At 68.2% G+C, this 54,711-nt stretch carries 56 protein-coding genes and 2 pseudogenes (1 of these 58 only partly in view); 26 read left to right on the top strand and 32 right to left on the bottom strand.

Features of this window, described 5'->3' with window-relative positions:
- Together WS89_RS26515 and WS89_RS26510 are read left to right on the top strand one after the other, a co-directional pair.
- Positions 1 to 2,343: the 3' portion of an Hsp70 family protein gene (locus WS89_RS26515; protein WP_059794745.1), read on the top strand. 459 nt of this gene lie to the left of the window's left edge; only the last 2,343 of its 2,802 coding nucleotides appear in the window; its start codon lies beyond the left edge, outside the window; its stop codon occupies positions 2,341 to 2,343.
- A gap of 41 nt (positions 2,344 to 2,384) precedes the next feature.
- A complete protein-coding gene (locus tag WS89_RS26510) occupies positions 2,385 to 2,804 on the top strand; it encodes an Lrp/AsnC family transcriptional regulator (RefSeq protein WP_059795081.1) in 420 nt (139 codons plus the stop codon).
- A 35-nt stretch (positions 2,805 to 2,839) separates the two neighbouring features.
- On the opposite strand, the gene WS89_RS26505 is transcribed toward WS89_RS26510, so the two are convergent.
- The 4 genes from WS89_RS26505 to WS89_RS26490 are packed head-to-tail and all read right to left on the bottom strand — an operon-like array spanning position 2,840 to position 6,436.
- Positions 2,840 to 3,433, bottom strand: coding sequence for a peroxidase-related enzyme (locus WS89_RS26505; RefSeq protein WP_059794742.1), 594 nt, complete (start codon positions 3,431 to 3,433; stop codon positions 2,840 to 2,842).
- Positions 3,430 to 3,960, bottom strand: coding sequence for a CMD domain-containing protein (locus WS89_RS26500; protein ID WP_059794740.1), 531 nt, complete (start codon positions 3,958 to 3,960; stop codon positions 3,430 to 3,432). Before WS89_RS26500 ends, WS89_RS26505 begins: the two co-directional genes overlap by 4 nt.
- Positions 3,957 to 5,417, bottom strand: coding sequence for an NAD(P)-binding domain-containing protein (locus WS89_RS26495; protein ID WP_059794737.1), 1,461 nt, complete (start codon positions 5,415 to 5,417; stop codon positions 3,957 to 3,959). Before WS89_RS26495 ends, WS89_RS26500 begins: the two co-directional genes overlap by 4 nt.
- On the bottom strand, positions 5,414 to 6,436 hold the full coding sequence (locus WS89_RS26490; RefSeq protein ID WP_059794734.1) for a LysR family transcriptional regulator: 1,023 nt from the start codon (positions 6,434 to 6,436) through the stop codon (positions 5,414 to 5,416). The genes WS89_RS26495 and WS89_RS26490 overlap by 4 nt, the downstream gene beginning before the upstream one ends.
- A gap of 356 nt (positions 6,437 to 6,792) precedes the next feature.
- On the opposite strand from WS89_RS26490, the gene WS89_RS26485 reads away from it, so the two are divergent.
- The 4 genes from WS89_RS26485 to WS89_RS26470 are packed head-to-tail and all read left to right on the top strand — an operon-like array spanning position 6,793 to position 11,467.
- Positions 6,793 to 7,986 carry an ABC transporter substrate-binding protein gene (locus WS89_RS26485; RefSeq protein ID WP_059504268.1) on the top strand — a complete coding sequence of 398 codons (1,194 nt, stop codon included), beginning with the start codon at positions 6,793 to 6,795 and terminating at the stop codon, positions 7,984 to 7,986.
- Between the two features lie 39 nt (positions 7,987 to 8,025).
- On the top strand, positions 8,026 to 9,837 hold the full coding sequence (locus WS89_RS26480) for an ABC transporter permease (protein WP_059794731.1): 1,812 nt from the start codon (positions 8,026 to 8,028) through the stop codon (positions 9,835 to 9,837).
- Positions 9,838 to 9,848: 11 nt separating this feature from the next.
- A complete protein-coding gene (locus WS89_RS26475; RefSeq protein WP_059795077.1) occupies positions 9,849 to 10,706 on the top strand; it encodes an ABC transporter ATP-binding protein in 858 nt (285 codons plus the stop codon).
- Positions 10,703 to 11,467 carry an ABC transporter ATP-binding protein gene (locus WS89_RS26470; protein WP_059504264.1) on the top strand — a complete coding sequence of 255 codons (765 nt, stop codon included), beginning with the start codon at positions 10,703 to 10,705 and terminating at the stop codon, positions 11,465 to 11,467. Before WS89_RS26475 ends, WS89_RS26470 begins: the two co-directional genes overlap by 4 nt.
- On the opposite strand, the pseudogene WS89_RS34755 reads toward WS89_RS26470, so the two are convergent.
- The 6 genes and pseudogenes from WS89_RS34755 to WS89_RS26455 form a co-directional block, all read right to left on the bottom strand.
- Positions 11,466 to 11,718, bottom strand: a pseudogene (locus WS89_RS34755) (ATP-binding protein); the annotation flags it as partial. The gene WS89_RS26470 and the pseudogene WS89_RS34755 overlap by 2 nt on opposite strands.
- Positions 11,719 to 11,750: 32 nt before the next feature.
- Positions 11,751 to 12,038 (bottom strand): hypothetical protein, encoded by a 288-nt coding sequence (locus WS89_RS26465; protein ID WP_059794729.1) that lies wholly within the window; start codon positions 12,036 to 12,038, stop codon positions 11,751 to 11,753.
- Positions 12,035 to 12,649 carry a hypothetical protein gene (locus WS89_RS33220; RefSeq protein ID WP_082741980.1) on the bottom strand — a complete coding sequence of 205 codons (615 nt, stop codon included), beginning with the start codon at positions 12,647 to 12,649 and terminating at the stop codon, positions 12,035 to 12,037. Before WS89_RS33220 ends, WS89_RS26465 begins: the two co-directional genes overlap by 4 nt.
- Positions 12,650 to 12,651: 2 nt before the next feature.
- Positions 12,652 to 13,179, bottom strand: coding sequence for a PAAR domain-containing protein (locus WS89_RS33215; RefSeq protein WP_082741979.1), 528 nt, complete (start codon positions 13,177 to 13,179; stop codon positions 12,652 to 12,654).
- A 248-nt stretch (positions 13,180 to 13,427) separates the two neighbouring features.
- A complete protein-coding gene (locus tag WS89_RS26460; RefSeq protein WP_059794726.1) occupies positions 13,428 to 14,864 on the bottom strand; it encodes a sensor histidine kinase in 1,437 nt (478 codons plus the stop codon).
- Positions 14,851 to 15,516 (bottom strand): response regulator transcription factor, encoded by a 666-nt coding sequence (locus WS89_RS26455; RefSeq protein WP_027782307.1) that lies wholly within the window; start codon positions 15,514 to 15,516, stop codon positions 14,851 to 14,853. Before WS89_RS26455 ends, WS89_RS26460 begins: the two co-directional genes overlap by 14 nt.
- Before the next feature lie 237 nt (positions 15,517 to 15,753).
- Between WS89_RS26455 and WS89_RS26450 the strand changes: the two genes are divergently transcribed.
- Both WS89_RS26450 and WS89_RS26445 read left to right on the top strand, forming a co-directional pair.
- A complete protein-coding gene (locus WS89_RS26450; RefSeq protein ID WP_059795073.1) occupies positions 15,754 to 16,770 on the top strand; it encodes an ABC transporter substrate-binding protein in 1,017 nt (338 codons plus the stop codon).
- A gap of 123 nt (positions 16,771 to 16,893) precedes the next feature.
- Entirely contained in the window at positions 16,894 to 18,204 is a 1,311-nt protein-coding gene (locus tag WS89_RS26445) for an MFS transporter (RefSeq protein WP_059794723.1), read from the top strand.
- On the opposite strand, the pseudogene WS89_RS33210 reads toward WS89_RS26445, so the two are convergent.
- A pseudogene (locus WS89_RS33210) lies at positions 18,101 to 18,499 on the bottom strand (histidine kinase); the annotation flags it as partial. The gene WS89_RS26445 and the pseudogene WS89_RS33210 sit on opposite strands and share 104 nt — an antisense overlap.
- A gap of 335 nt (positions 18,500 to 18,834) precedes the next feature.
- Between WS89_RS33210 and WS89_RS26435 the strand changes: the two are divergent.
- Both WS89_RS26435 and WS89_RS26430 read left to right on the top strand, forming a co-directional pair.
- A complete protein-coding gene (locus WS89_RS26435; protein ID WP_059794718.1) occupies positions 18,835 to 19,287 on the top strand; it encodes a hypothetical protein in 453 nt (150 codons plus the stop codon).
- Between the two features lie 108 nt (positions 19,288 to 19,395).
- Positions 19,396 to 21,414, top strand: a complete 2,019-nt coding sequence (locus WS89_RS26430) for a VTT domain-containing protein (RefSeq protein WP_059794716.1) — start codon at positions 19,396 to 19,398, stop codon at positions 21,412 to 21,414.
- Positions 21,415 to 21,439: 25 nt separating this feature from the next.
- Here WS89_RS26430 and WS89_RS26425 read toward each other — a convergent pair whose 3' ends face one another.
- Together WS89_RS26425 and WS89_RS26420 are read right to left on the bottom strand one after the other, a co-directional pair.
- Entirely contained in the window at positions 21,440 to 21,769 is a 330-nt protein-coding gene (locus tag WS89_RS26425) for a helix-turn-helix domain-containing transcriptional regulator (protein ID WP_034205450.1), read from the bottom strand.
- Positions 21,766 to 22,098: a type II toxin-antitoxin system RelE/ParE family toxin gene (locus WS89_RS26420; protein WP_059794713.1), complete on the bottom strand. Its 333-nt coding sequence runs from the start codon at positions 22,096 to 22,098 to the stop codon at positions 21,766 to 21,768. The genes WS89_RS26425 and WS89_RS26420 overlap by 4 nt, the downstream gene beginning before the upstream one ends.
- A 402-nt stretch (positions 22,099 to 22,500) precedes the next feature.
- Between WS89_RS26420 and WS89_RS26415 the strand changes: the two genes are divergently transcribed.
- Positions 22,501 to 23,010, top strand: coding sequence for a GNAT family N-acetyltransferase (locus WS89_RS26415; protein ID WP_059794710.1), 510 nt, complete (start codon positions 22,501 to 22,503; stop codon positions 23,008 to 23,010).
- Positions 23,011 to 23,026: 16 nt separating this feature from the next.
- Here the strand turns inward: WS89_RS26415 and WS89_RS26410 are convergent, their stop codons facing one another.
- From WS89_RS26410 to WS89_RS26400, 3 genes are all read right to left on the bottom strand, one after another.
- Positions 23,027 to 23,980 carry a hypothetical protein gene (locus WS89_RS26410; RefSeq protein WP_059794707.1) on the bottom strand — a complete coding sequence of 318 codons (954 nt, stop codon included), beginning with the start codon at positions 23,978 to 23,980 and terminating at the stop codon, positions 23,027 to 23,029.
- Positions 23,981 to 24,038: 58 nt separating this feature from the next.
- A complete protein-coding gene (locus WS89_RS34750; RefSeq protein ID WP_006479692.1) occupies positions 24,039 to 24,161 on the bottom strand; it encodes a hypothetical protein in 123 nt (40 codons plus the stop codon).
- A 399-nt stretch (positions 24,162 to 24,560) separates the two neighbouring features.
- Entirely contained in the window at positions 24,561 to 25,016 is a 456-nt protein-coding gene (locus WS89_RS26400) for an Lrp/AsnC family transcriptional regulator (protein ID WP_059794705.1), read from the bottom strand.
- A gap of 115 nt (positions 25,017 to 25,131) precedes the next feature.
- On the opposite strand from WS89_RS26400, the gene WS89_RS26395 reads away from it, so the two are divergent.
- Positions 25,132 to 25,677: an RBBP9/YdeN family alpha/beta hydrolase gene (locus tag WS89_RS26395; RefSeq protein ID WP_059794702.1), complete on the top strand. Its 546-nt coding sequence runs from the start codon at positions 25,132 to 25,134 to the stop codon at positions 25,675 to 25,677.
- 122 nt (positions 25,678 to 25,799) lie between these two features.
- The gene (locus WS89_RS26390; RefSeq protein ID WP_059794701.1) at positions 25,800 to 27,050 is read left to right on the top strand and encodes a YbfB/YjiJ family MFS transporter; all 1,251 of its coding nucleotides are present in this window, start codon (positions 25,800 to 25,802) and stop codon (positions 27,048 to 27,050) included.
- A 39-nt stretch (positions 27,051 to 27,089) separates the two neighbouring features.
- Here WS89_RS26390 and hpaC read toward each other — a convergent pair whose 3' ends face one another.
- Complete coding sequence (hpaC, locus tag WS89_RS26385) at positions 27,090 to 27,635, bottom strand: 4-hydroxyphenylacetate 3-monooxygenase, reductase component (RefSeq protein ID WP_059784499.1); 546 nt, start codon at positions 27,633 to 27,635, stop codon at positions 27,090 to 27,092.
- A gap of 356 nt (positions 27,636 to 27,991) precedes the next feature.
- Here hpaC and WS89_RS26380 point away from each other — a divergent pair, with 356 nt between their 5' ends.
- The gene (locus tag WS89_RS26380) at positions 27,992 to 28,624 is read left to right on the top strand and encodes a response regulator transcription factor (RefSeq protein ID WP_034205443.1); all 633 of its coding nucleotides are present in this window, start codon (positions 27,992 to 27,994) and stop codon (positions 28,622 to 28,624) included.
- A 12-nt stretch (positions 28,625 to 28,636) separates the two neighbouring features.
- Here WS89_RS26380 and WS89_RS26375 read toward each other — a convergent pair whose 3' ends face one another.
- From WS89_RS26375 to WS89_RS26355, 5 genes are all read right to left on the bottom strand, one after another.
- The gene (locus tag WS89_RS26375; RefSeq protein ID WP_059794699.1) at positions 28,637 to 29,380 is read right to left on the bottom strand and encodes an SDR family NAD(P)-dependent oxidoreductase; all 744 of its coding nucleotides are present in this window, start codon (positions 29,378 to 29,380) and stop codon (positions 28,637 to 28,639) included.
- Positions 29,381 to 29,438: 58 nt separating this feature from the next.
- On the bottom strand, positions 29,439 to 30,563 hold the full coding sequence (locus WS89_RS26370; protein WP_059794693.1) for an amidase: 1,125 nt from the start codon (positions 30,561 to 30,563) through the stop codon (positions 29,439 to 29,441).
- 31 nt (positions 30,564 to 30,594) lie between these two features.
- Positions 30,595 to 31,116 carry a nuclear transport factor 2 family protein gene (locus WS89_RS26365; protein ID WP_059794690.1) on the bottom strand — a complete coding sequence of 174 codons (522 nt, stop codon included), beginning with the start codon at positions 31,114 to 31,116 and terminating at the stop codon, positions 30,595 to 30,597.
- Positions 31,117 to 31,124: 8 nt separating this feature from the next.
- A complete protein-coding gene (locus WS89_RS26360; protein WP_034205439.1) occupies positions 31,125 to 31,502 on the bottom strand; it encodes a hypothetical protein in 378 nt (125 codons plus the stop codon).
- A 102-nt stretch (positions 31,503 to 31,604) separates the two neighbouring features.
- Positions 31,605 to 32,798 carry an acyl-CoA dehydrogenase family protein gene (locus WS89_RS26355; RefSeq protein WP_059794687.1) on the bottom strand — a complete coding sequence of 398 codons (1,194 nt, stop codon included), beginning with the start codon at positions 32,796 to 32,798 and terminating at the stop codon, positions 31,605 to 31,607.
- A gap of 177 nt (positions 32,799 to 32,975) precedes the next feature.
- Here WS89_RS26355 and WS89_RS26350 point away from each other — a divergent pair, with 177 nt between their 5' ends.
- On the top strand, positions 32,976 to 34,529 hold the full coding sequence (locus WS89_RS26350; RefSeq protein WP_059794678.1) for a sensor histidine kinase: 1,554 nt from the start codon (positions 32,976 to 32,978) through the stop codon (positions 34,527 to 34,529).
- A 44-nt stretch (positions 34,530 to 34,573) separates the two neighbouring features.
- Here the strand turns inward: WS89_RS26350 and WS89_RS26345 are convergent, their stop codons facing one another.
- From WS89_RS26345 to WS89_RS26335, 3 genes are all read right to left on the bottom strand, one after another.
- The gene (locus WS89_RS26345; protein WP_059784481.1) at positions 34,574 to 34,960 is read right to left on the bottom strand and encodes a tautomerase family protein; all 387 of its coding nucleotides are present in this window, start codon (positions 34,958 to 34,960) and stop codon (positions 34,574 to 34,576) included.
- 65 nt (positions 34,961 to 35,025) lie between these two features.
- Positions 35,026 to 35,529: an aromatic-ring-hydroxylating dioxygenase subunit beta gene (locus WS89_RS26340; RefSeq protein WP_059794675.1), complete on the bottom strand. Its 504-nt coding sequence runs from the start codon at positions 35,527 to 35,529 to the stop codon at positions 35,026 to 35,028.
- Positions 35,526 to 36,809: an aromatic ring-hydroxylating oxygenase subunit alpha gene (locus WS89_RS26335; protein ID WP_059794673.1), complete on the bottom strand. Its 1,284-nt coding sequence runs from the start codon at positions 36,807 to 36,809 to the stop codon at positions 35,526 to 35,528. Before WS89_RS26335 ends, WS89_RS26340 begins: the two co-directional genes overlap by 4 nt.
- A gap of 323 nt (positions 36,810 to 37,132) precedes the next feature.
- Here WS89_RS26335 and WS89_RS26330 point away from each other — a divergent pair, with 323 nt between their 5' ends.
- From WS89_RS26330 to WS89_RS26305, 6 genes are all read left to right on the top strand, one after another.
- On the top strand, positions 37,133 to 38,467 hold the full coding sequence (locus tag WS89_RS26330; protein ID WP_059794671.1) for an MFS transporter: 1,335 nt from the start codon (positions 37,133 to 37,135) through the stop codon (positions 38,465 to 38,467).
- A gap of 49 nt (positions 38,468 to 38,516) precedes the next feature.
- Positions 38,517 to 39,713, top strand: a complete 1,197-nt coding sequence (locus tag WS89_RS26325; RefSeq protein ID WP_082741978.1) for an acyl-CoA dehydrogenase family protein — start codon at positions 38,517 to 38,519, stop codon at positions 39,711 to 39,713.
- A gap of 38 nt (positions 39,714 to 39,751) precedes the next feature.
- Positions 39,752 to 40,279 (top strand): flavin reductase, encoded by a 528-nt coding sequence (locus tag WS89_RS26320; protein ID WP_059795068.1) that lies wholly within the window; start codon positions 39,752 to 39,754, stop codon positions 40,277 to 40,279.
- A gap of 3 nt (positions 40,280 to 40,282) precedes the next feature.
- Positions 40,283 to 40,993 (top strand): hypothetical protein, encoded by a 711-nt coding sequence (locus WS89_RS26315; RefSeq protein ID WP_059794669.1) that lies wholly within the window; start codon positions 40,283 to 40,285, stop codon positions 40,991 to 40,993.
- A 67-nt stretch (positions 40,994 to 41,060) separates the two neighbouring features.
- Complete coding sequence (locus WS89_RS26310) at positions 41,061 to 41,981, top strand: LysR family transcriptional regulator (protein ID WP_059794667.1); 921 nt, start codon at positions 41,061 to 41,063, stop codon at positions 41,979 to 41,981.
- Between the two features lie 88 nt (positions 41,982 to 42,069).
- On the top strand, positions 42,070 to 42,987 hold the full coding sequence (locus tag WS89_RS26305) for a LysR family transcriptional regulator (protein WP_059795065.1): 918 nt from the start codon (positions 42,070 to 42,072) through the stop codon (positions 42,985 to 42,987).
- Between the two features lie 103 nt (positions 42,988 to 43,090).
- Here the strand turns inward: WS89_RS26305 and WS89_RS26300 are convergent, their stop codons facing one another.
- Positions 43,091 to 44,080, bottom strand: a complete 990-nt coding sequence (locus tag WS89_RS26300) for a PDR/VanB family oxidoreductase (RefSeq protein WP_059794665.1) — start codon at positions 44,078 to 44,080, stop codon at positions 43,091 to 43,093.
- Positions 44,081 to 44,227: 147 nt separating this feature from the next.
- Positions 44,228 to 45,565, bottom strand: coding sequence for an MFS transporter (locus tag WS89_RS26295; RefSeq protein ID WP_059794662.1), 1,338 nt, complete (start codon positions 45,563 to 45,565; stop codon positions 44,228 to 44,230).
- Positions 45,566 to 46,071: 506 nt separating this feature from the next.
- Here WS89_RS26295 and WS89_RS26285 point away from each other — a divergent pair.
- From WS89_RS26285 to WS89_RS26275, 3 genes are all read left to right on the top strand, one after another.
- Positions 46,072 to 46,818, top strand: coding sequence for an SDR family oxidoreductase (locus WS89_RS26285; RefSeq protein WP_059794657.1), 747 nt, complete (start codon positions 46,072 to 46,074; stop codon positions 46,816 to 46,818).
- 152 nt (positions 46,819 to 46,970) lie between these two features.
- A complete protein-coding gene (locus WS89_RS26280) occupies positions 46,971 to 47,825 on the top strand; it encodes a DJ-1/PfpI family protein (RefSeq protein WP_059794654.1) in 855 nt (284 codons plus the stop codon).
- A gap of 66 nt (positions 47,826 to 47,891) precedes the next feature.
- Positions 47,892 to 48,365 carry a YybH family protein gene (locus WS89_RS26275; protein ID WP_059794651.1) on the top strand — a complete coding sequence of 158 codons (474 nt, stop codon included), beginning with the start codon at positions 47,892 to 47,894 and terminating at the stop codon, positions 48,363 to 48,365.
- A 101-nt stretch (positions 48,366 to 48,466) separates the two neighbouring features.
- Here the strand turns inward: WS89_RS26275 and WS89_RS26270 are convergent, their stop codons facing one another.
- The 3 genes from WS89_RS26270 to WS89_RS26260 all read right to left on the bottom strand — a co-directional run bounded on the left by WS89_RS26270 (position 48,467) and on the right by WS89_RS26260 (position 50,895).
- On the bottom strand, positions 48,467 to 49,414 hold the full coding sequence (locus tag WS89_RS26270; RefSeq protein ID WP_059794647.1) for a GlxA family transcriptional regulator: 948 nt from the start codon (positions 49,412 to 49,414) through the stop codon (positions 48,467 to 48,469).
- A 160-nt stretch (positions 49,415 to 49,574) separates the two neighbouring features.
- On the bottom strand, positions 49,575 to 49,829 hold the full coding sequence (locus WS89_RS34745) for a GNAT family N-acetyltransferase (protein WP_257128234.1): 255 nt from the start codon (positions 49,827 to 49,829) through the stop codon (positions 49,575 to 49,577).
- 322 nt (positions 49,830 to 50,151) lie between these two features.
- Positions 50,152 to 50,895: an SDR family oxidoreductase gene (locus WS89_RS26260; RefSeq protein WP_059504233.1), complete on the bottom strand. Its 744-nt coding sequence runs from the start codon at positions 50,893 to 50,895 to the stop codon at positions 50,152 to 50,154.
- 309 nt (positions 50,896 to 51,204) lie between these two features.
- Between WS89_RS26260 and WS89_RS26255 the strand changes: the two genes are divergently transcribed.
- Positions 51,205 to 51,588 (top strand): hypothetical protein, encoded by a 384-nt coding sequence (locus WS89_RS26255; protein ID WP_059504231.1) that lies wholly within the window; start codon positions 51,205 to 51,207, stop codon positions 51,586 to 51,588.
- A gap of 167 nt (positions 51,589 to 51,755) precedes the next feature.
- Here WS89_RS26255 and WS89_RS26250 read toward each other — a convergent pair whose 3' ends face one another.
- Positions 51,756 to 52,616, bottom strand: a complete 861-nt coding sequence (locus tag WS89_RS26250; RefSeq protein ID WP_059794644.1) for a helix-turn-helix transcriptional regulator — start codon at positions 52,614 to 52,616, stop codon at positions 51,756 to 51,758.
- 95 nt (positions 52,617 to 52,711) lie between these two features.
- On the opposite strand from WS89_RS26250, the gene WS89_RS26245 reads away from it, so the two are divergent.
- Positions 52,712 to 53,605: an SDR family oxidoreductase gene (locus tag WS89_RS26245; RefSeq protein ID WP_059504366.1), complete on the top strand. Its 894-nt coding sequence runs from the start codon at positions 52,712 to 52,714 to the stop codon at positions 53,603 to 53,605.
- A 33-nt stretch (positions 53,606 to 53,638) separates the two neighbouring features.
- Here WS89_RS26245 and WS89_RS26240 read toward each other — a convergent pair whose 3' ends face one another.
- Positions 53,639 to 54,628, bottom strand: a complete 990-nt coding sequence (locus WS89_RS26240) for a zinc-dependent alcohol dehydrogenase family protein (RefSeq protein ID WP_059794641.1) — start codon at positions 54,626 to 54,628, stop codon at positions 53,639 to 53,641.
- Positions 54,629 to 54,711 lie beyond the last annotated feature (83 nt).

The following is a 54,711-nucleotide window of genomic DNA, read 5'->3' as shown; positions in this document are numbered from 1 at the left end:
GCGAGCGCGAGCTATCTCGCGCATGTGCGCGACGCGTGGGACGCGCACTTTCCCGATGCGCCGCTCGCGGAGCAGGACGTGATCCTGACGGTGCCCGCGTCGTTCGACGACGGCGCGCGCGCGTTGACCGTCGAGGCCGCGCGACGCGCGAAGCTGCCGGCGCTGCGATTGCTGGAAGAGCCGCAGGCCGCGTTCTACGACTGGCTGTACGGTCAGCGCGACACGTTGCGCGAGACGTTCGCCGTCGCGCGGCGCGTGCTGATCTGCGACGTCGGCGGCGGCACGACCGACCTCACGCTCGTCGACGTCGCGCCGGGCGGCGACGGAGAGCCGACCTTCACGCGCGTCGGCGTCGGCAATCACCTGATGCTCGGCGGCGACAACATGGACCTCGCGCTCGCGCGCCTGGTCGAGACGCGGCTGACCGAGCCTGGTACGCGGCTGTCGGCCGCGAGCCTGTCGCAACTCGTCGAGCGCTGCCGCGCGGCCAAGGAGCGGCTGCTCGGCGACGAGGCGCCGGCGTCCGTCACCGTCACGCTGCTCGGTGCGGGCAGCAAGCTCGTCGGCGGCGCGCGCTCGGCCGAGCTGACACGGCAGGAAGTCGAGCAGATCGTCGTCGACGGGTTCTTTCCGCAGGTCGATGCCGGCGAACTGCCGCGCCGTGCGCGCGCGGCGATCGTCGAATTCGGCTTGCCGTATGCGAGCGACGCGGCCGTCACGCGCCACGTCGCCGCGTTCCTGAAGCGTCATGCGCAAGGCCCGCTGCCGGACACGCTGCTGCTCAACGGCGGCGTGTTCCGTGCGCGCGCGCTCGCCGGCCGTCTCGCGCAGACACTCGGCGCGTGGCGCGGCGCGCCGCTCGACGTACTGCACAACGCGCATCCCGATGTGGCCGTCGCGCGCGGCGCGGTGGCCTACGGACTCGCGCGTGCCGGCCATGCGCCGCGTATCGGCGGCGGCTCCGCGCGCAGCTATTTCCTCGTGCTCGACGATGGTGCGGACGATTCGGCCGCACGCGGCGTCTGCCTGTTGCCGCGCGGCGCGGAGGAGGGCCGCGAGATCCGGCTCGACGATCGCACGTTCGCGCTGCAGCTCGGGCAGCCGGTGCGTTTTCACCTCGTGTCGACGGTGGCCGACACGCAATATCGACCCGGCGATCTCGTCGATCTCGACGGCGGCGATTTCGTGCGGCTGCCGCCGATCGCGACGGTCGTCGATGCGAAGGCGGGCAGCGACGCGCGCGAGACGCCGGTGAAGCTCACTGCGTCGCTGACCGAGGTCGGCACGCTCGAAATGCATTGCATCGCGACTGACGACGCGGCGCGCCGCTGGCGGCTCGAATTCCAGTTGCGCGGCGATGCGCCGGTTCACGGCGACGATGCCGCGGCCACGCGGCATCCGCGTCTCGACCAGGCGATCGCGCTGATCGAGCGCTCGTTCGGCAGCAAGGCCGCGGGCGTGACGCCGAAGGACACGCGCCGGTTGCGCACGCAACTCGAACAGGTGCTCGGCGCGCGCGAAGACTGGGACGTCGCGCTCGCACGCGAACTGTTCGACGCTTTGCTTGCGCGGGCGCGGCGGCGGCGTCGCTCGGCCGATCACGAGCGCGCCTGGCTGAATCTTGCCGGGTATTGCCTGCGTCCGGGTTTCGGCCATCCGCTCGATGCGTGGCGCATCGAGCAGCTATGGCCGCTGTTCGACGACGGCATTCAATACGTGACCGACGCCCAGGTGTGGTCCGAGTGGTGGACGCTGTGGCGGCGCGTGGCCGGCGGCCTCGACGACGATGCGCAAGCGCAGGTGCGCGACGCGATCGCGTTCCTCGAACCGTCCGACGACAAGCGGCGCAAGCTGCCGTTCGATCCGGCCAAGGTCGGGCCGGCCGACATGACGCGGCTGTCCGCGTCGCTCGAACGGCTGCCCGTCGAGCGCAAGGTCGAGCTCGCCGAGCGCCTGATCGCGCAATTGCAGAAGCCGGCCGAACGGGCGTTGTGTGCGTGGGCGCTCGGGCGGATCGGAGCAAGGCGGCCGTTCTACGGCAGCGCGCATGGCGTCGTGCCGCCGGAAATCGTCATCGGCTGGCTCGATGCGCTGTTCGCGCTCGACTGGAAGCAGGTCGAGCCCGTGGCGTTCGCAGCGGCACAGATTGCGCGGATGACGGGCGACCGCTCGCGCGACCTGCCGGACGACACGCGCGAAGCCGTCATCAAGCGCCTGTCGGCCGCGAATGCGTCGGCGGCGTGGATCGACATGGTTCGTGAAGCGATCGCGTTCGACGAAGCCGATACGGTGCGCGTGTTCGGCGAGACGCTGCCGGCGGGGTTGAAGCTGCTGGCCGATTGAAAACAGGACAGGATACTTCGATCTCGTTTGGATACCGAAGTATCCTGTCGAGCGTCGAGCTCATCGCGCTGCTGCGCGACAACGCGCGACTGCCCGTCGTCGCGTTGGCGAAGGCATTGCGCGTGGCGCGTGCGACCGTGCAGAGCCGGCTGACGCGGCTGGAGAAGAACGGCGTGATCGTCGGCTATACGGTGCGGCTCAAGCCGGCGGCCGAACGGCACCGGATCCGCGCGCTGATGTCGATCGCGGTGCAGGGCAATCGCGGCGCGGAAGTGGTGAAGGTGCTGCGCGGGCATCCGAACGTCGCGTCGATCCACAGCACCAACGGCCGCTGGGATCTCGTCGCCGAACTGCATGCCGATTCGCTCGAGCACTTCGATCGCGTGCTCGGCGCGATCCGGTTGATCGACGGGATCGCGAATACCGAGACGAGCATTTTGTTGTCGACGCACAAGGCGTGACGCGGCCCTGGCCCGCGCCACGTCCTTCCGTGCGCTCAAGCATCGGCCTCCGATGCCGGGAACACCGGCTCGCCGAGCGTAAGCATCAACCGGTTCGCCCACGCGAAGATCGCGATGGCGTGCGACAGGTCGAGAATCTCCTCGTGCGTCAACCCTTCGGCTTCGAGCGCCGCGATGTCGTGCTCGCCGATCGCGTCGGGCCGTTCGGTCAACGCGATCGCATAGCGGACGATCGCGCGTTCGCGCGCCGTCGTGCCGGCCGTCGCCGGATCGTCGAACACCTGTTCGATCGCATCGGTGCGTTTCGCGAGCTGCGCGAAGCGCTGCGCATGCACCGACGCGCAGTACACGCAGCCGTTCACGCGCGATACGGCCGTGCTCGCCAGTTCGCGCTCCGCGCGCGACAGCCCGCCGGAGCCGTACATGATCGCGTTGAACACGCCCGAGCGGTGCCGCAGGATGTCGGGAAGATGGACGAGCAACAGGTAATAGTCGGACGTTTTCGCTTGCGGGTGGCTCGCTTCGAGCACCGCGAGCTGATCGGGCGTCGCCGCGTCGAGCGGCACCGTGTCGAGCCAGGCGCGCCAGCCGAGCGTATCGGACGTGAAGCCGTGGGCGGCAGTCGTCATGCGGCCTCCTTCGCGGCACGTGCCTGAAGTGCCTGCGCGGCAGCAGCGACGCGCAACTGATACGCGACGAACGCGACGAGCTGCGACAGCGCGACGATCGCGGGCGTCGTGAGTCCGGCCGACTTCAACGCGTCGAGATCGGATGCGCGCGCGTTGGCCGGGGCGTGCGTCAGGCGTTTCGCGTGCAAGAGGGTTGCGCCGAGGCGTCGAGGTAGCGCGTCGAACGCATCGGCATCCGCCCGGTCGATGTCGTCGAGCGTACCGCCCGCGTCGAGCAGCCGGGTGCGATAGAGGTCGGCCAGCGCGTGCGCATTCGACTGCCGCGCGACATACCGTGCCGCATGCAGCCGCTCGATCAGCGAAAGATCGGGCAACGCGGGATCGAACAGCGCGGCTTCGCTCAGTTGCGTCGGCAGCAGCACCTTGTCGCGGGCGCGGCGCAGCGTGGCGACGGCGTCGTTTTCCCGCAGGCCGGCTGCCGCGTCGATCGTATCCGGCACGGCGGCCGGCGTGATGGAGTCAGTCATCGTTTCGGTTTTCCTTCGTCGTCAAAGTGATCGAGGGCGTCGGCGTCGCGCCATTCGTCGCCCTGCAACTCCGCATTCGCGTAGGCGACGAGCGCGTCGTAGTGGCGGTCGCGATCGGCATCGAACAACTGACTCGCGATGCCGCGTGCCAGCCGCTGCGCGCCCGCGCTGATGGCCGGGATATCGCCGGACAGCTTGCCGTGGCTCAGGCTCGCCGCATGGTTGAAGCAATGGATTCGCGTGACGGCCGGGCAGGCACCGCGCTCGCGCTCTTGGAACGCGAACGCGGGGCCGAGATCGGGCGACTCGGCGAGCTCGTCGAGCCACAGCGCCGGTTCCGGTCGATAGCGATCCTTCCAGCGCCGCACGTGTGCGCCGAACGACGCGAATTCCTCGCGCGTCGTCCAGTCCGAATGAAAGCCCGTCGCGAAGATCAGGAAGTCGACCGTGTAGCGGCCGCGCGATGTCGTCATTTCCAGCCCGTCCGCATGGTCGGCGAGCGTTTCGATCGGGCTGCCCGCATGGAAATGCGCATGGCCGTGGCGCGACACGCGCAGCACGCTGTCGCGCGGCGGCGGCGTTTGCGACGTCAGCGCGTAGTGCATGAAGCGCCACTTCGTCGCGTCGTCGAGATCCGCGTAGCCGTGCACGAGCCCCGGGCTGCCGATGCCCGTCAGCTTGTTGATGCGCGGAATTTCCGCGCGGCGGAAGAACAGGTCGACGCGGGCGGCGCCGGCTTCGAGCGCGGTGCCCGCGTTGTCGAACGCGGACGCGCCCGCGCCGACCACGCCGACGCGCTTGCCCGCGAGCGCGGCGAAGTCGATCGGCTCGGACGAATGGGCCCAGCGCGTGCGCGGCACGCGTTGCGCGACGGGCGGCACGTACGGACCGCCGAGCCCGTCGCGGCCGGTCGCGAGCACGACGTGGCGCGCGAGCAGCGTCTGCGCTTCGCCGTTGCCGCGCACGTCGAGCGCGAGCAGCCCATCGTCGCGCGGGCGCAGCGCGACGAGCGTCGTGTCGTTGCGTACCTGCAGGTCGAGCACGCGCCGATACCAGCGCAGGTAGTCCATCCATTGCGGGCGCGGGATCTTGTAGAGCGCGTCCCATGCGTCGCGGCCGTATTGCGCTTCGTACCATGCGCGGAACGTCAGCGCTGGCAGGCCGAGCGCGGGGCCCGCGAGCTGCTTCGGCGAACGCAGCGTCTCCATCCGCGCGAAGGTCAGCCATGGGCCTTCGTAACCGGCCGGCGCGCGGTCGATCACGCACTGGTTGTCGATGCCGAGCAGGCGCAGCTCGGCGGAGGCCGCAAGCCCGGCCATGCCGCCGCCGACGATTGCGACGTCGAGCACGCGCGCGCCGTCCGCTTCGCGCGGCGGCACCCACGACGGCGCGGGCAGGTCGAGCCAGCGCAGGTCCTGCGCGAGCCGCGCTTCGAGTGCGTCGAGCTGGGTCGTCATGCGGCCTCCGGGCGCACGCGGCGGGTACGTGTCGGGCGAGGCGGGCGAGGCGGGCGCGTTGCGCGATCGGTGCGCAGCCGGTCGCCGCGCAGCAGCGCGTCGTGCGCGGCGGCGTCGTGAAAGATCACGTCGTCGAGCAGCGCGCGCGTCGTGCGATGCAGCGCGTCGAGCAGCGCATCGACGGCCGCCGTGCGCGCCTTGCCGGCCGGTGTTGCGACGCCGAATGCGAACGGGATGTCGACGTCGAGCGGGCGTGCGACGACGCCGTCGACCGGCAGCGCGACGCCCGTGGCCGGATCGACGATGCCGATCCCGATGCCCGCGCGCGCGGCCATGACCGCATTCAGCGACGCATTGGTTTCGATGAATACGCGCGCATCGACGCGCGCGGCGGCGAACGCCGCGTCGATCCGCTGGCGCAACCGGTGGCGATTCGCGACCGTCACGATGCGGCGCCGCGCGAGGTCGCGCAGCATGACGCGCGGCTTTGCCGCGAGCGGGTCGCCGGCGGGCAGCACGGCAACGCACGGTGTCTGCGCGATCCACTGCACGTCGAGCCCGGCATGCGCCATCGGCAGCGTGAGCACGCCGACATCGGCCGTGCCGGCCAGCACCTCGTGCACGACATGCTCGGCCGATTCGCTGCGCAACTGATAGTGCGGCGCATGCGCACCGTCGGGCAGCGCGGCGAGCGCGGCCGGGACGAGCGTGGCCGCGAGCGACGGCGTGGCCGCGATGCGTACGGGTTCGGCGGTTTCGTCGCCGAGCGCGCGCGCCCGCGCCTCGATCGCGCGCAGGCCGACCAGCGAGCGTTCGACTTCCTCGTACAGCAGGAACGCGCGTCGCGTCGGCGTGACGCGCGGGCCATGCCGGTCGAACAGCGCGTAGCCGAGATCGGCTTCGAGTTCCTGGATCTGCCGCGTGACGGCCGGTTGCGAGCGACCGAGCAGTTCGCCCGCGCCGGTCACGCTGCCGGCCGACATGACCGCGGAAAAGGCTTCGAGTTGATGCAGCTCCATGTCGCGTTCCGATGATGCAATTTGCGCATTGTAGGAGTGCGAGCATGCGCGATTCATATAATGATTTTTGCTATCGACAGCGGGAAAACTGCGAAGCGCGCGACTGTCGCGGCGGCCGGTCGTGTGCGCATGCGCGCCGGTTGCACGGGGGTGACGAGAACGAAACGTCAATCGAATCAACGCGATGCGGTGGGTGTCCGCACGTCGCTCGACGCGCGACGGATAGACGGCCGTTCACGAGCGTCGCCTGCTTCGCGCCGCGTGCGATATCGATATGCGCAAAACTTCGTTGGATCGTCCTGAACCGGATGGTTACATGCCCTCACTCTTTTCGACGGACTGAAGTTGGGGGACGCATGAACGTTTCGGGGAACGACGCGCGCGGCGCATGGCGACGCGTGCTGGGCACGGTGGCGGCGCTCGCTGCGGCATGGGGCTTGTCGACGGGCGGCGCGCTCGCGGCCGGCGTATCGGGCGAGCCGGTGGTGATCGGCGTGAGCGGCCCGCTCACGGGCCAGGACGCGCAATACGGCGAGCAGTGGAAGCGCGGTTTCGATCTCGCGCTCGACGAGATCAACGGCAGCGGCGGCATTCACGGCCGGCCGCTCGCGATCGACTTCCAGGACAGTCGCAGCGACCCGCGCCAGGCGGTGGCGATCGCGCAGAAGTTCGTCGCCGATCCGCGCATCGCGGTCGAGCTCGGCGATTTCTCGAGCGCGACGTCGATGGCTGCGTCGCCGATCTACCAGCGCGGCCAGTTGGTGCAGTTCGGCTTCACGAATTCGCATCCGGATTTCACGAAGGGCGGCGATTATCTGTGGAGCACCGCGCTGAGCCAGGCCGAGGAGCAGCCGCTGCTCGCACGCTACGCGGTGAAGGAGCTCGGTTTCAAGCGGATCGCGGTGCTGTACCTGAATACCGACTGGGGCCGCACCAGCAAGGACATCTTTGCGAAGGCGGTGACCGGGCTCGGCGCGCAGGTCGTCGCGGCCGAAGGCTACCAGCCGGCGGAGAAGGATTTCCGCTCGACGCTCGTGCGGATCGGCGCCTCGAAGCCCGATTCGATCGTGCTGATCTCGTACTACGCGGACGGCGCGCAGATCGTGCGCCAGGCGCGCACGTCGGGCATCGTGCTGCCGATCGCGGCGGTGGGCTCCGTGTATTCGCCGAAGTTCCTCGAACTGGGCGGCACGGCCGTCGACGGCGTCTATACGGAATCGAACTTCTTTCCGGCCGAACCGCGCCCCGAGGTGCAGGCATTCGTGCAGCGCTATCGTGCGAAATTCCACGCGGATCCCGATTCGTTCGTGGCGCGTGCCTACGATGCGCTGATCCTGTCGGCGGAAGTGCTGCGCCGCTACGGTACGACGCGCCAGGCCGCGCACGACGGCTTCGCGAAGGTCAGCGACGTGCCGAGCGTGATCTTCGGCAAGGTGCGCTTCGATCCGCAGACGCGCCGCGTCGCGGGCGCGCGCACCGTGTATCTGGTCGTGAAGCAGGGGCAGTGGGCGCTGTGGGACGGCGCGAAGCCGCAGCTCGCGGCGCGCTGAACCCGACATGAACCTCCTGCACCTGACGGACGCATCGTGATGGCTTCCTGGCTCGACTACACGCTCAACGGCCTCATCGTCGGCAACATCTACGCGCTGCTCGCGGTCGGGCTCGCGCTGATCTTCGGCGTGTCGCACCTGATCAACTTCGCGCACGGCTCGGTGTACATGGTCGGCGCATTCATCGGCTGGCTGTGCCTGACGCGCTTCGGGTTGCCGCTGCCGCTTGCGCTCGCGGCGGTGATCGTCGGCTGCGGTGCACTCGGCATCGCGATCGAGCGAATCGGGCTGCGGCCGCTGCGCCATGCCGCGCGCATCGCGCCGCTGCTCGCGACGATCGGCATCAGCTTCATCCTCGACCAGCTCGCGCAACTCGCGTTCAGCGCGGACCCGCGCGCGGTGCCGACACCGCTGCCCGACTGGCACGTACGGATCGCCGGCGCGACCCTCGGCTCGCTCGACCTGCTGATCGCGGGCATCGGCATCGCGGCGGCTGCGCTGCTGTACGGCTTCCTGCGCTTCACGCGGCTCGGCTGGGCCGTGCGCGCGACCGCGCAGGATCGCGACGCGGCGCTGCAAATGGGCGTCGACGTCGACCGCGTGAACCAGACCGTGTTCGCGATCGCGTGCGCGCTCGGCGGCGTGAGCGGGCTGCTGGTCGGCATGTACTACAACAGCATCGATCCGGCGATGGGCTTCCAGGCGACGCTGAAGGGCGTCGTCGCGCTGCTGATCGGCGGGCTCGGCAACGTGCCCGGCGCGATCGCCGGCAGCCTGCTGCTCGGTCTCGTCGAAAGCTACGGCGTCGCGCTGTTCGGCACCAGCTATCGCGACCTGTTCGCGTTCGGACTGCTGATCGTGTTCCTCGTGTGGCGGCCGAACGGCTTGTTCAGCGCGAACCGCGCGCTGCCGCCGGAGCCGATGACGGGCACCTTCCTCGCCGCCGCGAAAGCCGTGCGCGTGCCGCGCCCGGTGCTCGTCGTGCTGATCGCGGCGGCGGCCGTGCTGCCATGGCTCGGCGCATCGCCTTACGTGCTGCAGACGCTGACCAACGCGTGGCTGTACGGGTTGCTCGCGCTGAGCCTCACGCTCGTCGCGGGCACGGTCGGGCAGATCTCACTCGGCCACGCCGCGCTGCTTGTGATCGGCGCGTATGCGTCGGCGCTGCTGTCGTCGGATCTCGGCTGGTCGCCGGCCGTGACGATTCCGTGCGCGGGCGCGATCGCGGCCGTGCTCGGCACGCTGCTCGTCTATCCGGCATTCCGGCTGCGCGGGCATTACGTGTCGATCGCGACGCTCGGCATCGGCGAAGTGGTGAGCCTCGTGATCCTGAACTGGGACGGCTTGACGCGCGGCCCGCTCGGCATCACCGGCATCGCGCCGTTGCCGTGGACGACGACCGCGCGCGCCGCGTACTGGTTCACGTTCGCGGTACTCGTCGTGTTTGCGCTCGTGCAGGTGCGGCTGCTGCATTCGCATCTGGGCCGCACGCTGCGCGCGGTGCGCGAGGACGATGTCGCCGCGCGGGCGCACGGCATCGCGCCGAACCGCTACAAGGCGATCGCGTTCGCGGTCGGCGGCGTCACGGCGGGCGTGAGCGGCGGGATCGCCGCGCACCTGTACAGCTACATCAATCACCAGACCTTCGATTCGCAGGTGTCGATCCTCGCGTTGACGATGGTGATCCTCGGCGGGCTTGGCAACGTGCTTGGCGGCATCGTCGGCGCGATCACGCTGATCGGGCTGCCCGAGCTGTTCCGTTGGGCGGCCGACTACCGGATGCTGATCTACGGCCTCGTGCTGCTGCTGCTCGTCCGGTTCCGACCGCAGGGCCTGCTCGGCACGGTGTGAGGAGCAATGCGATGACGACCACTCGACCCCTGCTCGACGTGCAAGGCCTCACACGCCGTTTCGACGGCGTGACCGCGCTCGACGGCGCGAGCCTGACGCTCTCGGACGGCGAGCTACTGAGCGTGATCGGTCCGAACGGCGCGGGCAAGTCGACGCTGTTCAACCTGATCGCGGGCGCCGACCGGCCCGATGTCGGCCGCGTGACGTTCGACGGCCGAGACATCACCGGTATCGCGCCCGAACGGCTCGCGGCGCTCGGTATCGCGCGCACGTTCCAGCATGGCCGCGTGTTCGGCAACCTGAGCGTGCTGGACAACGTGCTGATCGGCGCGCATGCGAGGCTGCGTGCGGCGCGGCCCGGCTGGCCAGTGTTCGGTGTGGCCGCCGAAGTGCTGCGCGCGCTCGTGCGGCCGGCTTCGGTGCGGCGCGAGGAGGCCGAGCTGCGCGAGGAGGCGCGCGCGATCGTCGCCGGGTTCGGTGAACGGCTCACGCCGCGCATCGATCATCCGGCACACAGCCTGTCGTATGCGAACCGGCGGCGCGTGGAGATCGGCCGCGCGCTCGCGCTGCATCCGCGCCTGCTGCTGCTCGACGAGCCGACGGCCGGGATGAACGAGACGGAGACCGCCGAGATGCTGCAACTGATCCGGTCGCTGAAGGCGCGCGGCCTGACGATCCTGCTGATCGAGCACAAGCTCGAACTCGTGATGCGCGTGTCCGACCGCGTGATGGTGCTCGACAACGGCGTGAAGATCGCCGAAGGCGTGCCGCGCGACGTACGACACGATCCGCGCGTGATCGAGGCCTATCTCGGCCGCCGTCATGCGGGCGGCCCGTCGGCCGATCGTGCCGTGCAGGCGGCTGCATGAGCGTACTTTCTTCGAGACCCGATACGACCATGACGGACGCGCTGCTGAAACTCGAACACCTCGACACGTTCTATGGGCCCGTGCAGGTGCATTTCGACGTGAACGTCGAAGTCGGCCGCGGGCAGATCGTCAGCCTGCTCGGCGGCAACGCGAGCGGCAAGTCGACGACGATGAAGCTGATTCTCGGGCTGATGCGGCCGAAACGCGGCGTCGTGCGTTTCGACGGCGACGACGTGACGGCGCTCGCGACGCCGCAACGCGTGCGGCGCGGGATCGCAGCCGTGCCGGAGGCGCGGCGGCTGTTCGGCGACATGAGCGTGCGCGAGAACCTGCTGATGGGCGCTTACACGCGTGGCGATCGCGCGGCGGTGACCGACGACTACGAACGCGTGCTCGAGCTGTTTCCGCGTGTGCGCGAGCGGCTCGCGCAGCGCGCGGGCACGCTGTCGGGCGGGGAGCAGCAGATGCTCGCGATGGCACGCGCACTGATGGCGCGGCCGAAACTGATCTGCATGGACGAACCGACGATGGGGTTGTCGCCGCTCTACGTCGACAAAGTGCTCGAACTGATCGACGCGATCAACCGGCAGGGCGTGACGGTGTTCATGGTCGAGCAGAACGCGAGCCTCGCGCTGGAGATCGCGCACTACGGATACGTGCTGCAGACGGGGCGCGTCGTGCTGGAAGGGCCGGCGAAGGCATTGCTCGACGATGAGCGCGTGCGCGATGCGTATCTCGGTGGGGAGGCGGTGGCGGTGTAGGGAAGGCGAACCCCACGCGTCCGCCGTGCGGCTTCATCGCTTCCTGCACGACCGCGGGGCGAACCCGACCCGGTGCGCCGTTCCGTGCCGTCCGGTGCGATCCGTACGAACGGCTGCAAAGCGGCGTCCCAATGCTCGCGCGGAATGCCTGGGCCGTCGTCGGTGGCGGTCAGCGTCACGGTATCGTCGACGTTGCCCGAGGTCGCTATCGACATGGCGATGTCGTCCGCGTGCCCGTGCGGCCGCGCGTTCGGCTGCGTTTCGTATTCCCGGGCAGCCGTACTCACCACGCGAACGACAGCAGGGTCAGAAGTTCGACGGAGGGCAGCGTGACGACGAGAAACAAAACGATCATCGATCGGTTCCGCTTGTCGGATACGGCGAATGCGATTGCGAGTACTACCGTTGCGAGCCATCCTGCAAGGCAGTAGAAGGATAATCGTATGATGAGCGACCAATCCCCGGGGCAGTCGAGAAAGTCGATGTCTGGCCAAGCCAGGCGCCTGAGCCAGCCTGCGGTTGCAATCAACAGCATTTGCACGAGCCCGAGGGTGATGTAGCGGACGGTCATTGATCTGTGCGCTTCGGATAGTGATTTTTCTTCGCCAGCCGCTTTGATTTTTCGAGCGCTGCCAGTAATTCGGCTGGTGTCACAGGTGTCGGCAGCCAGCGTGGGTCATGGGCGAGAATGCCGATCGATTCAAGCACGTCGGCGACGTTGGATGAGCAACTGTTGTCGAAGACACTATAAGTGCTGGAATGGGGGTGTGTACTTTTGAACGCTCGATCAACGGCGACACGTCGTTCGAGTTCCTTCCGGACCTTCTCTTTTTCAACGGGCGAAAGTCTCACGATCAGACCAAGGTTATCCCGCCATAAATTTCCACCGGTTCTTATCGAGCCGTTTGCCAGCGACACGATTCCACCATGCAGGTAGGTACGCTTGTCGATCTTGACGTATTCTTCATGCGCGCGGCTATACACGATTCCGTCAATTTCGATTGCCACGTGACCCCATTGAGAACCTCGACTGCGCAGGCGTGAATCGCTGACGATGACTTCGACGCTTGTCGTGTCGGCGATCACCTTTTTGATGGCTTTGTCCGTGGTAGGCGTAGTCTCCTCGATTGCGATCAGCCGATATTTCACGCCATCCGGAGATATGTGTGTGCGATTCCCCATGGTTATCCTGCTACGTACAGTTTGATTCGTTCTGGCTGCGGTCCGGATTCGATTTGCTGGGTACGTCCAGAGTGATCCGTCGTGCCGTACACGAGGCTGCCGTTTTCGAACTGCATGGCATACGCGGTATGAGACAGAATTACTCCGGTCGGATCGCATAACACGAATCGCTCATTGAACGATTCGGCGCCCCCGAACGACGAACTTGCCTCCCTGAAGGCCGCCGTGTCTGGGAGATCCGATGAGCGTCGGCTCGATCGCAGAAAAATGCCGGGATTGCTTCCGACAAGGACACGGTTATCCCCACAAGGGCACATCACGATGTCTCCATCGACGGCGACATTGCGTCCTTTATCCGAGATACCCTTCCCGGTGGCGACTATCTTGAATGCTCCCTTGCAAGTGCCGCAGGTTGCTTTTTCTCCGTCCAATGCGACCTTTTTCCTACCATCATAGATGGAGGACGCGTGAGCGATCACCGATCCGCGAGTCGTAGTCGGATCGCCGTCACGTACGGCTGCTTTACGCATAATCAGAACCTATGTGTCACCAATGTAGAGACGGTGGCGCTATGTTTGAGCGTTTATCACGCACTCGTCTGGCAGCGCGAATTGGTAACGGCATCATGTCAGTTCGAAACGGCTACACGCAATAAGACGAATTCGAATATTTGATTCAGATCGCGATGATTTCATACTCGTTTAGCGAATCATCGAGAGCAGTGAAAAAATTGGATGTCGCATTGCAGTACGGCTGGATAACTTCAGACGTGTGTACGTCAGGGCAATTCGCCCGCATGTCCGTCGCCATCCGTTCCGGTACCACGCGGAAACGTCAGCACCACCGCGAACCCGCCTGCCTCCGGAAACGCGAACCCCACGCGCCCGCCGTGCGCCTTCATCACTTCCTGCACGATCGCGAGCCCGAGTCCCGACCCCGTGCGACGCTCGCTGCCGTCCGGCGCGATCCGCACGAACGGTTGCAGGGCCGCGTCCCAGTGCTCGCGCGGCATTCCGCGCCCGTTGTCGGTGACGGTCAGCGTCACCGCCCGATCCGCGTTGCCGATGGTCGCGACCGACACGACGATGTCGTCCGCGTGGCCGTGCAGCAGCGCGTTGTGCAGCACGTTCGACAGCGCTTCCTGAAGACTGATCGCATCGCCGTCGATCCATGCATGCGGCGCGTCGCTCGCGAACGCAACGGCCACGTCGCGCTCGCCGGCGAGCGGAATCGTACGGCCCAGCACCTCTTTCGCGAGCGCGACGAGTTCGACGGGTTGCAGCGGCACGGCCTCGGTGCGATGAATCACCATCGCATGATTGAGCAACTGACCGGTGAGCCGGCCGACGTCCGAACAGGTCGCGCGCAGCGCATCGAGGCGCGCCGCACGGCGCACGGGATCGGTCTCGCCGTCGAGCAGCTCGATCTGCGCATCGAGCCGCGCGAGCGGCGTGCGCATCTGGTGGGCGGCGTCGGCGATGAAGCGCTGCATCGCGTTGATCCGCTCCGCGAGCCGTCGCATCAGCCCGTTGATCGACCCGATGATCGCGTCGATCTCGCTCGGCGTATCGACGGCCACGGGCCGCAGGTCGGCCGGGTCGCGCGCGGCGATGATCGTGCCGATCCGCGCGAGCGGGCGCAGGCCGCGCCGGATCGCGAGGCCGCTCGCGCCGATCGCGAGCACGCTCATCAGCAGGATCAGCGTCCACACCTTGATGCTCATGTCGTTCGTCAACTGCTGGCGCGCGTTGGTTGTCTGCGCAACCGTCACGAGCGCCCAGCCCGGCGTGCTTTCCTCGGGCATGTAGCGGGCGATCGTCGCGGTGCGGATCGGGTGCCCCTGGTAGACGGCATTCGCGAACGCGGGGCCCTGCTTCGCGGCGGCGAGCGTCGCGGCGCTCGTGAGATCGTTGTAGCCGGCCACGACCACACCGCGCGAATCGACGACCTTGTAGTAGACGAGGTCGTAGCGCGACAGCGTCGACAGCGCGGCGACCGGCGGATTCAGCGCGAGCACGCCGCCTTGTACATAGAGGTTTTCCGCGACCTGGATCGACGCGCCCGCCAGCAACTGGTCGTACGCACGTTCGGCCGCGACGCCCGCGTAGTAGCGCGCGATCGCCGCGAGCGCGAGCGCGCCGGTCGCGACGACGAGCGCGATGAACAGCAGCGTGCGCCCGAACAGCGTCTTCGGGAACCAGTCAATGCGCGGCAATCTGATACCCCATCCCGCGCGCGGTGCGGATCTCGACGGAGCTGCCCTGCAGCTTCCGGCGCACGCGCGTCACGTATTGCTCGACCGCGTTCGCGGTCGGTTCGTTGCCGAAGCTGAACAACTGATTCAGCAGTTCTTCCTTCGAGAAGATGCGTTGCGGTCGGCTCGCGAGGATTTCGAGCAGCGCGAATTCCTGGCGCGACAGCGACAGCGGCTGGCCGTCGAGTTCCGCGAGGCGGCTGCTGCGGTCGATCACGAGGCCGCCGAGCGTCAGTACGTCGTTTGCGTGACCGCTGTTGCGGCGCAGGAGCGCTTGCACGCGCGCGTCGAGTTCGCGATAGTCGAACGGCTTCACGAGGTAGTCGTCGGCGCCGAGGCCGAGGCCGCTCACGCGGTCGTCGATCGCCGAGCGGGCGGTGACGAGCAGCACGGGCGTCGTGCTGCCCGACGCGCGCAGGTTGCGCAGCACGGTGAAGCCATCCATGCCGGGCAGGTTCGCATCGAGCACGACGAGATCGAAGCGCTCGACGCGTAGCAGCCCGTTCGCGGTCGCGCCGTCGGTTTCGAGATCGACGGCGTGGCCGAGCCGGGCCAGGCGGCTGCGGATCGCCGCGCCGATTTCGGCATCGTCCTCCACGACGAGAATGCGCATGGTGCCGTTTGCAGGTAGGTGGATTAGGGGTTTTCCCGGAGCCGGGATGTCAGCATTTTCTCAGACTCGGTCGATAACCTGTGTCGAGCCGGAAGCAGGATGCAAGGACGGCATTAATACCAGAAATATTCAAGGAGACGGCAACATGCAGCATGTCACGGGCACGACGAACGCGCGCCGCGGCGCCACGCCGGCCTGCGCGTGGCCGCTGGCCGCCCGCCGCACGGCGGCGCGCGCATGACGGCGTCGCCGCGCCGCCGCGCACTGATCGCCGCCGGGCTCGGCGTGCTCGCCGTGCCGGCGCTGGTGCGCGCGAAGCCGCGCACGGTGCGGATCTCGAAAGGCTATGGCGTGCTGTACCTGCCGCTGCTCGTGATGGAAAAGCAGCGGCTGTTCGAGCGGCATGCGGCGCGCCACGGCGTGCGCGACGTCGCGGTCGAATGGGTGCTGCTCGACGGCGGCAATTCCGTCAACGACGCAATGATGGCCGGCACGCTCGATTTCGCGGGCGCCGGCGCGCCGGGGTTCATCGAACTGTGGGCGCGGGCGCGCGGCATTCCGAACGTCGAGGTGATTGGCATCAGCGGGCTGTCGACTACGTCGTTGTCGCTGAACGCGAACCGGCCGGGCCTCGTGTCGCTTCGCGACTTCACGCCGTCGGACCGGATCGCGGTGCCGGGCATCCGCACGTCGCTGTCGGCGGTCGTGCTGCAGATGGTCGCGAGCCGGCAGCTTGGCGCTAGGCATTTCGCGCAGCTCGATTCGATCACCGTGAACCTGCCGCATCCGCAGGCGATGCAGGCGCTGATCCGCCGCGAGAACGGCGTGACCGCGCATTTCACGTCGCCGCCGTTCTCGACGCTCGAATTGCGGCAGCCGGGCATTCATCGCGTCGTGAGTTCGGTCGACGTGCTCGGCCCGCTGACGCTCGACGTCGTGTTCGCGCCGAAGCGGCTCGTCGATGCGCAGCCTGCGCTAGCCGTCGCGTTTCTCGGCGCGCTCGACGAAGCGAACCGCCTGATCGCGCAGGACCCGCGCGCGGCGGCCGCGCTCTACGCGGCGTCGTCGGGCGTCGGCGTGTCGCACGACGACGTGATGCGAATGCTCGCCGCGCCCGACACGCGTTTCTCGGTGCTGCCGAACCAGCTGATGGACTACGTCGAATTCCTGTACCTGGCCGGTACGATCAAGGCGAAGCCGCGCGCGTGGCACGAGATGTTCGCGCCGATGCTCGACGACTACCGGTCGGGTTGAGCCGCGTTTGCCGCGATCCGATGCCATGCATCGAACCACCCGACGCCGGCGCGTTCGTCGCGCGCGACGCCGTTTCAACCGATATACAACCGATACGCAACCGATTCACGCAAGGAGCCTGAAGTGAACGCTACCGATACCCTGGACCCCGCGTCCGCCGAAGAACGGCGCATCATGTCGAAGATGGCGCGGCGCCTGATGCCTATCCTCGTCGTGATGTTCCTGATCGCGTTCATCGACCGGCAGAACGTCGGGTTCGCGAAACTGCAGATGGTCCACAGCCTCGGCATGACGGAAGCCGCGTTCGGGCTCGCGTCGTCGCTGTTCTTCATCGGCTACCTGCTGTTCGAGGTACCGAGCACGCTCGCGCTGCATCGCTACGGCGCACGCGTGTGGCTCGCGCGGATCATGCTGACGTGGGGGCTCATCACGGTGCTGATGGGCTTCACGACGTCGATGCCCGTGTTCTGCTCGCTGCGCTTCCTGCTCGGCATCGCCGAGGCCGGCTTCTATCCGGGCGTGATCTATTACCTGACGCTGTGGTTCCCGCAGAGCTACCGCGCGAAGGTGCTCGGCATCTTCACGCTCGGCAGCGCGCTCGCGAACATGCTCGGCTCGCTGGTCGGCGGCGTGCTGCTGAGCCTGAACGGCGTGTGGGGGCTGGCGGGCTGGCAGTGGGTGTTCGTCGCGACGGGCATTCCGGCGGTGATCGTCGCGATCGTCGTGTTTCGCGTGCTGCCCGCGTCGTTCCGCGAAGCGCCGTTCCTCGACGAGCGCGAGAAGCAGATCGTCGCGGCCGCGCTGGAGCGCGAGAAGCCGGCACAGGCCGAGCACGGTCAGCCGTGGAAGGCGCTGCTCGATCCGCGCGTGATGCTGTTCGCGGCGACCTACATGCTGATGTCGACGTCGCTGTACGGCGTCACGTACTGGCTGCCGACGCTCGTGAAATCGTTCGGCGTGTCGAGCACGACGAACGGGTTCCTGAGCATGCTGCCGTGGGCGCTCGCGGTGTTGCTGCTGCTGTGGCTGCCGGCGAAGCTGCGTCGCGCGAAGAGCATCCTGCGTACGATCGCGATCGTCGCGGCGCTGGGCGCGCTCGGCTTCCTGTTGAGCCTCGTGCTGCCGTCGACGCCGCTGCGCTTCATCGCGCTCGTGCTCGGCGGCGCGTGCATTCCGCTGTTGTACCCGTGCTTCTGGTCGATGCCGCCGCGCTATTTCACCGGCGCGCGGGCGGCTGCGAGCGTCGCGGCGATCAACTCGATCGGCAACCTCGGCGGCTTCTTTAGCCAGAACCTGATGCCGTTCGCGGGCAAGATGACGGGCACCGCGTTCGGGCCGATGATCGTGCCGATCGTGTGCCTCGCACTGCTCGGCATCGGCGCGCTGGTCGCGTGGACGCGGTCGGAGCGCGGGATGGTGGCGGCGCAGGCTTGATGGGGGCCTGGTCGATCAGCCATTCGAGATCATTCTTCAGCGTCGCGAGCGTCTGCGCCAGTTCGTCGTGCAGTTCGCGCGCGATGCGGCGCTGCTCGGCTTCGCGCGCGCTGGCGCTGATCGCGGCGATCCCGCGCAGCTCGTCGCGCGACACCTGCAGCGCCCGTTCCGCGCGCACGCGCTCCTCGACTTCGCGCCGCAGGTCGCGGTTCGACGCGCTCAGTTGCGCAGTGCGCGCGGCGACGCGCTGTTCGAGCCGTTCGTTCGCGTCGTTCAACTGCGCGCTTTTCTGGATGTGACGCAGTCCGTTCCGCATGACCACGTGATCGTCAGCCAGAATTACCTTGATCATCTTCCAGCGACCCTCTTCGGGATGACGCGCGTTGCCGTCCGGTTGTCGCCGCGGCCGTTCTTCTGATCAATATGTGCCTCCGAACCCGAAAACGGTACGCGTTCGCGAAATCCCCGGGAAAGGGTACGGTGCGACGCGTATCCGAACAGGGTATTCCGTGGTGATCGCTGTACCAGATCGCGGCCGGCGCGGCATCACGGGAGCCGTCCCGCGACCCGTTCCGATTCGGGACTAAACTGGTGCCCGATGCCACCCGCGCGAACCGAGGAGCCCCTGCAATGATCGACCTTGCCGATATCCTGCCGTCCGCACTGCCCGCCGCCGTCGCATGGGCCGAAGCGGAGGCGGCGCGCGGGCTCGCGCTGGGCGCGCCGCTGACGCCGGCCCAAGCTGACGACGCGCGCACGGTGGGCGTCGTGCAACCGGACCGGATCCGCGTGGTGGCGGTCGATCGCATGCCGTTTCCCGACACGCCGACGCTCGCTGCGATCGCCCGCGACACGGGGCTGCTGTCGCCCGGGACGATCGGCCTCACGCTCGGTCACGCGGTGTACGTGCTGCGCGGGCACGACACGCGCCGCCTGCTGACGCACGAATTCCGGCACGTGCATCAATACGAGGCCGCCGGCTCGATCGGCGCGTTTCTTGCGCGCTATCTGCACGAGATCGCGACGGTCGGCTACCACGACGCACCGCTCGAGGCCGACGCGCGGCAACACGAGTTCGATTGATCCCTGACCCCGCCACCGGCGCGAGCGTGCGCATGTCGCGATGAACGTCTCCAATCCCCCTGCCGGCCCGCCGTTCGCGCACCGGGCCGCCCCGTCCGGGAGTGTGCGATGAGCGACACGATCCACGCGTGGATCGGCGCGATCGGCGCGCATCCGCTGCTCGTGCTGGCGATCGTGTTCGTGGCTGCCTGTGCCGAGGCGATCGCGCTGATCGGCACGATCGTGCCGGCCGGCGCCGTGATGTTCGCGGCCGGTGCGTTGATCGGCGCGGGCGCGCTCGACGCATGGGCGACGATCGGCGTCGCGGCCGTCGGCGCGGTGATCGGCGACGGGATCAGCTACGAACTCGGGCGACGTTACCGCGGGATGATCCGCAACGCGTGGGCGCGCTTCGGCTACGCGAGCGCCTACGCGCGCGGCGAGGAGTTCGTGCTGCGTCACGGGACGAAGAGCATCGTGCTCGCGCGCTTTCTCGCGCCGGTGCGTGCGGTCGTGCCGGTCGTCGTCGGCTGCGCGACGCTGCCGCGCCGGTCGTTCTATCCGGTCAACGTGATCTCGGCGCTCGTGTGGGCGCCTGTCCACATCGCACCCGGCATCCTGTTCGGCGCGTCGGCCGCGCTCGCCGCGGCGATCAGCGTGCGGGTCGCCGCGATCCTGCTGGTCGTGGCCGCGCTGGTCGCGCTCGTGTGGATCGGCGTGCGCGTCGCGCTGCGGCGCGGATGGCCGTTGTTGTGCCGCGCGCTCGCCGACGCCGTGCATGCATGCGCGCGCCGCTGGCCGCGGTTCGGCGCGCGGCTGCACGATGGCATCGCGTACCTGCGCGGGTTGCCGGGCGCGGTGCCCGTGCTTGCGCTGTTGTTCATCGGCTGCGTGTGGCTGTTCGCGGGGATCGTGCAGGACGTCGTCGCGAACGATCCGCTGATGCATGCGGACATCGCGCTGTATGCATTCCTGCAGAACCTGCGCACGCCGCCCGCGGACGCCGCGATGAGTGCGCTCGCCATCCTGCATGGGCACGACACGGGGCTGATCGTCGCGGCCGCGTTGCTCGTCTGGCTGATGATCCATCGCTGCTGGCTGACGGCCGCATGGTGGCTCGCGACGGTCGGCGTCGCCGTCGTGCTCGTGCCGGTGTTCGGCGCGGGCGTGCCCGGCGCGACACCCGCGAGCCTGCCGCCCGGTGCGCTGCACGTGCCGCTGCCCGATGCCGACGCCGCCTTCGCGATCCTCGCGAGCAGCGGCCTCGGCTGGCTGATCACGCGCGACCGGCCCGCGCTGTGGCGCATTCCGGTCGTGACGGCGGTCGTGCTGTGGATCGTGCTCGGCGGCTTCGCGCGGCTGTATGTCGGCGATACCTGGCTGTCGGGCCTGCTGGGTGGATGGAGCCTCGGGCTCGCGTGGTTCGCGTTGCTCGCCGGCGCCCATGCGTACTGGCGCGTGCGCGAGCACGTGCAGCCGCGAGGCGCGCTCGTCGCAGTCGTCGTCGTGCTCGCGACGGCCGGCGTATGGACGGTGCCCGCGCAATGGCAGCGCGATCGCGCGGCGCGTCCGCATGTCGGCGATGTGGTCGCGATGACCGTCGACCAGTGGCTGCGCGGCGGGTGGCAGCGCGTGCCGACGCGGCGTACCGAGATCGGCGGCGACCGCGAGGAATATCTGCCGCTGCAATGGAGCGCGACGTCGGACACGCTCGTCCGTCATCTCGCGCAGGCCGGCTGGCAGCGCGCGACGCCGTGGTCGCCGGCCACCGCGCTGCGCTGGCTGGCGCCGCAGGCGCCCGTCGACACGCTGCCCGTGCTGCCGCGCTATACCCATGGCGAAAGCACGCGGCGCGTGTTCGTCCGCGTCGATCCGGCCCACCCGGAAAGCCGCTTCGTGCTGCGGTTGTGGCGTTATCCGTACGTGTTGCAGGATGCGCTCGGCATGCGGCCGCTGTGGTACGGCGCGCTGTATCGCGAAACGCTGCGCCGGCCGGCGCGGCTGATGACGCTCGTGCACACGACGACGATCGACGATGCGGCGGCGATTGCGCACGCGTTGGCGGTCGAGCCGAGGATCGAGCATCCGCCGGCGGGGACGACGGCCGTGCCGGAGGAGATGTTGCTGGTCTGGATGGTGAAGCCGTGAATGGGCAGGGCGTGACGTGCGGCCCTCAAGCGTGCGACGGCTGCGCGGGAACGACGGACAGGCGCAGGCCGACGGTCTTGAGCACCGCGAGCAGGGTTTTCAGCGTCGGGTTGCCGCTCGGGGACAGCGTGCGATACAGCGATTCGCGGCTGATGCCGGCCTCGGCCGCGACGGCGCCGAGCCCGCCGTACGCTTCCGCGACCGTGCGCAGCGCGAGCAGCCCGGCCGCGCGGTTCTCCGGATCGTCGAGCGATTCCATCGCGACGCGCAGATAGGCGACCGCGAGCTCGCGATCGGCGCCGAGTTCGGCGACTTCCGCGTCGTGGTGCGATACCGCGCCTTTGAGCTTGTTCATGTTTGCCTCCGTTTCCAGTTCGACCAGTGTTCCTTGGCGCGCCTGATGTCGTCGGACTGACTGGCCTTGTCGCCGCCGGACAGCAGCAACACCAAGGCGCTGCCGTGCCGACCGAAATACACGCGGTAGCCGGCGCCGACATGGACGCGCAGTTCGATCACGGCTTCGCCGACCGGCTCGCAGCCGCCGAAATTGCCGGCCTGCACACGGCGCAGGCGTTCGCGGATTCGTGCCTGCGCGAGCTTGTCACGCACGGCGTTCAGCCATTCGGTGAAAGGCTCGCGACCGTCGTCGCGCTGATAGCGAAGCAGTTCGAACCTGGAAGGCATTGTAACTTATAAACTACAAATAAGTAAATGGAGCGAGACGTTCGCATCGCAATGGCTGGGTGGCCGACGCGCATGCGGCGTCTCCATGGCTCGGGATGTCAGGGCATGGCGCTCGCTTCCCGGCCGACGATCATTTTTTCATCCGGTATGGCGCGTAACGATTCGGCCAAACGGCCGGTATCGATGGTGCGATGAAGGGGCGCGCGCCGCGGCCGAGCGGCTCGGCTTCGGCGATCCGTCCAGCTTTTCGCAGGCGTCCACGCGCTGACACGGCGTGCCGCCGGGCGCGTATCGCGGTGCGGCGCAGCGCGGCGCGGCGAGCACGCGACCCGCGATGAATCGCGGTACGATCGCTCGTTTGCCTGACTTGCCTGTCGACATCACCTTCAAGAGAGCCCCCGCATGATCACGATCCGCCCGATGACCGACGACGATTTCGCGCGTTTCTGGCCGACCTACCGCGCCATCGTCGCTGCTCAGGAAACCTACGCATTCGATCCCGACCCGACACCGGAAGCGGCACGCGCATTGTGGCTCGACGCGCCGCTCTGCACGTGGATCGCCGAGGAGGACGGCGTGGTGCTCGGCTCGTATTACCTGAAGGCGAACGCGGCCGGCCCCGGCAAGCACGTGAGCAACTGCGGCTACATGGTGAGCGAGGCCGCGCGCGGACGCGGCGTCGCGCGCCTGATGTGCGAGCACTCGCAGCAGGTGGCGCGCGAGCGTGGTTTTCTCGCGATGCAGTTCAATTCGGTGGTTGCGACGAACGAGGTCGCGGTCGCGCTGTGGCAGAAGCTGGGATTCGAGATCGTCGGCCGGTTGCCGCGCGCATATCGTCACGCGCGGCTCGGCTTCGTCGACTGCTTCGTGATGTTCAAGTGGCTCGGCGACGCGGTGGCCGCCGAAGCCTGAGCAATCCGCCGCTGCGTCAGACGGCGAACGCGCCGTCGAACACGATCCGTTCGTCGAACGCGAGCGTGCCGCGCGCGAAGATCAGGTCGAGATGGTGGCTGCCGTTTTCGCCGCCGCCAAGCCCCAGATGCAGCCCCGGGTGGCGTTCCTCGAACCCCGCGTTGCGGCCGTACAGGCCGCGTATGCCGAGGTTCGTGCCGATGCCGAATTCCTCGATCCGCCGGTGATTCGCGTGCCGATCGAGATAGGTCGAGAAATCGCGCCGGAAGCCCGCATCGTCGGTGTCGAAATCGACGATCATGCTGTGTTCGACATGCAGCGTGGCGAGCCGCTCGGCCACCTTGTACTTGATCGCGAACGGCACGGTGCCGAGAAACGTGCCGCTGAATACGACCGAGCCGTTGAGGTCGGTCACGTGCGTCGCGATCTCGCCGGGCACGACGTCGAGGTTGCCCATGCCGTCCACGCTCGTCCATTTCTGGTCGGGCGCGAGCGAGCCCGTCAGCGCGTTGCCGGCTTCGTCGACGAAGCGGATCTGCGATGCGCGCGCGGCGGCCTCGATCAGCCGGCCGTTGCGTGCGGCGATGTCGTCGAGCGATTCGGCGAACGCCTCGTCGAGATGCGGGCCGTAATCCTTGAACAAAACCGACTTGCTCCAGTGCTCGACGATCGCGGGGCGGATCGCGGCGAGGAACGGCGGCCCGCTCGGCGACGGCGTCGGCAGGCACGACGAGTCGTACAGCAGCACGAACAGGTCGGCGTCGACGAGCGCGGCGGCGATGTCGGCGGGCGGGGTGCTTTCGAGGCAGAGGGTGGTCGCGGCGAGTGAGTCGGGCAGGGCGGAAAAGGCGCGCAACGCGACGTCGCGATTGCGGGTGTCGTAGCCGACCAGCAGTTTTCCCGATTCGCCGCGTGCCAGCTTGTCGCGCAGCGCCGGGTGAAAGCCGAGCGCGCGGTGCAGGTTCAGCATGCGTATCTCCGGAAGCGGCGGAAGGGCCGCGGCCCTTCCGCGAGAACGGGTGGCCCGCTCAGACCGGCCAGAGCGCGGTGCCGAACGGCACCACGGCGTCCTCGACCATCATGTCGACGGCCTCGGGGTGCGTGTCTTCCTGCATCCAGTCAAGCAATTCGATCTGCTGAGTTTCCTGCATGTCAATTCTCCTGTGGTGAACATGAGTGATTCAACATGAAAGCGCGGCAAAAAATATTGCCGCTCCTCGTTCGGGATTTCGTGAATGCCGGACGAGTGGCGTCGATATTAGTCTGATGATTTTTCGAATGCAATGCGTTGCAATGTTTTTAGCCGTGACGTGCTAAACATGAATCATTTGCGGTTCAAATATTGGAAAAACCGGATAAAACGAGCGACAGATCGCGCATCATTTTTTTATTTGAAGAAATTCGGATCGGCGAAATCAATTCGGTTATTTTTAATTTGAATTCAATTGCCCGGATTGCTGCGCTTTATGTCATTCGCGAAAACCGCGCGCGTGATCGCCCGGCGCTCGAACCGGTCCGCCGATTCATGTGTCATGCAGCCGATCCGCACGTCATCCCAGCAACGCCTTTCCGATCGCTTTGGTCGGTTCGGAGCGCAGCACCAGCGAAGTCGTGACCGCGCCGAAGCGGGCAATCGCATCGATGAGGGTTTCGAGCTGGCCCGGTGTCGGCACCAGCACCTTCAGCAGAAAGCAGTCGTCGCCGGTCATGCGGTGGACTTCGATGACATGCGGCATCTCGGCGAACGTGTGCAGCGCCGGTTTGATGTGCTCGTGAGTCGTTTTGAGCCGGATGATGGCCATCATGCCCAACCCCAGCGCCGCCGGATCGATCCGTGCGCCGTAGCCGGCGATGATGCCGCGTTCTTCCAGCCGCTTGACGCGCTCCGAGGTCGCGGGCTGCGACAGCCCGATGCGCCTGCCCACCTCCGATAACGGCGTTCGCGCGTTCTCCTGCAGCGCTTCGAGGATCGCAAGATCCAGGCGATCCAGTACTTCATCCGGCATGACGGTCCTCCGGTACCGTTGATTCATCGGCATTTTGTCTCAATAACCGATGACTTGCCATTCCGTGCCGGCCGGCGCGTGCTCACACTCTGGCTTTTCGTTGACGGAGGGCGTGATGGATCAGGCGATCGTGATCGTGCCGGGTATCGGCAATTCGGGACCGGATCATTGGCAGAGTCATTGGGAGACGATGTTTCCCGGCGCCGCGCGTATCGCGCCGGCTTCGTGGGATGCGCCCGACCTGGCCGACTGGACAGCGGCGCTGGACGCGGCCGTGGCGAGCGCGGCGGCGCCCCCGCTCGTGATTGGTCATTCGCTGGGCTGCTTGTTGTTCGCGTATTGGCATGCGGTTTCGGCGCGCCCGGTGCGCGGCGCGTTTCTCGTGGCCGTGCCCGATCCGGCAGGGCCGCGCTTTCCGGTTGCCGCCGCCGCGTTCGCGAACCTGCCGAGCGGTCGGTTCGGGCGCATGCCGGTGCTGGCGATCGCGAGCACGGACGATCCGTACGATCCGTCGGGGCGCGCACTGGAATGGGTCGCGGAGCGGGGCGCGACGCCGCTTCTGCTTGGCGCACGCGGCCATCTGAACGCGGCGTCGGAGTTGGGCGGATGGCCCGAAGGGCGCGCGCTGTTCGAGGCATTCGTGGCCGGACTCGGGCGGTAGTGCGTGCCAGCGTCGGCTGGCGGGTTTTTGCCGGCAGCGCATGCCGGTTTCACGGCGGCTCAAGTATGATCGACCGACGGCGGCGAAAGCCCCGGAATCGAACAACGATGGAGACACTCCCGATGCGCGCAGTGCCGCAACCGGAGCGTGCCGGCCGCTCGCGGCCGGACGCCGGCGCAACCGATCCCGGCCGCATGGCCGCGTGGCGGCTCGCAATCCGTCTGTCGCTCGGCAGCGCGATCGCGCTCGGCCTCGCGCGCTTTTCGTATGCGCTGCTGCTGCCGCCGATGAAGGCCGATCTCGGCTGGACGTTCGCGCAGGCCGGCGCGCTGAACACGGCGAATGCGGCCGGCTACCTGATCGGTGCGCTTGCCTTTCCGCTGCTGTCGCGCCGCTGGCGCGCGGGCACGCTGCTCGCGGCCGGCTGTGTGTTGACCGCCGTGCTGATGGCCGCGGGCGGGCTCACGTCGGACATGCACGCGCTGCTCGCGCAGCGGCTGGCGACGGGTATCGGCAGCGCGTCGATCTTCATCAGCGGCGGCGTGCTGGCCGCGCGGCTCGCATCCGCAGCGCCGCGCGACGCAGGGCTGCTGCTCGGCCTCTATTACGGCGGCACCGGATGGGGCATCGTCGCGTCGTCGCTGCTCGTGCCGGCGACGCTCGCGCACCGTGTACACGGCTGGCAGCCGGCGTGGTTCGCACTCGCGGTCGCGTGCGTGCTGTTCTCGGCGGTGGCCGTGTCGGCCGCGCGCCGCATCGAGCACGGACATGCGGCGCCGGGCAGGCAGGGCGACGGCGCGAAACCGGCAGCGACCGCGAGCCCCGCGCGCTTCGCACTCGCGCTGGCCGGCTACGGCCTGTTCGGCGTCGGCTATATCGGCTACATGACGTTCATCGTCGCGCTGCTGCGTGGTGCGGGGATGAGCGGCACGGTCGTTGCCGCGTTCTACGTGATGCTCGGCGTCGCGACCGTCGTGTCGGCGCGGCTGTGGTCGGGGCTGCTCGACCGGATGCGCGGCGGCCAGGCGCTCGCCGTGCTCAACGCGCTGCTCGGCGTCGCGACGCTGATGCCCGCGCTGTTCGTGCATCCGGCGGCCGCATTCGCGTCGGGCTTGCTGTTCGGCGCGACGTTCCTGTCGGCGGTTGCCTCCACGACGGCCTTCGTGCGGCACAACCTGCCGCCCGACGGCTGGGCGAAGGGCATCAGCGCATTCACGACGGTCTTCGCGTTCGGGCAGATCGCGGGGCCGGTCGCGATCGGTTGGGTGTCGGACAGTGCGGGGCTCGCACGCGGGCTCGTGTATTCCGCGCTGACGCTGTTCGCGGGCGCTGCATTCGCGGCAGGGCAGCGCGCGCTGCGGGCGTCCGCGTAGTCCGCTCGAACGCGCATGCCGTGCCGCGTGCCGGCATCGTTACCGCACGCATGCGGTGCGCGATACGCGATGAAACGCGCGGCTGAAGTAGATGAGGCTGTCGCCGTCGTCGCGCACGCGGATCGACGTCGCCTCGATGAACATCACCGAATGCGAGCCCACTTCCTTCATCTCCGCGATGGTGCCCTGCAGGCTCGCGAGCGCATCGCGCAGCACCGGCACGTCCCGTTCGCCACGATCCCACACGGGTAGCTCGAAGCGCTGTTCCATCGGCAGGTCGGTGAGCCCCGCGAAGTGTCGCGCGAGCAGCTCGTGCTCGGCCGGCAGCACGTTGATGCAGACCTGACGATTGCGCTCGAAGGTCGCATGCATCGCACTCGACCGGTTCAGGCACACGAGCAGCGTGGGCGGCGCATCGGTGACGGAGCATACGGCGCTCGCGGTGATCCCGCAGCGGCCGTGCGGCCCCGCGGTGGTGATCACGTTGACGGCCGCGCCGAGGTGGGCCATCGCCTGGCGGAAGGCCTTCTGCGCGTCGGTCGGTTCGACGCGCGCCGGGCGCGGGATATCGGTCGTGGAAGACATGGGCGCTCCTGAGTGGACGAAAGCGGCGAACGGCGCAGCGCGGCGAGCGCAGCGACGGATCGCCGACGATGACCCAAGCGTACGTCGCGAAAATGCGGCCGACCATTCGCACGATTGACGATCGGGATGGCGTTCCTGCCAACGCGTCTAAAGGTTCTACCTAGCTGCGCGTCGCCGCGCGCGAAAAAAACCGCGATTGCGCGTTCGTGCGGCACGTGCAGGGGTTTTCAGCGGGTTTTCGGCTCGTTATGATGTGCCGCACATCCCCCACGCGAACGACGCGCGCGACACGCCGGCCACCGGCCTTCCGTGCGGCGCGTGCGATACCGATACCGATATTCAGCGAGACCCCCGCGATGACGTCACCCGCACCGATCGTATACATCGTCGACGACGACGGCGGCATGCGGACGTCGCTCGCGTGGTTGCTCGAATCGGTCGGCATCGCGTCCGAGGGCTTCGCGAACGCCGCCGACTTTCTCGCGCGCTTCGACGTGAACCTGCCCGCCTGCCTCGTGCTCGACGTGCGCATGCCGGAGAAAAGCGGCTTCGACGTGCAGGCCGAACTGAATGCGCGCGGCGCGACGCTGCCGGTGATCTTCGTCAGCGGGCACGGCGACATTCCGATGTCGGTGCGCGCGCTGCAGAACGGGGCGATCGATTTCGTCGAGAAGCCGTACAACTCGCAGCAGATGCTCGAGCGTGTGCAGCGTGCGCTGCGGCTCGCGCAGCAGCGGCACGCGGTGAGCCAGCGCCACCGCGAGCTGCGCCAGCGGCTCGATGCGCTGACCGCGCGCGAGAAGGAAGTGCTGCGCGGCGTCGTGGACGGCAAGGGCAGCAAGCAGATCGCCTCGGATCTGTCGATCAGCGTGAAGACCGTCGACGTGCATCGCGCGAGCATCAAGGAGAAGCTCGGCGCGACGTCGATCGCCGCGCTGGTGCGCGACGTGATGGTCGTGTGGGGCGACGACGCGGAATCGTCGCGATAAGGTTCGGCGCGTTCAGCGCATGTACAGCCCGCCGTTGATGTCCCAGCATGCGCCGTTCGCGAAATGCGCGTCGCCCGACGCGAGCAGCACGGCGGCATCCGCGACGAAACCGGCCGACCCGAGCTTGCCGCCCGGCAGGCTCGCGAGCACCTGGCGCAGTTTTTCGGGCGCGACGCTTTCGTACACGATCGGCAGATCGAGCGGCCCCGGCGAGATCGCGTTGACGGTAACGCCGTGCGCGGCGAGATCGCGTGCGAACACCTTGGTCAGCGTCAGCGTGCCGCCTTTCGCGGCCGCATAGTGCGCGCCCGTCGCCGAGCCGCCGTTCTGCCCGGCGAGCGACGCGATGTTGACGATGCGGCCGGCGCCGCGCTGCGCGAAGTATTGGCCGAACACCTGACAGCCGAACAGCACGCTGCGCAGGTTCACGTCGATCACCTGGTCGAACTGCTCGGCGGTGATTTCCATTGCCGGCACGACCTTCGATGCGCCCGCGTTGTTGACGAGCACGTCGACCATGCCCCAGCGCGCGACGAGCGCATCGCGCGCCGCTTCGAAATCGCGTTTCGACGTGACGTCGAGCGGCAACGCGATCGCGCGTTCGCCGCTCGGATCGAGTTCGCGCGCATGTGCGTGAAGGGCGTCGGCGGCGATGTCGGCCAGCGCGACGCGATAGCCGGCCGCATGGAAGCGTTCGGCGATGACGGCGCCGAGCCCGCGCGCGGCGCCGGTGACGAGGACGACTCGGTGTGACATGGTATGGATCCCGTGGTTCGAGGGCGCACGCCGGCGAAAGCGGCGCCCGTATCGTGGTTCATGCGGCCAGCGCCGCTTCGAAGTGTGCCGCGATCGCGCAGACCCGTTCGTCCGCGCCCTTGCGTCCGACGATCTGCAAGCCGGCCTTCAACGGCGAACCGGCGAGCGGCAGCGGCAAGCTGAGCGCCGGATGGCCGCTGAGGTTGAACGGCCGGATCAACGACGACATCGCGATGACCGATACGCCGTCGCGCGCTTGCTGCAGCGTGATCGGCAACGCGGGCAACGTCGGCAGCACCAGCACGTCCGCATGTTCGAGCGCGGCATCGACCTGGGCCGTGAAGCGTGCGCGCACGGCTTCGGCTTCCGCGAGCGCGGCCGGTGTCGTCGTCGCGGCCGTGCGCAGCCGCGCGTCGAGATCGGCGCCGAGCCGGCCCGTTTCGATCAGATGGCCGAACGCGCGCGACGTTTCCGCGTTGATCACGGTGAGCCCCGCCGCGAATGCAGCCGGCATTTCATCGAGCACGATCGTGTGCGAGCGCAGGCCCGACGCGCGAACCGCCGCGTCGAGCGCGGCGGCGATCGCCGGATCGGCTTCGACGGCGAGTTGCGCGACCGTGCAGCCGGCTGCGCATGCCGCTGCCTGCGCACGGTCGAAGCCGGGCGCGATCGCGGCCATCGCCGCAACCAGCGTGCGGATCTCGCGGGCGAACGGCCCGACGCAATCGAGCGTCGTGTCGGCGGGCGCGACGCCGCGTCGCGACACGCGGTCGAAGGTCGGTTTCAGCCCGGCCACGCCGCAGCACGCGGCTGGCCCACGAATCGAGCCGCCGGTATCGGTGCCGAGCGCCGCGTCGACGGCGCCGAGCCCGACGAGCGACGCGGAGCCGCTCGACGAGCCGCCCGGAATGCGCGTGGCGTCCTGCGGATTGACGGGCGTGCCCGTGTAGTCGTTGATGCCGGTCATGCCGAACGCGAGTTCGTGCATGTTCGCCTTGCCGGCGATCTGCCAGCCGGCGTCGAGCAGCAGGCGGACTACGTCCGCGTGTCGTCCGGCCGGCGGCGCATCGGCGAGCGCGCGGCTCGCCGCGCGGGTCGGATGGCCGGCAACGTCGATCGTGTCCTTGATCGCGATCGTCGGGCCGGGGCCGCCTAGCGTGAAAGTGTCGATGAAGCCTGTCATGGTCGGTATCGTGCGAAAGCAGCGGGAAACATCAGGACCGTGGCGCGGCGGCGAGCGGCCACGGGCCGTCGAGCACGCGCTCGGTGCGGAAATGGCGGATCAGCCAGGCGGCGCCGTCGGCGGCCGGCGCGAAATCGACGGTCAGCCGCGCGGCGATCAGTTCGGCCGAGCCGTCCGCATAGCGCGACGCCTGCAGCATGATCCAGCGGCCGCGCGCGCTTGCGTGGCCGGCGCCGATCTCGATCGACTCCGACGTCAGGAAGTGCAGGTTCGCCGCGAAATGCGGATCGGGCGGCAGATAGCGGCCGAGCATCGCGACGATCGCAGCGGCGCCTTCGACGCGGCCGAACTTCCGCGCGTACTGCGTGCCGACGCCTTCCCACACGGCGTCGGGCGTGAACAGCTCGGCCAGCGACGGGCCGGCGCCGGCCTCTTCGGGCACGTCGCACAGCGCCATGTAGCGCGCGAGCGTCGCACGCACCGCGCGCTCGGCGTCGAGCGCTGCGACACGCCGTGCGAGCGCGTCGATCGCGACAGGTGACGGATCGGTCATCGCGCGCCTCACGCCGCGGGCTGCGCGGCCGGCGGTACGGTCAGCGCGCGGCCCACGCGTGCCTCGATCTTGCCGTAGCGCCACAGGTTGTATTCGCCGACGGGCGTCGTGCGGTACAGGTTGCACACGGCGACCGTCGTGTCGAAATCGGCGACGTCGGCCATGATGTAGAAGGTCCACGGCGCGCCGTCGGCCTGGCCGACCACGAGGCGGTCGTCGTCCATCACGCCGAGCACGCGCACGCCGGGCATCGCTTCGACGGCCGCGAGCATCGCGCCGTACGCCTGCCACACTTCGCCGATCCGCTCGCGCGGCAGGTCGAAGAAATTCTGCGACACGCCGCAGCAGAACAGCACGCGCAGCGGCAGCGGATTCGAATCGGACATATCGGGTTCTCCAGAGGAATCGGTCGGGTGCATGAGCTGGCCAGCGACGGCGTGTCGGGTCCGGCTTCATGCGTATTCGTCAAAGGCGTCGGTCGATGCGGGTCACAGATAGCCGGGAAACGGCGTGACGCCGGTAAACACCGCGCCCGCGCCGTCGAAGTTGCCTTCGGCGAGGAACGCGTGCTGCGTGACGACCATCGCGTCTCGCAGCAGCCGCTGCAGCGGATGCGTGCGATAGATCGCCGCCGTGCCGCCGAGGCGGTACGTGCGCTCGACGACGCTCGCGCCTTCGCGGGCGATCTGCGTGGCCGCGAGCCGCAGCAGGCTGACCTGGTCGGGCGTCACCGGATTGCCGGCGAGGATCGATTGCCAGACCGAGTCGGTCGCGTCGTAGAAGAACGCGCGCGCCGAGCGCAGTTGCGCCTCGGCCTTCGCGAGCTCGATGCGGAAATACGCGCGATCGGCGAGACGCGGCGCGCCGGTCGTCGTCTGGCGGCCGCCGGACATGCGGTTCACGACGTCGAGCGCCGCGCGCGCGAGGCCGAGATTGACGACGGCCAGCACCTGCGCCGCATACGCGACGGTCGGGTAGCGGTACAGCGGCTCGTCGACGGTCGGCTCGCCGCCGCGCACGAAGGTCCACGCTTCGGGCACGAAGCGGTCGTTCACGCGCAGGTCGTGGCTGCCGGTGCCCTGCATGCCGACCACGCTCCAGTTCTCGACGATCTCGACGTCGGCGGCGCGGAACACGGCCGTGCGCGGCTTGTTCGGTGCGGCGTCCTGCGCGCCCGGCACGGCGATGCCGACGCCGAGCCAGTCGGCGCCCTTGCAGCCGCTCGCGAATTTCCACGTGCCGTTCACGCGCCAGCCGCCCGGCGCGGCCAGCGCGGGCTGCACCGGGAAGAGGCCGCCCGCGAACACCTGGTCGGGGCCGCTCGCGTACAGCTCGGCCTGGGTCGCGAGCGGCAGCGCGGCAAGGTAGACGTTCGCGGAGCCGAAGCTCGCGACCCACGCGGCCGAGCCGTCGGCGGTCGCGATCCGTTCGATCGTGTCGAGGAACGCAGTCGGCGCGAGCGCGTCGCCGCCGAAGCGGCGCGGCGTGCCCGCGCGATAGATGCCGGCCTGCTTGAACAGTGCGATGACGTCGCGCGGCACGTGCGACAGCCGCTCGAATTCCTCGCGTCGAGCGGCGACGGTTTCGATCACCGCGTCGAGCGGCGACGACTGCCCGACCGCGGGACTGGACGCAGGCGGCGAGGCCGGTGCGGATTCGATGGCGAGGGCGGCTTGCGGCATGAAAGTCTCCTGGGAATGGGGCGATGTCCGTGTCGGTTGCGGGGGCGATTTCGGGCATTCGCATGTGCGTTTCATATGCAAACAGACCCTAGTCTAGAAACGCCGAAAACACGCAGCAATTGGTGCGTTGGGCCGCGCGACTGGTGACGCTCCGTGCCGGCCTAAAGAAATCTTCAGATGCGATCGGCGCACGCCGGTGCTATGTTGGGTTTCCGGCCGCGCGACGCCGCGCGCCTTCCTCCGAATCCGATCATGAGTTTTCCCGACGAAGACGATTTCCACCGGCTGCTCGACGCGCTGACCACGTGCGTGCTGCTGCACGACGCGCGCACCCGGGCGATCGTATGGGCGAATCGCGCGGCGTGCATCGCGCTCGGTTTTTCCGTCGAGGAACTGCTGCCGCTGAAGGCGCCGGACATGACGCGCCCCGAGCCGAAGTACCGGCGCGAGATCGCGGTGAGCGCATGGGATCGTGCGCGCGCGGACGGGCCGCAGGTGTACGAATGGTGCTATCGATCGCGCACGGGCGTCGACATGCTGTCCGAGGCTACCGCGACCTACGTGCCGCTGCGCGGGCGCGACGTCGTGATGGTGCAGTTCCGCGACATCAGCGCGGAGGAGGCGGTTCGCCAGCAGTTGCGCCGCTACGAGGCGCGGCTGCGCGAGTTCATGCAGGATCTCGACGAGGGCATCGCGGTCGTGACGCCGCACGGCGGCGTGCAGTTCATCAGCGAGTCGGGCCGCCGCGTGCTCGGGCTCGCGCCCGACGAGCCGCTCGGCGAAGTGCTCGACTACTGCTGCGCGGCCGATCGCGACCGGCTCGTCGCGCAGTTGCGCGATGCGCCGTCGGCGCATCCGTCCGCGCCGCAGCGCTACCGGATCGTGCGGCGCGACGGCTCGGCGTGCTGGCTGCGCATCCTGTGCCGGCAGGTCGAGATCGAAGACGATCTCGACGGGCTGCTCGTGCAGTTCCGCGACGTGAGCGACGAAGTCGCGATCGAGGACGCGCGCCGCGCCGAGGCGCGGATGCTCGAATACGCGGGCCGCTACAACGCGATGGGCGAGATGGCGACCGTGATCGCGCACGAGCTGAGCCAGCCGCTCGCGGCCGTGCGCAATTTCATCGAAGGCGCGGTGCGGCGGCTGAACGGCAACGGCGCCGTCGACGACGCGATCTGGGGGCTGCGCAGTGCGGACCGACAGGCCGAGCATGCGGCGCTGATCATCAAGAGCGTGCGCGAATTCGTCGTGAAGCGCGAACCGGTCGTCGTGCGGGCCGACCTGCGCGACATCCTCGCGGATGTCGCGTACTTCATCGAGCTGCGCGCGAAGGAGGCCTGCGTGACGGTCGCGATCGTGCAGGCCGACGCGCCGCTGCCGATCCGCTGCGAGCGCGTGCTGATCGGGCAGGTGATCCTGAATCTCGCGTTCAATGCGATCGAGGCGTTCGCCAGTTGCGAGCCCGTGCCGCGCACGCTGACGCTCGGCACCGCGAACGTGGCCGGCCACGCGGAGTTGCGGGCGATCGACAATGGCCCGGGCATCGAAGCCGGCGCGCACGACCGGCTGTTCGACGGCTTCTCGTCGTCGAAGGTCGGCGGCAACGGGATCGGGTTGTCGCTGTGCAAGAGCATCGTCGCGCGCCACGGCGGGCGGCTCGCCGCGAGCCCGGCCGCGGGCGGCGGGCTCGACTGCCGCGTGACGCTGCCGCTCGCCGACGCGCCCGCCTAGCGGCTGCGTCGCATCACGGCGGGGCGGCGACTCGCGGTGCATGGTCAGCGCCCCAGCGCCCGCGCGGTCTGGCCGCCGATGCCGAAGTCCGTGTTCGGAATGTCCTTGACGATCACGCGCGTCGCGTGCAGCGGCGCGTCGAGCACGGTCGCGCCCGCGTCGGACAGCGCGGCGATCAGCGCGCGTTTCTGTTCGTCGGTGCGGCCGGCGATCAGGATCGCGACGATCACCGGCAGCGACGGCGGCGCGCCGTCCGCGGCGCTGCGGCCGCCGAGGCCGATATGCGTGGCGGGCAATTCGGTGAGCAGCACGCGCACCGATTCGATCGGTGCGCCGATCGCGTCGACGGTCGCGTTGCTGAGTCGGGCGATCAGTTCGGCCTTGCGCGCGTCGTCGTGGCCGGCCGGCAGGAAAACTTCGAGTGTGGGCATGGTCGTCCGGAAAGGTGAAGGTGGCCGGTTCACCGTTGTGTCGGCGACGGCGAACCGGCCACGGCTTACAGCAGGAAGCCGATCGCGCTGAGCGCTTCGGTCGAGTCGATCAGGCGCACGACTTTCTCGGCGATACGCATCTCGCCGTCGGCATCGACGTGCAGCTTGTGCGTGACGTCGGCCGCGAACAGCGTCGCGACGCCGCGCTTGTACGCGACGACGACCTGCGCCGATTTCAGCTCGACGGTGTCGGCGCCGCTGCTTTCCAGCGTGAAGCGCGACACGGTGCGCACCGTGCGCGCCGCATCGGCGGCCGATGCCGAATAGCCGGACACCATCCGCTGCACGCGCTTCTCGCGCATGTCGCGGTCGTCGAACACGTAGTTCAGCGTCGCCGCGAAATCGGTCGTGTCGGGATCGATCGGCACCACGTAGTGGCCGGCCGGATCCCACAGGTCGAGCCACGCGCGGTAGTCGCGGCGGTCGAGCATCTCCGCTTCGCGCCACACGAATTCGACTGCGCGGGCGAAGGTCTGCTCGGAGAAAAGGGCGTTGCGGTCGTCCATCATTGCTGCTCCATCATGTTGCGCCATTGCCGGTAGGCCTCGCGCATGCCGGTCTCGTCGGTCGCATGCGCGGTCTTTTCGCCGTTCGCGGCGGTCGTCTCGCGGTTCAGCCCGCGATTCACGAGGATCGGCACGTCGGGGCCTGCGTGCGCGCCGCGCTGCACGCGCTCCCACGCTTCCGCGTCGTCGGGGCTGCCGAAGCCGAACGGGCCCTGGAAGTGCTCGTGAATGCGCAGCCGCTCGCGGTTCGCTTCGTCGGGGCCGCCGTCCATCGCGAGCGCGACGTGGCGGATCTCGGTCTCGTGCGCGGAGATCGGCCGCAGCACGCGGAAGAACGCCATCGACAGCGCGAGGTTCGGGAACAGGTTCAGGTTGAAGCCGACGCCCATCAGCGAGCGCACGATGCGGCGCACTTCGTCCGGCGCATGGCGCTCGGCGAGCTTCGCGGCGAGCGATGCGAAGCGTTCGGGCAGCGGCGCGCCGTCGTCCTCGTCGAGATCGATCAGCTCGGGCATCAGCACCGCGAGGCTGTGGCCGTTGCCGAGCGCGCGGCAGAACGCGTCCTCGCTCGTCATGAAGCTCGTGATCGCGGCGGCCGTCTCGTCGTCGATCGACTTCATCCACGACTTGTGCACGACCGGGAAGTGGTAGAGGTCGGTGGTGTTCTCGAGCTGGATCTTCCAGTTGCCCTTGAACTTGAACTTGTGCTCGCCGTTCGCCTTGATCGGGTAGCCGGCGCCCTGTTTCATGAACAGGTCGATCCACGGCTTCGCGCCGCCGAGGAAATCCTCGAGCGGCTCGATCGCCTCGTTGAAGCTCGCGAACACCAACCCCTGATACACGCCGACGCGCAGCTTCACGAGCGGCAGGTCGCCTTTGTCGCACACGCCTTCGTAGCCGTCGCCGTACGGCAGCGCGCGCAGCGTGCCGTCGAGCGCATACGACCAGCTGTGATACGGGCACGTGAAACCCTTCGCGTTGCCCTTGTGCGCTTCGCACACGGTCGCGCCGCGATGGCGGCAGCGGTTCTGCAGCACGTTGATTTCGCCGGTCTTGTCGCGCACAACGATCACCGGCTGGCGACCGATCGTCGTCGTGACGAAGTCGCCCGGATTCGGCAGTTCGCTCTCGTGCGCGACCCAGATCCAGGTGCGGTAGAAGATGCGGTCGAGTTCGGCCTCGAACAGCGCGGGGTCGTGATACAGCGCGGGCGCGATGCGGTCGGGCTGCGCGAGACCATGCAACGCGCGGGTGTCGATCGTCTGGTAGGAAATGTCGCTCATCGTCGTCGTGGGGAAAGAGTCGCGAGGAAGTGCAAGGCCGGTCGGGCGGACCTCGTGCGGACAGCGGAACCAGTTTCGTCGTCGCGATTGCATCCGTCAAATTGATCTAAAAAATGCAATCAAATAAGCCGTATGGATAATTAGACGAGTGCCTCGCAGCGTGGCGCGCACATGCATGCGATTCATGAGCGCCATTTTTGGCGGGAATTTGACCGCATCCGGCTGCGCTCTTATCGTGGTTCCGACGCAGTGAACAGATTCGATCGCGGACCTGTCGGTCGATACCAGACAGACAGGACAACTAAACTTATTCCTGGCTCCCCATGAACTCACCAGCGCCCCCATCAGCGGTTACGTTGCCCGTTTCCCGCAGCACCAGCTCGGTCCGACGTGCGGTCATGACCGCCGTGCTCGGGCAGGCACTCGAATGGTACGACTTCTTCCTGTACGGGACGGCCGCCGCGCTGTTGTTCGGCAAGCTGTTCTTTCCGGTCGGCAGCGATCCGCTGACCGGCACGATCGCCGCGTTCGGCGGATTCACGGTCGGCTTCGTCGCGCGCCCGATCGGCGGCCTGCTGTGCGGGCACATCGGCGATCGATACGGCCGCAAGACCGTGATGATGCTGACCATGTTGACGATGGGCGCGGCGACAGTCGGGATGGGGCTGTTGCCGACCTATCGCGAGATCGGCATCGCCGCGCCCGTCGCGCTCGTGCTGCTGCGCGTGCTGCAGGGGCTCGCCGCCGGCGGCGAATGGAGCGGCAGCATCCTGCTGATCCACGAGAATGCACCGGCCGATCGGCGCGGCGCGCTAGCCGCATGGAGCCCGTGCGGCGCGGCGTTCGGCTTCGTGCTGTCGACTGCCGCGTTCCTGCTCGTGCAGCAGTTGCCGGCGGCCGACATCGAGCGCTGGGGCTGGCGCATCCCGTTCCTCGCGAGCGTCGTGCTGGTCGGCTTCGGCCTGTGGATGCGCCGCTCGATCGGCGAAAGCGCGGCATTCGCCGAAGCGCGCTCGGCGCAGCGGGCCAGCGCGACGCCGCTCGTCGACGTGTTGCGCGAATGCCCGCGCGAAGTGCTGACCGTGTTCGGGCTGCGCTTCGGCGAAGGCGCGGTGTCGTACCTGTTCTTCGCGTTCTCGCTCGCGTACGGCAAGTTCATCGGCCTCGACGCATCGTGGCTGCTGAGCGGGCTCGTGATCTCGATGCTGCTGATGATTCCGGTGACGCTGCTCGCGGGCAGCCTGACCGATCGGATCGGCCGCAAGCCCGTCTATCTGCTCGGCGCCGTCGCCGTGGTGCTGGTCGCGTATCCGTATTTCGCGCTGCTGCAGTCGCACACGTTCTCGCACGTGATCGTTGCGCTGATCCTGGCCAACAGCGTCGCGATCGGCATCCTCGAAGGCGCGCAGCCGGCGCTCATCAGCGAGCTGCTGCCCGTGCACCTGCGCTTCTCGGGGCTCGGCATCGGCCGCGAGATCGCATCGGTGCTCGGCGGCGGACTGTCGCCCGTGATCGCGACCGCGCTGCTCGCGCATTACCGTAGCGCGACGCCGATCGTCGTCTATCTCGTGATCCTCGGCGCGATCACGATCGTCGCGACCTGCATCGCGCCGGAAACCCATACGAAGGCGATGCGCGATGCAGCCCGATCGCGCTGACCGCCGCCCCGTCTTTGCTCCAGACCCTTCGCCCTTTCAGGAAGTCATCATGCAAGCCAACTCCGCCATCCGCGCCGTCGTATCCGGCGACGCGCCCGTTCCGCCGCAACCGGTCGACCGTTCGCCGCTGCCGCTCGATGCGGTGATCGCCGAAGTCGAGCGCCGGCGCGACGAATTCGACCGGCTGTCGCACGTGCCGCGCGACGTGATCGCGATGATGAAGCGCGCGGGCATCTTCCGCGCCGGCACACCGGCGCGCTTCGGCGGCGACGCGCTGCCGCCGCACGTGTTCCTCGCGATGCTCGAACGGATCGCGATCGCCGACGGATCGGCCGCGTGGGTCGCGGCGTTCGGCTCGGCCAATACCTATCTCGCCGCGCTGCCGCTCGCGACCCAGGCCGAGCTGTACGCGAGCGGCCCCGACCAGGTATTCGCGGGCGGGCTTTATCCGCTGCAACCGGCGCGGCGCGTGCCGGGCGGTTACCGCGTGACGGGCCGCTGGCGCTTCGCGAGCGGCTGCAAGGGCGCGGACTGGATCGGCGTCGGCATCGGCGGTGCGCCGGCCGACGGCGGCGCGCCGGGCAAGCCGTTCACGGCCGTGTTTCAGGCCGCCGACGTCGAGATCGTCGAGAACTGGCGCGTGGTCGGCATGCAGGGTACCGGCAGTCACGATCTCGCGCTGGACGACCGGTTCGTCGCCGACGCATGGACCTTCGTGCGCGGCGGCGAGCCGACCGTCGACGAGCCGTTGTACCGCTATCCGGCCGTCGCATACCAGGCGCAGGTGCATGCAGCCGTGAACGTCGGCATCGCGCGGGCCGCGCTCGACCTGCTCACCGCGATGTCGGGCGCGACGAAGACGACCACCGGCGCGCCGCGTCTCGCCGATCGCCCGTACTACCGCGAAGGGCTCGCGAAGGCCGAGGCCGACTGGCGCAGCGCGCGCGCGTTCTTCTACGAAACGGCGGAGGCGGCGTGGGCGTCGCTGGCCGCCGGCCGGCCGGTGTCGCCGCAGCAGGCGAACCTGTTGCGGCTGAGCGCGACGCACGCCGCGCAGGTATGCGCGAAGGTCGTGATGCAGGCATACCAACTGGCCGGAACAGCCGCGATCTATCGCGAGAACCGTCTGCAACAACTGGTGCGCGATTCGATCGTGGTCACGCAGCACGCGTTTCTCGGCGAAGCGACCTACGACGGCTCCGGCGCCGTGTTCGCCGGCATCGCACCCGTCACGCCGTATCCGTGATCGGCAGCCACACCGATTCCTCGCAGCAGGAGCATGAAATGAACGATGCAACGATTCACGACGACGTCCGCCGGGATTTTCGCGAGGCGATGTCGCGCCTGCCGGCCGGCGTCAACGTCATTACCACCGACGGCGCGCATGGCCGCTGGGGCATCACCGCGAGCGCCGTCTGCTCGGTGACGGACACGCCGCCGACGATGCTGGTGTGCATCAATCGCGGCAGCCGCGCGCACGACATCATGCGCGGCAACGGGCGCGTCGCGATCAACCTGTTGCCGTCCGCGTGCCAGGAAGTCGCGACGACGTTCGCCGGCATGACGCCAGCGCCGGGCGACGCGCGCTTCGACGACACGCGCTGGCGGGACGGCAAGACCGGCGTGCCGGTGCTGGCCGATGCGAACGTCAGCCTCGAAGGGCGCATCATCGACAGCAAGTCGGTCGGCTCGCATTCGGTGATGTTCGTCGAAGTCGACCACATCGCGCTGCATGCGGCCGCCGACGGGCTGATCTATTTCGGCCGCGCGTTCCATCGACTCGCGCATCCGCTGGCCGCGCAGGCGGGGTGACGGATGGAAGTCTGCCTGTTTCTGATCGTCGATCACGGCGACTCCGACGATGCGGAGCGGCCGCTACCCGGCATCGACGATGCGGTGGCGGCGCTTCGCATGGCGCCCGGGCTGACGCGGCTGGTCGTGCATCGACCTGTCGCGGCGGTCGCCGACCACGCCGATCCCATCGCCCGTCCGCCATCGCCCGCATGCGTGCTGCAAGGCTATTTTCGCGAGCTCGACAGGCTCGAAGCAATGCTCGCGCCGACCGGTGCCGTGCACGCGTGCACGATGCGATGGCAGGCGGCGGGGCGGCGTGTCGTGCAGCAGGCGATGGCCGTGCGCCGGGTTGCGCTGCCTGGCCCCGGCATGGCCGCCGCCGCGCGAAGCTGCACCTACCTCGTGAGCTACGAAGGCGAGGCGGAGGATCCGAACGCGTGGCTGTCGCATTACCTCGATCATCATCCGCAGCTGATGGCGCAATTGCCGGGCATCCGCGCGATCGAGATCTATACGCGCGTCGATTACCGAAGCGCGCTGCCGGTGCCGCGTGCCGAGGCGATGCAGCGCAACAAGGTCGTGTTCGACGACGCCGACGCGCTGGTGCGCGCGCTGGCGTCGCCGGTCCGCTTGCTGATGCGCAGGGATTTCGACGCGTTGCCGCCGTTTTCCGGCGCCGCGCCGCATTTCCCGATGGCCAGCGAAAATTTTGAGATAACATCGGCAGAGTAGTCTGCGCCGCGTCGTGCGACCGCCTGCAGGCCGTATCGACGCGCCCCCGCCGCGGCTCACGAGCGCCATGACCAAATCCCATCCGGTCGTCACCGACCTCAACCTGTTGCGGGTGTTCCTCGCGATCTCGGAGCTGCGCAGCCTCACCGCAGCCGGCGAGCGGCTCGGGCTCACGCAGCCGGCCGTCAGCCATGCGTTGCGGCGCTTGCGCAATCTGTTCGACGATCCGCTGTTCGTGCGGACGCCCGCCGGCATGGCGCCGACCGATGCGGCGCGCCAGTTGCACGGCCCGCTGACGCGCGCGTTCGGCATCATCGATCTCGCGGTGCAGCAGGTCGCGCATTTCGATCCGGCCACTGCCAGCCGCACGTTCCGCCTGTCGATGTCCGACATGTCGGAGTTCTATTTCCTGCCGCCGTTGCTCGCGAAGCTCGCGCAAGCCGCGCCGGGCATTCGCGTCGACATCGCGAACGCGGCTGTCGATGCGGTCGGCGCCGCGATGCGCAGCGGCGAGATCGATCTCGCGCTTGGCTACGTGCCCGACCCGGGCCCGGGGTGCGTGAGCGAGACGCTGTTCTCCGACGAGCACGTGTGCATGGTGCGGGCAGGCCATCCGCTGCGCAAGCGCGCGCCGACGCAGGAGGACCTGACCGCGCTGCGCTACGTCTACGCGAGCAGCAACGCGACCGGCCACCGGATGGTCGAGAAGTGGCTCGACGAGCTGCACGTCGAGCGTACCGTCGTGCTGCGCCTGCCGCACTTCATCGTCGCGCCGGAGATCGTGCAGCACACCGACTTGGCGATCATCTTTCCGCGCAGCGTCGCCGAGCGTTTCAACCGCGGCCGCGCGTTCCGGATCTTTCCGCTGCCGTTCGTGCTGCCGCCGATCGAGATCCAGATGCACACGCACGTACAGTTCGCGGCGGACCCGGGCATCGCATGGCTGCGCGGCGTGATCCACGAGATGTTCCATCGGCCGCAAGCGTGACGGCAAGGCCGCACGCGCGTGCGTAAAAATCCGCTTCACTGATTTAGAATGCGTTCACGCATCAATTCGACGAATAGTGGAGGCGGTGATGACGTCGGTCGATCATCTCGATCTGAACCTGTTGCGCGTGTTCCAGGCAATCGTCGAGGAACGCAGCCTGACGAAGGCCGGCGAGCGGCTCGCGCTGTCGCAGCCGGCCGTCAGCTATTCGCTCGGCCGGCTGCGCACGCTGTTCGACGATCCGCTGTTCGTGCGGACGCGTTCGGGCATGCAGCCGACGCCGGTCGCGCTCGAACTCGCGGGCATCGTCGGCAAGGCGCTCGACATGGTGCGCGTCGCGTTGCGCTACGCGGAGCGCTTCGATCCGGCCACCAGCACGCGCACGTTCCGGCTGTCGTTGTCGGACGCGGGCGAGATGGCGTATCTGCCGGCCATCTGCCAGGCGCTGCGCGACCGTGCGCCGCGCGTGACGCTGAGCGTGCAGCCGCTGCCGGTGGAGGAGATCGAGGAAGCGCTGCGCGCGAGCCGGCTCGATTTCGCGATCGGCAACCTGCCGGAGCTGATGCCGCGCACGCGTCACCAGGTGCTGTTCGAGGAAACCTACGTATGCATGACGGGGCGCCGGCGCGGGCTGCCGACGGCGGCCGCGTTGAGCCTCGAGCAGTTCGTGCGCGCCGCGCACGTCAACGTGAAGTCGGTCGAGCACAGCCACCACGCACTCGACGACGCATTGCGCGCGCAGGGCGTGGGCCGCAACATCGCGCTCGAGGTGCCGCACTTCGTCGCGCTGCCGAGCGTACTGTCGGTCACCGATCTGTATGCGACGCTGCCGAAGCGGCTCGCGCAGATCCTGAACCGCGACAACGCATTCCGCCTGTATGAGCTGCCGGTCACGCTGCCGCCCGCGCCGGTGACGATGCACTGGCACGAGCACTTCCATGAAGACGAGGGCAACGCGTGGATGCGCGCGCTGCTCGCCGAGATCGTCGAGCGTTTCGACGAATGACGCTCGGGCGGGGCGCGACGGGCGGCCGATGGGTGTCGCCGGCGCACCGGTGCATTGGTCGATCGCCAGGTCGGCGCCGCAGCACGTCGGCGCACTCGGTGCATCAGAGATCGAGTACCAGCACGGCGGAGCGCGCGCGCGACACACAGCAGCAGATCACCGCATTGCTCGCGCGCTCGGCCTTGCTCAGGCAGTGGTCGCGATGATCGGGCTCGCCGTCGACGACGGGCACCATGCAGGTGCCGCACACGCCTTCGCCGCATGACGTATCGACTTCGATGCCGATGCGCGCGAGCGCGTCGACGATCGACGTGTCGGGCGTCACGCGCACCGATTTCCCGCTGCGCCGCAGGCGCACTTCGAAACCGTCGGTAGGGCCGGTGTCGGCTGCGGCGTGGCCCGCTTCCGCGGCGACGGGTTCCGCCGCGAAGCGTTCGAGATGGATCGCCTCGTCGGGAACGCACGTGGCGGCCGCGGCGACGACCGCATCCATGAACGGCCCCGGGCCGCACGTATAGACATGTGCGTGCGCATCGATCGACGCGACGCAGCCGCGGAGCTCGGCCGCGAGCGCGTCGGGCTCGACGCCGTAATGGAACGTCACGTGCGATGCGAACGGTTCGGCCGACAGTTCGTCGACGAAGGCGGCGTGCTCGCGACTGCGCGCGAAGTAATGCAACCGGTAGCGCGCGCCGCGCCGGTTCAGCGCGTACGCCATCGACAGCAGCGGCGTGATGCCGATGCCGGCCGCGACGAGCACGTGCTCGCTCGCGTCATCCGTCAGACGAAACAGGTTGCGCGGCGTGCCGATCGACAATTCGGTGCCGACGCGCACGTCGTCGTGCAGCGAACGCGAGCCGCCGCGCGAGTGCGCTTCCTTCTTCACCGCGAAGAGATAACTGCCGCGCTCGTCGGGGTCGCCGCACAGCGAATATTGTCGCGTGATGCCGGACGGCGCGGTGACGTCGATATGGGCGCCCGGCTCGTACGCGTCGAACGGCTGGCCGTCGACGCGCGAGACCTGGAAACAGCGGATGTCCTGCGCCGCGTCGATCAGCGCGTCGATCCGGACATGGTGGCGGTTCGCTTGCATGGGAAATTCCGTGGGGTAGAGGAAAGCGGCGCGGCAGCGCGCCGCGCCGTCATGCGATCGAGAATAGGGATGGGCGTCGCATAAATCAAATCGATAAAAAAGCGATGCCTGAATCAGTGAGATGGATGATTCGTGGCGCTCTCGCGGTCATGCCGGATGGTCGCGCGAACCGTCGGCGGGCGCGATGCGCGTCTCGCGCATCGCGCACAGCGTCGCGACGGTCACGAGGCCGAGCGCAACGAGGAACAGCGACACCGGCCACGACGCGTGATAGCGCGCGAGCAGCGCGGTCGCGATCAACGGCGACATCCCACCCGCGAAGATCGACGCGACTTCGTGACCGAGCGCGACGCCCGAGTAACGCACCTCGGTGCTGAACAGCTCGCCAACGAGCGCGGGCAGCGTACCGATCATCGCGCCGTGGCTCACCGCCGTGCCGACCGTCAGCGCGAGCCACACGAGCGGCGTCGCACGCGTGTCGAGCAGCCAGAAGAACGGAAACGCGCACGCGACGAGGCTCAACGCGCCGATCAGGTACACGGGCTTGCGGCCGATCCGGTCGGACAGGCGGCCCCATGCGAGCATCGCACCCATCTCGACGATCATCGCGATCATCACGCCGGCCAGCATCGTGCCGTTCGGGATGCCGACGTATTTGCCGTAGACGAGCGAGAACGCGAGGAAGATGTACGCGCCGCCGTTCTCGGCCACACGCAGCCCCATCGCGAGCAGGATTTCCTTCGGATGGCGGCGGATGCACTCGACGATCGGCAAATGCGTGTGCGCGCCGCGCTTGCCGGCCTGCTCGAAGTCGCGGCTTTCCGGCAGATGGCGACGGATATAGATGCCGATCGCGAAGATCGCGACGCTCGCGAGGAACGGCAGCCGCCAGCCCCACGTGCGGAACATGTCGTCCGGCAGCGCCTGTGCGGCGAGAAACGCGGCCGACGACAGCACGAAGCCGCCGCCCACGCCGAGCTGGCTCCACGCTGCGTAATAGCCGCGCTGCTCGGGCGGCGCGTTCTCGCTGATCATCAGTACGCCGCCGCCCCATTCGCCGCCGGACGCGATGCCCTGCAGCAGGCGCAGCACGACGAGCGCGGCCGGCGCCCACAGGCCGACCTGCGCATAGGTCGGCAGCAGGCCGATCGCGAAGGTCGATGCGCCCATGATCAGCAGCGTCCACACGAGCGACGCCTTGCGCCCGTAGCGATCGCCGACGTGGCCGAACACGATCCCGCCGAGCGGGCGCGCGACGAAGCCGAGCGCGAATGCCGCGAACGCGGCGAGGCTGCCTGCGAGCGGCGATGCGCCGGGCGGAAAGAACACGTGGCCGAATACCAGTGCCGCGGCCGTGCCGTACACGAAGAAGTCGTACCACTCCATCGCGTTGCCGGCGACGGAGGCGATGACGATCCGGCGCAGTTGCCGGTCGGCGAGCGGCCGGGCGGCGCTCGGGGATTGCACGGTGTCGGTCGGGTACATGGCGGGCTCTGATGGGGGGGCGGGTGCGTGCCGTCTTGTGCGGCACTGCGGGCTAGTGTTGTCGGCACGGCTCTCCCGGTCAAATCCACAGAAAAAGGGAAGTGTCATCACTCCCGCAAATGATGGTCGCGGCGCGCGTGGCCGTGCCCGTGCGCGCCGGCGCCCGTCACCGCTCGATCTGCCGGTTCCGGCGCGTGTCCCCGTTCGCCGGCGCGGATCGAGCGCGGCGGCTTGCGCCATCCGTTCGACGAACCGAAGACGCCGCGGAGCGAAGTCGCGATTTGCCGAGCGATCGCGCGGCCGCCATCGACGTACCGCGAACGATGTCGTCCGGTGTGTCGCGCCCGTTCGCACCGAATGGCGTTTTTTGAGGGTTATACGACCTTTGCGCCATCGGCCTCCCGTTCCATACTTCACGTGGACGATCAAGCCGGAACCAGCCTGCAAACGCCATCGCGCGTCGCGTATTCGGCCCGATCGATCGCGGACATGAAAAGGAACGGAAGATGAGGCTCGAGAACAAGTCGGCGTTGATCACCGGTGGCACCAGCGGCATCGGTCTCGCCACCGCGAAGCTGTTCATTGCGGAAGGTGCGCGCGTCGCGGTGACGGGGCGCGACGAGACCGTATTCGAACGCGTGAAGGCGGAGCTCGGCAAGCATGCGGTCGTGCTCAAGGGCGACGTGCGGTCGCTCGACGACATGCGCGCGATTGCTGCCGAGGCCAACGAGACGTTCGGCGGTCTCGATGTCGTGTTCGCCAATGCCGGCTGGGCCTTCCCGTCCGCAGTCGACGACATCGACGACACGCTCTATGACGACATCATGGACGTCAACGTCAAGGGCGTGGTGTACACGCTTCGAGCAGCGCTGCCGTACCTGCGAGAAGGTTCGTCGGTAATCCTCAATACCTCGTTCGTCGCGCAGACCGGCAAGCACGGCATCTCGCTGACCGCGGCGGCGAAGGCTGCCGTGCGATCGTTGGCTCGCAGTTGGTCGTACGAATTTCTCGACCGGAAAATCCGTTTCAACGCAATCGCGCCCGGCCCGATCGATACGCCGCTGCTCTCGAAGTGGGGCAAGCCTGACGAATGGGTGCGCGACCGCAAGACCGAATTCGCGGAAGCGAATCCGGCGGGCCGCATGGGCAAGGCCGACGATATCGCATACGCGGCGCTCTATCTCGCCAGCGACGAATCGTCGTACGTCGTCGGCACGGAGCTGGTCGTCGATGGCGGCGCGTCGCAGCTTTGAGTTTGCGCTTCGCGCTTCCCGGGCCCGGCACGCCATCCCGGCTCATCCCTATCCCGATTTCACGTTCGCCGCGCCGTTCGCCGTGGCGGTTATTTCATCCGGCCCGGCGAGGTTGCGCTCGCCGATGGGCCGAAGTGCAAGGAGCAATCATCTTGACCGACAGTAGCGATAACCATGCCTCTGCCAGGCAACTTACGCGGGCAGGCCGCTCGCGCCGCGATGTCCTGAAGTTCGGCAGCGCCGCCACCCTCGGCGCCGTGCTGGGCGGCGGCGCGTTGCTCGGGCACGCCACGCCTGCGCTGGCGCAGAGGGATAGCGCAGGGCTGCTCGCGCCGAACGAGCCGTTCGATATCCTGATCGTCAATTATGACGGCGGCACGCTGCTCGACTTCGCGGGCCCCAGCGAGATCTTCCATCGGCTGCCGAATACGAACGTGCGCTATGCGAGCCTCGATGGCGGCGACGTGACGCTCGAATTCGGCGTCGTGTACGGCAAGACCGAACGGCTGGCCGACATCGACAAGACCGACATGATTCTCGTGCCCGGCGGGTCCAATTTGTCGGCGCCGATGCGGCCGGCGTATCAGGCGCAGATCCGGCGCCTGGCGGAAAGTGCCAGACATGTGACGTCGGTGTGCAACGGCTCGCTCGTGCTCGCCGCGACGGGTGTGCTCGACGGCAAGCGCAGCGCCTGCCACTGGGCCTTTCTCAACAAGCTGTCCGAGTATGGCGCGATTCCCGTGCCCGATCGCTTCGTCGAGGACGACGACGGCCGCTTCATGAGCGGCGGCGGCGTGACGGCGGGCATCGATTTCGCGCTGCGCGTGGCGGCGAAGCTGCGCGGCCGGCAGGCGGCCGAATACACGCAACTCGTCGTCGAATACGATCCCGATCCGCCGTTCCACTCCGGTCATCCGAGAGATGCGCGGCCCGAACTCGTCGCGATGGTCGACAAGAAGCTGCCCGGCGCATCGAAGGGACTCGCACGCGTTCCCGGCGTTCGTTGACGCGCTTGCGGGCCATGCGTGCGAATCACCGCCTCTTCAATTCAAACCCGATTCGGAACTCACTCGATGCGACAGATTCATCTTCGTACTGCTGCGTTCGCAGCGTGCATGTCCCTCTTTGCATTCACGGCGCCGGCTATCGCCGGTGGCGCGCAACGCCCGCCCGAAGCGGCCATCAAGGCCGAGAACACGCGCTGGGCGGATGCCTTTGCGCGAGGGGACTACGACGCGATAAGCCGCCTCTATACCGACGACGGTACGCTCTTGCCGCCGGGAGGCGACAAAGTCACGGGCCGCCGCGCGATCGCCGAGTACTTCACCAACGGGTATGCCGGATCGAAACCCGGCACCGTATCGTTCAGCAACGTCGAGTTCTACGGTGACGACCGGGTCGTGACGGAGGTATCGGACGTGGAGGTTCGAGACGGTGAGGGAAAGCTCAAGATCCGCGCCAAGCAGACGCTCGTCTTCCTGAAGCAGGGCGGCACGTGGAAGCTGCATCGCGACATGTGGAACGCTTACCCGCCGGTCAAGGACTGACTATCGCTGACGGCCGGCGAATTGGCGCGCTACGTGCTCACGCGCCCATAGCCGGTTAGCGGGAAGTGGGCCATGCAGCGCGCCGATCGGCAGGCAACCGATCAGCGCGCTGCGTTCGACCTGCTCTCGCGACGAACCGCTTGCGGCGGGTGTCCAAGCAGCTTGACGAACGCTCGGCGCATCCGTTCCGGATCGGTGAATCCCACCGCCAGCGCAATCTGTTCGATCGGCTCGCTGCCGCCCTGAAGGCGCAGCCTCGCTGCTTCGACGCGCAAACGCTCGACGGCCCTCGCCGGCGTTTCGCCGGTTTCCCGGCGAAACGCACGCCCGAACTGCCGCACACTCAAGCGGGCGGCATCGGCGAGCCGCTCGACCGGCAACGCTTCGGCCAGATGTTCCCGGGCGAAATTCAGCGCGATGCGGATGCGATCCGATTCCGGCTCCATCCGCGACATCGCGGAGAATTGCGACTGCCCGCCGGGCCGCCGATACGGAACGACCAGCAGCCGCGAGACCTCGCGCGCGATTTCCGTGCTCATATCCCGTTCGATCATGCCGAGCGCGAGGTCGATGCCGGATGCGATGCCCGCCGACGTCCAGACATGGCCATCGACGACGTAGATACTGTCGCCGTCCACCCGCGTGCGCGGGAAGCGTGCCTGCAATTGCGCGGCGTAGCGCCAGTGCGTCGCCGCTCTCAGGCCGTCCAGCGAACCGGTTTCCGCCAGCAGAAATGCGCCCGTGCACACGCTGGCCACCCGCGACGCGTGGGCGGCCAGCTTGCTGGCGGCGGCGATATTTTCCGGTGTCTGCATCGGGGCGATATCGCCGCCGACGAACACGACGGTGTCGAACGCGCGCCTGCCGATCGGTTTCGTGTCGATCGAAAGGCCGGTATTGCCGGGAATCGGGCCGCCGGAGGGCGAGACGACGTGAAGATCGTAGGGCGTGTAGCCGGCGGCCGTGGCCACCTGATTGAAGGCCGACAGCGGCCCGCCGAGATCGAGCGCGTCGTAGCCGCGGCAAACGAAGAATCCAATTCGATGCATGACGAAGCAATGAGTCGATAGCGCCGGAGTGGCGGATTTTACCGGGAACCCTCGAATCGTGCCATTTGGCTCGAAACGACGGCAGGGCGTCGCTTACGCCGTCGTCGATCGACTGTATCGGTTTGCGCCGCGTTCACGCGATGCCGACAGGAAGCGCCGGTCAGCGACGATAGATGAACTCGAGATCGGTCGATTCGCCGACCTTGAAATCGTACGTGCCGACACGCTTGAAGCCTGCCTTTTCGTAGAACGCGATGGCCTTCGCGTTGCCCGACCACACGCCCAGCCATACCGGGCCGGGGCGCGTCGCGGCGAGATACTGGAGCGCGGCGTCGAACAACGCCCGTCCGGCGCCGGTTCCCTGCGTGCTGCGGCGCAGATAGATCTGATGGATCTCGCCCGCACCGTCCGCCACGTCCGGATGGGGAAGCTTGCACGTATCCGACCAGCGAGCCGTCGTCGCCTTCCGCGACCCACGTCCGGCACTGCGGGTCGCCGAGCTGCTCGGCGATCGCCGCAACCGAGTACGTCCGGGCTTCGTACTCGGCCAGATCGTCCGGCGGATAGTCGATGCCGAACCCGTCCTGCAGAAAGGTCTCGCGAAACGTATCGCGCTTCAATTCGGCGAGCGGGACGGCATCGGCCAGTGTCGCAACGCGGATCAACATCGAGCATCTCCAGGTTCGGTGTCGGGCCGACAGTTTATCCCGGGCGACCTCGGGCAGACGCGTCGTCCGCTAGCCCGCGACCGTCGCGGTCGGACGCACGACGATCTCGTTCACGTCGACATCGGCTGGCTGCGCGATCGCATACGCGATGGCCGCCGCGATCGCGTCGGGTTCGAGCGCGATGCTGCGGTATCGCGTCATCGCTTCGGCGGCGACCGGGTCGGTAATCGTGTCGGCCAGCTCGGACGTGACGACACCCGGGCAGATGCACGTGACGCGCAGCTTGTCGTTCTCCTGCCGCAAGCCTTCGGAGATCGCGCGTACCGCGTATTTCGTCGCGCAATAGACGGCGGCCGTCGGCGATACCCGCAATCCGCCGATCGACGACACGTTGACGATCTGGCCGAAGCCCTGCCGATTCATCACCGGCAGGGCGGCCGCGATGCCGTACAGCACACCCTTGATGTTCACGTCGACCATGCGGTCCCACTCGTCGACCTTCAGCGACGCCATCGGAGACAGCGGCATGACGCCCGCGTTGTTGACGATGACGTCGATCTGCCCGTACTCGGCGAGCGCGGCGTCGACGAAGGCGACGCTGTCGCTGCGCTGCGTGACGTCGAGCGCGCGCCAGGCCGCGGTGCCGCCGTCGGCGCGAATGTCGTCGGCGAGCGCGGCCAGGCGTTCGGTGCGGCGCGCACCGAGCATCAGGCGCGCGCCGCGCGCGCCCAGATAGCGGGCGGTGGCCTCGCCGATGCCGCTGCTCGCGCCGGTGATCAGGATTACTTTCTGTTCGATGTCGTGGCGGGTCATGTCCGTTCCTCGGTGGGAGATGAAGAACCGACAGCATCGCGCGGAAGCATGCGTGACCGTTATTCCGCAAGTCCGCATTTCTTGCACGATTCTCCGAGAATGCGTGGGGCACGATCCGGCGCGCGGTTGCGCCTGCTACTTCCAGATCCGGGAAATGCGCCGATTTTGCAGTGCAGCGGAAGGCGGCGACGCTCCCGCGGCCGGGCCTCCGTAACCCGCCGAAACCCCGGCGCGGCAATCATGCGGATGCCGATGGTTGACCGCCCGCGGACATGCTAGGATTTCCGACAAACAACTCCGGAGACTGCGATGCCGTTCATCTGCGAAAACGTCGAATGTCGTGCCGTGCTGGCTCGCGGGCAGGTCAGGCACCATCAGGAGGACGCGGGCTGGTGCTTCTACTGCCCCGACTGCAACGCCAGGAACGAGTTGATGAATATCGGCACGGCCAGCGGCCCTGTCGAGCTGGTTCAGCCGGAGCGGGCCAGCCCGCCGCACAAGGTCGTCGCGAAGGCCCGGCCGCTGGATGATGGCCGGTACGCGGCGCAATTGAGCGTCCAGCGGGCGCTCGCCGTGAAAGGCACCTACGCGGCCGAAGAGCACTGGGATCAGCTCGGCGTATTCGGCGACGCGCAGGAAGCCGTCGCGCATGCGAAGTCTTTCGCCACGGACCTGCTGCAGCGCGCGGCATAGTCGGTACTTTTCCGTGAATGAATCAGGGGCGTCGCGCATCCGCGCGCGACGCCCCTTTGCGTTTTCCGCGCGCGTTCGTCAGTGGTCGATATCGAACGGCACATACTGCTCCGCGATCCGTCGATCCGTGTCGTGCGGAATCAAGCTCCCGGGAAAGCCGTGCGCGGTCATACGGCCGGTGCCTGCACCGTGCTGCGTGCCCGTTCGCGGGCCGTGACGAGCGCCCGGATCCGCGCGCGGTCGTCCTGCGTCGCCGGCGTGAAGATCACGAGGCTCAGATCCGGGCGGCCGGTGACCGTGAACGCCGAATATTCGAACGCGATCCGGCCGGCCTGCGGATGGCGGATCTCCTTCGTGCCTTCGTGCTGCGAATGGATTGCGTGGTCGCGCCACATCGCGTCGAATTCGGCGCTCGTCGCGCGCATCTCGTCGACGAACGCCTGCACGGCCTGCGTCGCGCCGCTGCGCACGACGTCCGCACGAAATGCACCGACCGCGAACCGCGCGATGCGCTCCCAGTTCGGCTGCACGGCGCGCACGCGCGCGTCGACGAAGATCAGCCGCAGGATGTTGCGTGCGGCCGGCGGCAGTGTCGCGTAGTCGGTCAGCGTCGCGGCCGCTGCGTCGTTCCACGCGGCGACGTCCCAGGTCGCCGTGCGTATGATCGCCGGGCTCGCGTCGAGCGAATCGAGCACGTGCTGCAGGCGCGGCGTCACGCTGGCCGGCGCGTGATAGCGCACCTCGGGCGGGTGGCCGACGCCGAGCAGGAACAGGTGCTCGCGCTCGGCCTCGTTGAGCATCAGCGCGCGGGCGAGCCGGTCGAGCACGTCGGCCGACGGCGCGCCGCCGCGCCCCTGTTCGAGCCAGGTGTACCACGCGGCGCTCACATGCGCGCGCTGCGCGACTTCCTCGCGCCGCAGGCCCGGCGTGCGGCGGCGCGTGGCCGGCAGCCCGAGCGCGGCCGGGTCGAGTTTCTCGCGGCGGTCCCGCAGGTACGCGCCGAGCAGGTTGTCGGGGGCGTCAGCCATATCCTGTTAGTTCGTTTACCGGTAAACCGTCACGGCTTCACCGCGAGCGGCCATCGGCACATAGTAAGCCTCCATTTCATCCGGAGGTGCTGAACATGCGTGTCTTTGTTACGGGAGCATCGGGATTCGTCGGTTCGGCCGTCGTGGCCGAACTCGTGGCGGCCGGGCACTCGGTGCTCGGGCTGGCGCGGTCCGATGCGGCCGCGGCGTCGGTTGCCGCGGCCGGCGCCGACGTCCATCGCGGGTCGCTGGAGGATCTCGACAGCCTGACGCGCGGCGCCGAGGCCGCCGATGCGGTGATCCATACGGGATTCAATCACGACTTCTCGCGTTTCGCGCAGAACTGCGAACTCGATCGCCGCGCGATCGAGACGATCGGCGCGGTGCTCGCCGGCTCGGCGCGGCCGCTGGTCGTCACGTCGGGCCTCGCGCTCGTCGCGCCCGGCCGGGCGGCGACGGAGGACGATCCGCACGTGCCGGTGTCGGCGAGCTATCCGCGTGCGTCCGAAGCGACCGCGGTCGCGTTGGAAGCGCGCGGCGTGCATGCGTCGGTCGTCCGCCTGCCACCGTCCGTGCATGGCGACGGCGATCACGCGTTCGTGCCGCGCCTGATCGCGTTCGCGCGGGAGAAGGGCGTATCGGCGTTCATCGGCGACGGTGCGAACCGCTGGCCGGCCGTGCACCGGCTCGACGCGGCGCGCGTGTACCGGCTCGCGATCGAACGCGGCGCGGCCGGTGCGCGCTATCACGCGGTCGACGATACGGGCGTGCCGTTCCGCGAGATCGCCGAGGTGATCGGCCGCCGGCTGAACGTGCCGGTCGTCGCGAAGTCGGCGGCGGAAGCCGGCGAGCACTTCGGCTGGTTCGCGATGTTTGCGGGGATGGATGCGCCCGCAACCAGCGAGCGCACGCGGGCATCGCTCGGCTGGGCGCCGACGCAGCCGCGGCTGCTGGCCGATATCGACCGGCCGCGGTATTTCGAAAGCTGACGAGCGGCGCGCGCCGCTCGCCATGGGCGCGGCTCAGACCGTGACGACGATCTTGCCGACCTGCGCGCCGGCTTCCATGTAGCGGTGCGCGTCCACGATGTCGTCGAACGCGAACGTGCGATCGATTCGCGGCTTCAGCGTGCCGGCCGCGAGCCCGTCGACGATGAAGCGCTTCGCGCGTTCGAGCCGTTGCGCGCTGCCGGTGATCTCGAACAGCTCGTAGCCGCGCAGCGTCAGGTGGCGCGCGAGCAGGTCCATCACCGGCACCGGGATGTCGCGCGTGTCGAGCGCGCCGTACTGGAAGAACGTGCCGTCAGTGGCCAGCGTACGCAGCAGGTTCGCCGCGTCGGGGCCGCCGACCGGGTCGAACACGAGACGCGCGCCGATGCCGCCCGTGATTTCGGCCACCTGTTGCGGCAGGTCGGCGGGGCTGCCGACGATCACGTGCTTCGCGCCCGCATCGAGCAGCGCCCGACGCTTCGATTCGCCGCGCGTCAGCGCGATCGGCACCGCGCCGATCAGGTTCGCGATCTGGATCGCGGCCTGCCCGACGCTGCTCGACGCGGCGCCGATCAGCACCGCATCGCCGCGCTGGAGCCCGCCGAGTTCGATCAGCGCGCCGTAGGCCGTCACGAACATCATCCACGTCGCGGCCGCTTCCTCGAACGACAGGCTCTCCGGATGCCTGACCACCGCATGCGCGGGCACGTTGACCACCTCGCCGTACATTCCGTAGTCGGCGAACGAGAACGCCGGCACCACGCTCACCGCGTCGCCTTCGGCGAACGCCGTCACGTTGCGGCCGACCGCCGCGACCACGCCCGACGCCTCGTAGCCGAGCGACGCCGGAAAACGCGGCATGAACGTGTATTCGCCGCGGCGGAACATGACTTCCGCACGATTGAGACCGATCGCCTTCACGCGTAGCTGGATGTCGTCGGGGCCCGGCGCGGGCACGTCGACGGTGTCGATCTGCAGTACGTCGGGGCCGCCGACGCGGTGGAAACGAACGATGCGGGCCATGGAGCGCTATATGAACGCGTCCCGTTTGCAACAGTTTTCGTGTGTTCCGACAGACAGGATGGGCTGCAGCTCTATATCCGGCC

The sequence above is a fragment of the Burkholderia sp. MSMB1072 genome (assembly GCF_001524725.1).
Lineage (GTDB): Bacteria > Pseudomonadota > Gammaproteobacteria > Burkholderiales > Burkholderiaceae > Burkholderia.
This window is presented reverse-complemented; position numbering and strand designations above follow the sequence as displayed.

Bases quoted from the DNA above. Each gene is read 5' to 3' on its own strand.
- WS89_RS26505 (WP_059794742.1), bottom strand. From the start codon at position 3,433: ATGACGACTGCCGCCCACGGCTTCACGTCCGATACGCTCGGCTGGCGC.
- WS89_RS26500 (WP_059794740.1), bottom strand. From the start codon at position 3,960: ATGACTGACTCCATCACGCCGGCCGCCGTGCCGGATACGATCGACGCG.
- WS89_RS26495 (WP_059794737.1), bottom strand. From the start codon at position 5,417: ATGACGACCCAGCTCGACGCACTCGAAGCGCGGCTCGCGCAGGACCTG.
- WS89_RS26490 (WP_059794734.1), bottom strand. From the start codon at position 6,436: ATGGAGCTGCATCAACTCGAAGCCTTTTCCGCGGTCATGTCGGCCGGC.
- WS89_RS26485 (WP_059504268.1), top strand. From the start codon at position 6,793: ATGAACGTTTCGGGGAACGACGCGCGCGGCGCATGGCGACGCGTGCTG.
- WS89_RS26480 (WP_059794731.1), top strand. From the start codon at position 8,026: ATGGCTTCCTGGCTCGACTACACGCTCAACGGCCTCATCGTCGGCAAC.
- WS89_RS26475 (WP_059795077.1), top strand. From the start codon at position 9,849: ATGACGACCACTCGACCCCTGCTCGACGTGCAAGGCCTCACACGCCGT.
- WS89_RS26470 (WP_059504264.1), top strand. From the start codon at position 10,703: ATGAGCGTACTTTCTTCGAGACCCGATACGACCATGACGGACGCGCTG.
- WS89_RS26465 (WP_059794729.1), bottom strand. From the start codon at position 12,038: ATGACCGTCCGCTACATCACCCTCGGGCTCGTGCAAATGCTGTTGATT.
- WS89_RS33220 (WP_082741980.1), bottom strand. From the start codon at position 12,649: ATGGGGAATCGCACACACATATCTCCGGATGGCGTGAAATATCGGCTG.
- WS89_RS33215 (WP_082741979.1), bottom strand. From the start codon at position 13,179: ATGCGTAAAGCAGCCGTACGTGACGGCGATCCGACTACGACTCGCGGA.
- WS89_RS26455 (WP_027782307.1), bottom strand. From the start codon at position 15,516: ATGCGCATTCTCGTCGTGGAGGACGATGCCGAAATCGGCGCGGCGATC.
- WS89_RS26450 (WP_059795073.1), top strand. From the start codon at position 15,754: ATGACGGCGTCGCCGCGCCGCCGCGCACTGATCGCCGCCGGGCTCGGC.
- WS89_RS26435 (WP_059794718.1), top strand. From the start codon at position 18,835: ATGATCGACCTTGCCGATATCCTGCCGTCCGCACTGCCCGCCGCCGTC.
- WS89_RS26430 (WP_059794716.1), top strand. From the start codon at position 19,396: ATGAGCGACACGATCCACGCGTGGATCGGCGCGATCGGCGCGCATCCG.
- WS89_RS26425 (WP_034205450.1), bottom strand. From the start codon at position 21,769: ATGAACAAGCTCAAAGGCGCGGTATCGCACCACGACGCGGAAGTCGCC.
- WS89_RS26420 (WP_059794713.1), bottom strand. From the start codon at position 22,098: ATGCCTTCCAGGTTCGAACTGCTTCGCTATCAGCGCGACGACGGTCGC.
- WS89_RS26415 (WP_059794710.1), top strand. From the start codon at position 22,501: ATGATCACGATCCGCCCGATGACCGACGACGATTTCGCGCGTTTCTGG.
- WS89_RS26410 (WP_059794707.1), bottom strand. From the start codon at position 23,980: ATGCTGAACCTGCACCGCGCGCTCGGCTTTCACCCGGCGCTGCGCGAC.
- WS89_RS34750 (WP_006479692.1), bottom strand. From the start codon at position 24,161: ATGCAGGAAACTCAGCAGATCGAATTGCTTGACTGGATGCAGGAAGAC.
- WS89_RS26400 (WP_059794705.1), bottom strand. From the start codon at position 25,016: ATGCCGGATGAAGTACTGGATCGCCTGGATCTTGCGATCCTCGAAGCG.
- WS89_RS26395 (WP_059794702.1), top strand. From the start codon at position 25,132: ATGGATCAGGCGATCGTGATCGTGCCGGGTATCGGCAATTCGGGACCG.
- WS89_RS26390 (WP_059794701.1), top strand. From the start codon at position 25,800: ATGCGCGCAGTGCCGCAACCGGAGCGTGCCGGCCGCTCGCGGCCGGAC.
- hpaC (WP_059784499.1), bottom strand. From the start codon at position 27,635: ATGTCTTCCACGACCGATATCCCGCGCCCGGCGCGCGTCGAACCGACC.
- WS89_RS26380 (WP_034205443.1), top strand. From the start codon at position 27,992: ATGACGTCACCCGCACCGATCGTATACATCGTCGACGACGACGGCGGC.
- WS89_RS26375 (WP_059794699.1), bottom strand. From the start codon at position 29,380: ATGTCACACCGAGTCGTCCTCGTCACCGGCGCCGCGCGCGGGCTCGGC.
- WS89_RS26370 (WP_059794693.1), bottom strand. From the start codon at position 30,563: ATGACAGGCTTCATCGACACTTTCACGCTAGGCGGCCCCGGCCCGACG.
- WS89_RS26365 (WP_059794690.1), bottom strand. From the start codon at position 31,116: ATGACCGATCCGTCACCTGTCGCGATCGACGCGCTCGCACGGCGTGTC.
- WS89_RS26360 (WP_034205439.1), bottom strand. From the start codon at position 31,502: ATGTCCGATTCGAATCCGCTGCCGCTGCGCGTGCTGTTCTGCTGCGGC.
- WS89_RS26355 (WP_059794687.1), bottom strand. From the start codon at position 32,798: ATGCCGCAAGCCGCCCTCGCCATCGAATCCGCACCGGCCTCGCCGCCT.
- WS89_RS26350 (WP_059794678.1), top strand. From the start codon at position 32,976: ATGCGATCGGCGCACGCCGGTGCTATGTTGGGTTTCCGGCCGCGCGAC.
- WS89_RS26345 (WP_059784481.1), bottom strand. From the start codon at position 34,960: ATGCCCACACTCGAAGTTTTCCTGCCGGCCGGCCACGACGACGCGCGC.
- WS89_RS26340 (WP_059794675.1), bottom strand. From the start codon at position 35,529: ATGATGGACGACCGCAACGCCCTTTTCTCCGAGCAGACCTTCGCCCGC.
- WS89_RS26335 (WP_059794673.1), bottom strand. From the start codon at position 36,809: ATGAGCGACATTTCCTACCAGACGATCGACACCCGCGCGTTGCATGGT.
- WS89_RS26330 (WP_059794671.1), top strand. From the start codon at position 37,133: ATGAACTCACCAGCGCCCCCATCAGCGGTTACGTTGCCCGTTTCCCGC.
- WS89_RS26325 (WP_082741978.1), top strand. From the start codon at position 38,517: ATGCAAGCCAACTCCGCCATCCGCGCCGTCGTATCCGGCGACGCGCCC.
- WS89_RS26320 (WP_059795068.1), top strand. From the start codon at position 39,752: ATGAACGATGCAACGATTCACGACGACGTCCGCCGGGATTTTCGCGAG.
- WS89_RS26315 (WP_059794669.1), top strand. From the start codon at position 40,283: ATGGAAGTCTGCCTGTTTCTGATCGTCGATCACGGCGACTCCGACGAT.
- WS89_RS26310 (WP_059794667.1), top strand. From the start codon at position 41,061: ATGACCAAATCCCATCCGGTCGTCACCGACCTCAACCTGTTGCGGGTG.
- WS89_RS26305 (WP_059795065.1), top strand. From the start codon at position 42,070: ATGACGTCGGTCGATCATCTCGATCTGAACCTGTTGCGCGTGTTCCAG.
- WS89_RS26300 (WP_059794665.1), bottom strand. From the start codon at position 44,080: ATGCAAGCGAACCGCCACCATGTCCGGATCGACGCGCTGATCGACGCG.
- WS89_RS26295 (WP_059794662.1), bottom strand. From the start codon at position 45,565: ATGTACCCGACCGACACCGTGCAATCCCCGAGCGCCGCCCGGCCGCTC.
- WS89_RS26285 (WP_059794657.1), top strand. From the start codon at position 46,072: ATGAGGCTCGAGAACAAGTCGGCGTTGATCACCGGTGGCACCAGCGGC.
- WS89_RS26275 (WP_059794651.1), top strand. From the start codon at position 47,892: ATGCGACAGATTCATCTTCGTACTGCTGCGTTCGCAGCGTGCATGTCC.
- WS89_RS26270 (WP_059794647.1), bottom strand. From the start codon at position 49,414: ATGCATCGAATTGGATTCTTCGTTTGCCGCGGCTACGACGCGCTCGAT.
- WS89_RS26260 (WP_059504233.1), bottom strand. From the start codon at position 50,895: ATGACCCGCCACGACATCGAACAGAAAGTAATCCTGATCACCGGCGCG.
- WS89_RS26255 (WP_059504231.1), top strand. From the start codon at position 51,205: ATGCCGTTCATCTGCGAAAACGTCGAATGTCGTGCCGTGCTGGCTCGC.
- WS89_RS26250 (WP_059794644.1), bottom strand. From the start codon at position 52,616: ATGGCTGACGCCCCCGACAACCTGCTCGGCGCGTACCTGCGGGACCGC.
- WS89_RS26245 (WP_059504366.1), top strand. From the start codon at position 52,712: ATGCGTGTCTTTGTTACGGGAGCATCGGGATTCGTCGGTTCGGCCGTC.
- WS89_RS26240 (WP_059794641.1), bottom strand. From the start codon at position 54,628: ATGGCCCGCATCGTTCGTTTCCACCGCGTCGGCGGCCCCGACGTACTG.